Here is a 56,682-nt window from a genome sequence, read left to right on the forward strand (position 1 = left end):
TCGCGACGACGGCCTGGACCTGCTGCATGCGGTGCTCCTCGATCGTGGACTCGGGGGGTGTCGGGTCCCATGCAACCGTATGACCGGTTGCCGGCCGCACGGGGTTGCGTATCACCGCACGGCCGCCCGTCCGACCGTGGTGGGCGACGTCGCCCGGGACCCTCACCCCACGGTGGTCGAGGAGGTCGCCCGCGACCGTCTCGAGACCACACCACCACACGGTGGTCGAGGTGCGAGGCCGCCCGCGGCCGAGCCTCGAGACCGCTGTCACCGGCGTCGCCGGCTCGATTCCACGGCGGTCGAGGAGGTCGCCCGCGACCGTCTCGAGACCCTGCCAACCGCAACCGCCGTGTCCGGCCCAACCCCACGCTGGTCGAGGTGTGAGGCCGCCCGCGGCCGAGCCTCGAGACCGCTGTCACCGGCGTTGCGGGTCGACTCCACGGCGGTCGAGGAGGTCGCCCGCGACCGTCTCGAGACCCGCTCACCGCAGCCGCTCTCGGTGACTTGGTCCGAACCCTGCGGTCTGGGTGGTTTCGTGACGCCGCGGGCGGCCTCCTCAACCACCGTGTGGTGCAGCCTGCTCGGCCGGACCGCGGTGTGGGGTGAGGACCGCTGGGCGTGCCGGTGACCCCGCTGTGGTGGTGCTGGGCGGGGTCGGTGGGGCGGTCAGGGTCGTCGGCGTGGTGGGCGGAGTGGTGGGGGCCTTCGGTCGACGAGGTAGGTCGCGCCGGTGGGGCTGGTCCAGTGGTAGAGCCCGGGGCGCAGCATCACGTAGCGCCAGCGGGAGTGGGTCTTGGCGCGGTGGTGGCGCCTGCAGAGCATCGCGAGGTTGTGCGCTGACGTGGGCCCGCCGGCGGTGAACGGGATGATGTGGTCGAGGTCGACCCGGCGTCGATTGCACCCGGGGAACACACAGGTGTGGTCACGTAGGCGCACGAGCTCACGGATCGCGTCGGTGGGCTCGTAGGCCTCGGTGGACGGGTCGGCGGCGAGGTCGACGACCGGCTTGATCGTGACCTTGGTGCCGGCCTGCTGGCACCAGGCGCGGATCTGCTCGATGAGGACCGGGGACCAGGTGTTGTCCAGGAACCCGGGCAGGTCGGGGTGATCGGCGTCCAGGTGCGCGTACAGCGTGACCCCACGCCCAGTGCCACCGGTGAGCAGGTCCAGGGCGAGCTGTTGGCGGCCCATCTCACCCAGGGCCTGTGAGCGGCGCACGTCCAGTGACTCGGTGGAGCCGAGGTCGGCCAGCGCCTGGGCGCCGTTCTTCAACGCCGCTTCCAGGTCGATCGCGTCGGCCAGGTCCAACGTCGCGGTCATCTCGACGGTCCCCGAGGTGTTGGCGTGACCGAGGTGGACGTCGGCGTGGCGGTGCTCGGCGGCCTTCTTGCGGCGGCGTTCGGCTTCGTCGGGGTCGTGCTTGGCCCTCGCTGCGTCGACGGCGCGGTCGACCTGCGCCCACGAACAGGTGTGCAGGAAGGGGGCGATGTCCTTGTCCACTTCAGTGGCACCAGCCGCAGGCAGGGACATCGTGTGTTCGGCGACGCGGAACGCCTTCCACACCGGCACCTCGAGCTTGACCACGCGGGCGTACAGCCGTGGGAGGCGGTAGCGCAGCTCCAGAGCTTTGCCGAGGTAGGCCAGCCCACCGTCTGTGGACATCCCTAATGACAACGCGAGGTCGAGGGCGGCGTACTCGCCGATCACGGGGCACCCGGGACCGCCCAGGTGCAGGGCCGGTTCTTCCATGGGGTCGAGCAGGGCTGCGGTCTCGTCGGGGTCGGCGGTGTTGACCGCTGCCCAGTCGAGGACGGCGTTGAGCTTGGCGACCTGCGCCCTGGACTCGTCGTCGCGGTGTGCGCGCACGGACTCCAGCAGCGGGTCGCTGCTGGGGGTCCGGGTGCGGGTGGTCATGGCTGAATTCTACGCCTGGTAGCACATATTCGAAAGTATGAGCGACAAACTGGTGGACGAGTTTTTCGTAGGTCGGTGGGTGGGGACCGGTGGTCGTACGGCGTGACCCCACGGTGGTCGAGGAGGTCGCCCGCGACCGTCTCGAGACCACGCCACCGCAGCGGACGTGGGTGAGGTGATCTGCTCCTGCGGCCGGGTGGGTCTCGTGACGGTCGCCAGCGCGACCTCCTCGACCACCGTGGGGACCGGTCGTCGTACGGCGTCACCACGGGTGGGTCTCGAGACGGTCGCCAGCGCGACCTCCTCGACCACCGTGGGGTCGGGTCGGGTTCTCGGCATTGCAACCTTCGCGACGAGGGGTGCGTCTTGGTGGTGTGACCGAAGGGGGAGACAGATGATGCAGCTGCACAGCCGGGCCAGGCCCGAGACTGGTGGCATGAGTGCCCGGGACGCCGAGTTCACGGACTACCTGCACGCGCGGCAGCCCAGCCTGCTGCGCACGGCGTACCTGCTGACGGGCGACCGTCACACGGCCGAGGACGTGCTGCAGACGTCGTTGGCCAAGCTCTACCTGGCCTGGGACAAGGTCAACGACCGCAACGCGGTGGACGCCTACGTGCGCCGCATCATGGTCAACGAGAACAACTCGCTGTGGCGCAAGCCGTGGAAGCGGCGCGAGCACGCGATCGACACGATGCCCGACGCGGCCTACGTCGACGCGTACGACGACGGGCGCAGCGCCGCCCTGTGGGAGGTCGTGCAGTCCCTGCCCCCCAAGGCGCGGGCGGTCGTCGTCCTGCGCTTCTACGAGCAGCTGAGCGAGGCCGAGACGGCCGACGTGCTCGGTATCTCCGTCGGCACCGTCAAGTCGCAGTGCAGCCGCGCCGTCACGGCCCTGCGCGAACGCGTGCCCGCCGACCTGCGACCCGGACGACCCGAGGAGTCCTGATGAACGACCAGAGCAACCCCGAGACCCACAGCGACGACCACACCGACAGCGACCCCTGGGAGAGCGAGATGACGAGCGAGTTCGACCGCCGTGTCCGTGACCTCCACGAGGCTCCGCTGACCCTCGAGCACGTGAAGGGCAAGGCCATCACCATCCAGCGCAAGCGACGCGCCGCCGTCGCCGGAGGCATCCTGGCCGCCGCGGCGGTCCTCGTCCCGGTGGCGGTCGTCGCCGCCGACACCACCGGCAACGGCAGGGCCTCCGAGGTCCCCGCCGCCACCAGCTCGCCGACGGCGGGCCCGACGACCCCGGCCCCGACCCCGACCCCCACCGACCCGGCCACCGACCCTGCGACCGGTCCGGCGACCGGCCCGGCGTACCTCGAGGGCAGCACCTTCCACCGCGCCGACGGCACCGTGTCGACCCTGCCGCGCGACGACTACCTGGACGCCGCGGTGCTGGGGGCCGACGAGGTGGCGGCGTACCGCACCGAGGAGGGCGACGGCTTCGTCGACCTGGTGGAGGGCGGCCAGGCCACCACGACGTACGCCGTCCGCTCGTCGATGGTGACCGCGCCCGACGGCGCGACGGTCGCCTTCGTGACGACCGACGACGAGCTGCTGTTCGTCAACGGCACGAACGGCGAGTCGAGCTTCGGCACGGTCGACCCCGACGTGACGGTGTCGGCGATCGTCGGCAACGGCGACTGCAGCAGCGAGGCGGGCTGCCACCCGTTCCTGGAGCACAACGACTTCAGCGCCGGTGACGCCTACGAGATCAACTACGAGGGCCCCGAGACCGCTCCTGCGCCCGGCGCCCTGCGCGTCAACGACGCCGACGGCTTCCTGGTCTCCGTGATCACCTCGGTCACCGACAGCTCCACCTGCGGCGGGCTCTACGACCGTGAGGGGGCCGGGCGCTGGGTCTTCGAGACCTGCGACTACCAGGTCCACGAGATCTCCCCCGGCGGCGACCTCACGATCGGGCTGCCGTCCTACTTCGACGGCCTCGGGCCGCTGTCGTTCGCGATCCTCGACGCCGAGGGGCAGCCCGTGGCCGAGAAGTCGCTCGACCGGGGCGTCGTCGCCCAGGTGGGCTGGCTCGACGAGACCCACGCGGTCGCCACGGTCTACGAGGACGGCGCGTGGAAGATCGTCTCCCTGGGCGTCGACGGCGAGGAGGAGGTGCTCGTCGAGGGCGCCGCGGGCGACGAGACGACGGCGCCCTACCGCCTCACCGGCCTGGGGTGACCTCGGCGCCGCCGCAGCCACGCAGCAGCGGCAGGCGCAGCACGACAGCAGTGGCGCCGTCGCGGTAGTAGCGGCGGCGCCGGTCGATCTCGACGAAGCCCTGGCCCGCGTAGAAGGCCAGGGCTTCGGCGTTGTCCTCACGGACCTCGAGGAGCACCCGGTCGGCGCCCTCGGCGCGGGCGGTCGCGCCCACCTCGGCCAGCAGGGCCCGGGCCAGTCCGCGGCGGCGGTGGCCCCGGTCGACCGCGATGCGTTGCAGCTCGGCGATGTCGGCGACGATGCTCGCGGCGGCATACGCCACGACGGTGCCGTCGACCTCCGCCACCCACCAGGCGACGGTCGGCAGGTCGCCCGCGACGCCGGTCGCGACCAGCCCCGGCGACCAGGCGTCGTCGCCGAGGTTGTCGGCCTCCAGCACCGCCAGCACGTCGGCGTCGGCAGCGGTGGCCCGGCGGATCACGAGACCCGCTTGGGCGTGCCTGGCACCTCGGCGTCAGGCCGGCGCAGGTAGAGCGGCTCGGGGTCGAGCAGCTCGACCCGCTCCTCGACGACGGCGCGGCCCAGCCAGCCGGCGCTCGGACGCAGCGGTCCGACCGGCTGCGGGAAGGCGAGCGGGTAGAGCACGGCCCCCTCCCCCACCACCGGGGCCTCGGTGGCCACCGCGTCCGGCCGGTCGACGGCCGGGCCGCTGAGGCGCGCGCCGTCGGCGTCGTACGTCGCGAGGTAGACCTCCTTGCGGCGGGCGTCGGTCGCGACCACGAAGGGCGTGGTCACCGCCCCGGTGTCGACCGCCTCCACCGCGAGGGCGTCGAGGCTGCAGACGCCGTAGACCGGCACGTCGAGCACGAACCCCAGCGTGCGCGCGGTGACCAGCCCGACCCGCAGGCCGGTGAACGGCCCGGGCCCGGCGCCGACCGCGATGGCGGTCACGTCGAGACGGGTGGCGCCCGCGTCGGCGAGCACCCGCTCGATCAGGGGCGCGAGCTGCTCGCCGTGACGCATCGTCTCGGCGGACACGGTCTCGGCGACCACGTCGCCGAGGTCGTCGAGCAGGGCCACGGTGACCTGGGGCGAGGCGGTGTCGAAGGCGAGCAGCACGGCGCCGACGTTAGGGCATGGGCGCGAACGCGACGCCGACGGAGGTGAGCGGCAGGCGGACCGCGTCGCCCAGGGACCAGGCGGCGACCCGGCGTACGGCGTCGGCGGGGACCGCGGGACCGGCCGGGCCGGCGGGCAGGTCCCAGGTGGAGTGGGCGTCGTGGGGCAGGACGACCTCGAGGCCACGGGCGAGCGCGGCGCGGGCGGTGGCCGCCACGCACATCTCCGACTGCAATCCGCCCAGCACCACCGCCCGGTGACCGTCGAGGAGCCGGGCCAGGTCGGTGCCGTCGAACGCGTCGTCGTGGCGCTTGGGCACGACCGGCTCGCCAGGGCGCACGTCGAGCACGAGGTCGCGTCGGTCGCCGTCGGCGAAGCGTGGGTCGTCGGCGCCGACGTCCTGCACGTGCACCACGAGCGCGCCGGCAGCGCGCGCCGCGGCCAGCAGCGTGTGCAGCGCCGCCAGGAGCCCGGCGACGTCGTGGGGCGGCGGGTCGTGCTCGACGAACGCGCCCTGGACGTCGACGACCACCAGGGCCGTCGGCACCGGGACAATCACGTCTGGGCCCAGCGCGGGCCCAGCCGCAGGATCTCGACGGTCCGCGGGTCGACCTCGGGGTCGTCGGAGCTCACGGGGGCACTGGGGTCGCGGGTGATGCGCACCTGCAGGCGGGAGTCGGCGAGGTCCTCGGCGACCCCCTCGCCCCACTCGACGACGGTGACGGCGGCGTCGAGGGTGGTGTCGAGGTCGAGGTCGTCGAGCTCGGCCGCGCCACCGAGGCGGTAGGCGTCGACGTGGACGAGCTCGGGTCCGTCGCCGCGGGAGCGGTGCTCTCGAGCGATCACGAAGGTCGGCGAGGTGACGGCCCCCTCGACGCCGAGGCCCAGTCCGAGGCCCTGGGTGAAGGTCGTCTTGCCGGCGCCGAGGTCGCCGGTGAGCACGACGAGGTCACCGGGGCGCAGCTCCTGGGCGACGCGGGCCCCGAGGGCACGCATGTCGTCGGGGGTGGGGACCTGGTGGAAGGTCGGCACCGGCCGCACCAGCTCGACGTACGGCGAGCGCCGGTCGGTCTGCCAGAAGCCGCGGCTCACCCAGAAACCGACGGTGCGGGGCAGCTCCTCGCGGGCGACGACGCGCAGCCAGCTGCGTCCGACGGCCGCCTCGGTCGCGGCCTGCACCATGGCGCCGGCGACACCGTGGCCGCGGGCGGCGGTGAGGACGCCGAAGCGGCGCAGGTAGACCGAGTCGCCGACGGCGTCGAGCAGCAGGGCGCCCACGGGCTCGCCGTCGAGGCGCGCGACCAGGCCCCCGCCCAGCGCCAGGCGTGTGGCGATCGACGACACGGTCTCGCTGAGGGCGTCGGCGGGCGGGTCGAGGGGCGGGCGGCTGCCGAAGGCCTCGCGCACGATCTCGAGGACGACCGCGGCCGACTCGGGGCCCACGCGTCGCACGGTGAGGCTGCTCAACGAGACGCCGCCCGGGTCGTGGCCGCGGTGATCAGCTGGTCGAGCTCGGCGTTGACCTGGTCGTGCCGCTCGATGGGCACCATGTGGCCTGCGCCCTCGCACTCGACGAGCCGCGACGAGGGGATGCGGGAGTGGAGCTTGCGGGAGTGGCCGATCGAGGTCAGCTTGTCGTGGGTGCCGGAGATGATCGAGACCGGGACCTGGTCGAGGACCGCGACGTGGTCGAACTTGTCGAGGCTGCCGAAGCTCGGGAAGAAGTCGGCGACCACCTCGAACGGCGTGGCCGACAGCATGTCGTCGACGAACGTCACGTAGGACCGAGGTACGTCGCCGCCGAAGGCGAAGCGCTGGGTGGCGGCGTTGGCGATGTAGCGGCCCACCCGGCGTACCTGGTCGACCGCACCGTGCCCGACGGCGAGGGTCGCCACGGCACGACGCGCCGCGCGGTAGGTGAGCCGGGCCGGCAGCATCGGCAGCAGGATCCGGCTCGGGTCGAGGCCGCCGGCCGTGGTGGAGACCAGGCTGACGCCGATGATCTTGTCGCCGATCATCTCGGGGTAGTGCTCGGCGAGCGCGCAGACGGTCATGCCGCCCATCGAGTGGCCGACGACCACGACCGGCCCGTCGGGGACGACCTGGTCGATGACCGCACGCAGGTCGTGGCCGAGCTGGTCGATGGTCGCGTGCTCGCGGTCGGTGCGGCCCGAGCGGCCGTGGGAGCGCTGGTCGTAGTAGACGGCGCGGACCAGGCCGCGGTAGGCGGCGCGCTGGAAGTGCCAGGAGTCGAGGTTGAGGCAGTAGCCGTGGGCGAAGACCACGGTGACCGCGGGGGCCCGGCCCTTGCCGCGGCCCGTCGGCTGCTCGACCTCGTCGACCTCGACGTGCAGCGGCAGCCCGTCGTCGGCGACGACCGTGATCGGTGCGCTGCGCAGGCTCCCGAACGGCACCGACACCCCGGCGTCGTGCGGGACGGCACGCTGCTGGCGCAGCAGGCCGATCGCGGTGCCGGCGGCGGCCAGGCCGACCGCCCCACCGAGCGCGCCGAGCAGGCGGCGACGCGCCGTCACGGCGTCGCCCCCACGTGGTCGACGTGTCCTACGTGGCGACGCGACATGCGTCCTCCGATCCGCGTGACGATCTCGTAGTTGATGGTGCCGCACGCCTCCGCCCAGTCCTGGGCGGTCGCGCGCCCGTCGCCGGGCGGGCCGAACAGCACGACCTCGGTGCCCGCGGGCGGTGTGTCGCCGCCGAGGTCGACGAGCACCTGGTCCATGCAGACCCGTCCGCGGACCGGGCGCCGCTTGCCGTCGACGGTCACCTCGAGGCGGTTGCTGCCCGCGACAGGGACGCCCTCGGCGTAGCCGGCGGGGACCAGGCCGACGGTGGTGCGCTCGGGTGCGGTCCAGGTGTGGCCGTAGGAGACCGCGTCACCGGCCTCGAGCTGCTTGACCAGCGCCAGCTCGGCGCGCACCGTCATCGCGGGCCGCAGGTGGGTGCCGTGCGGCACCCCCGGCGCGGGGTCGAGGCCGTAGGTCGCGAGCCCCACGCGTACGGCGTCGTAGCGCGACTGCGGGCGCAGGATGGCCGCAGCGGAGTTGGCCAGGTGGCGCAGCCCGGGGTCGAGACCGAGCGAGGCGGCCAGGGCCAGCGCGTCGTCGAAGGCGGCCTGCTGGGCGTCGTTGGCCGGGTGGTCGGGTTGGTCGGCGCAGGCGAAGTGGGACCACAGGCCGGTGACCGACCAGTGCCCCGAGTCCTCGCCCGCCCGGGCGCGCGCGAGGAACGGCTCCCAGTCGGCGCGCGCGGCTCCCCCGCGGTGCAGCCCGGTGTCGACCTTGAGCTGCACCCGCGCCGGCGCGCCGACGTCGGTGGCTGCGGCGGCGATCGCGTCGAGCTCGGCCACGGTGTAGGCGGTCAGGTCGACGTCGGCCCGGATCGCGTCGTCGTAGTGCTCGTCGGGCACGGTGAGCCAGGTGAGCAGCCGGCCGGCGTCACCGCCCGCGCGCAGCGCGCGGACCTCGTCGAGGGTCGCGACCGCGAGCCACTCGGCGCCGGCCTCGCGGGCCGCGCGGGCGACGGGCAGCATGCCGTGGCCGTAGGCGTCGGCCTTGACGACCGTGATCATCGTGACGCCGGTGAGCGCGCGCATCGTGCGCACGTTGTGGCGCACGGCGTCGAGGTCGACGACGATCTCGGCGCGGCTCATGGGTGAGATTGTCGCAGCACGTCGCGCGCGACGCGCGGCAGCGCACGCGCCACGTCGCCGGCGGTGATCGGACCGCCCCGGGAGGCCTGGGTGGCGGCGGCGCCGTGCAGCCAGGAGCCGACGCTCGCCGCGTCGTACGGTTCGAGCCCGGCGGCGGCCAGCGCCCCGACCAGCCCGCCGAGCACGTCGCCGGCCCCGGCGGTGGCCAGCCAGGGTAGGCCCGTGGTCGTGACGCGGACCCGGCCGTCGGGGTGGACGACGAGGGTGTGCGGACCCTTGAGCAGCACGACGGTGCCGTAGGCGTCGGCGGCCGCGCGTGCGTGCGCGAGCGGGCGGGCCTCGACGACCTCGCGGTCGACGTCGAGCATGCGGGCGAGCTCACCGGCGTGGGGCGTCAGGACGAGGTCGGACCGGCCGCCGCGGGTCACGTGGGCGAGCGCGTCGGCGTCGACGACCGTGGGTACGCCGTCGGCGAGCGCCTCGGCGAGGGTGCCGGCCGCGCCGTCACCACTGCCCGAGCCGACCACCCAGGCCTGCACGCGCCCCTGCCCGACCACCTCCGGGTGCTGCTCACGGACCAGGTCGTGGACGACCGCGTCGCCGACGTAGCGGACCATGCCGGCCAGGCCGCAGCTCGCGCCGGCCACCGAGAGCAGCCCCGCCCCGGGGTAGGCCGCGGAGCCGGCGCGCACTCCGACGACGCCGCGGGAGTACTTCTGCGCGTCAGCGCTCGGGCGCGGCAGCAGCGCCGCGACGTCGGCGGTCTGCAGCGCCTCGGCCGCGGGTGCGGGGAGGTAGGGGTCCAGGCCGATGTCGACGAGGTGCACGACCCCGGACGCCGCAGCCGCGGGGTCGACGAGGTGGGCGAGCTTGTGGGTGCCGAAGGTGATCGTGACGTCGGCGCGGGCGTGGTCGCCGTCGGCCGGCAGCTCGCCGGTGTCGACGCCGACCCCGCTGGGGGTGTCGACCGCGACCAGCGGCACACCGGCGAGCCCGGCGAGCGCCGCCGCGGCGGCGGGACGCAGGCCCGGCTGGCCGCCGATGCCGACGATGCCGTCGACCACGACGTCGGGGCGAGAGGCCCCGGGTCCCGTGGTGGGGCCGGTGGTGGTCGTCGTCCCCCCGGCCGCGCGGAGCGCGGCGACCCCGCCCTCGTGCGCGCGGTCCGACAGCAGCCACGCCGTGACCGCGAGCCCGCGCCGGGCCAGCACCGCGCCGGCGTACAGGGCGTCGCCGCCGTTGTCGCCGGAGCCGACCAGCAGCAGCACCCGGCGCCCGTAGGTGCCGGGGGCGAGCAGGTCGAGCACGGCGTGCGCGAGCCCGTGCGCGGCCCGCTGCATCAGCGCGCCCTCGGGCAGCCTCGCCATGAGCGCCGCCTCGGCGGCCCGGACCTGCTCGACCGTGTGTGCCTGCCTCATCGCTGGCGACGTTACCGAACGCCGCCACCGAGCGCGCCCGTCAGGACTCGAGGACGACGACCGCGGAGGCGATGCCCGCGTCGTGCGACAGCGACACGTGGACGTGGGCAACCCCGAGCTCGTCGGCCCGGGTGCGCACGGTGCCGCGCAGGTCGAAGCGCGGGCGGCCCGACTCTTCCGAGACCACCTCGGCGTCGTGCCAGGCCAGCCCGGCCGGCGCGCCGAGCGCCTTGGCCAGCGCCTCCTTGGCCGCGAAGCGCGCGGCCAGCGAGGCGGTCGGCCGCGTGGCCTCGTCGGGGGTGAAGAGCCGCTCGCGCAGACCGGGGGTGCGCTCCATCGACGCGGCGAACCGCTCCAGGTCGCACACGTCGATGCCGACGCCGATCACCGCCATGCCCGCGACCCTACTGAGGCGGACGACGGCCGGGTCAGAGCCTGGCCAGGACCGCCAGCACCAGGACGGGCACACCTACGGCCAGCAGGGCCGTGCGCGCCAGGCGCCGGGTCATGAACCAGACCAGCGACGTCGCGCAGGCCACGGCGACGAGACCCGGCAGGACGAGGACGACCAGGCCCCACCCGAGGCCCAGGACGACACCGAGCCAGCCCACGACGGCCAGCACCGTGCCCGCGGCAGTGCTCTGGACCGCCATCCAGCCCGGCACGGACGGCGAGGACAGCGCTGCGACCCGGGAGACCGACCCGCGCAGGACGATCGGGGGCCTGCGCGTGGGCGACTGCGTCATGTCCCGACCCTACGTCGAGTTGAACATGTTCAACAAGCGATTCCTCGCCCACCGCACTCCGCGCTCCAAGATCGTCACGGCCCTCCTCATTCGGAGCCCGACCTCCCCGCGCGTACCTGCGCTGCCTGCGGGAGAGCCGGGCGGAGGTCGTCGGCCGTTCCGACCCGCTAGTCAGGCTCGAAGGTGACACGCCCAGCGTCGAACACCGAGCCGTTCATGAACTGCTCCATCGACTCGATCCCGTCGGGGGAACAAGCCAATCGCCTGGCGCCTCACTCCACGATCCCATGTAGTCGTAGACGAGGATCTCGCCGTCGCTGCCATCACCCAGACTGTGGAAACTGGTGCCGAACGGGTCGATCCAGACCATCGCCGCGCCTCGACCATCCGTTGCCAGGGAGAGCGACGATCCGTCCTCCCGGATCAGCTCGACGGCTGAGTGATGGCCCGTCCTGAAGGGACGACCAAGGACACCTTGAACGAGGTCCGCCACCTGCCCCACCTCGTCGATCTGCCCCTCCCGCACGCAGTCCGCTTCGGGGTCGAAGTAGAGCGTTCGGATCATGTCTCGAAGATGCCACACCGGACGTCCACTGCGCCCCACCGACCGGCACGACCGCACAGCTCGCGGCAGCGTCGGGCGCCCACGGTGGTCGAGGTGCGAAGGACCCTGGCGACGAACCTCGAAACCCCCTCAGCCGGCGCTGCCAGCGTGACCCCGCGAGTTGGCAGCGTCACTCACCAGGTCTCGAGGCTCCTCGCTGGCGCTCGTCGCACCTCGACCACCGTGTGGGGGCGGCTCGATCCGCCTACTCGACCGTGACCGACTTGGCGAGGTTGCGCGGCTGGTCGACGTCGTGGCCCATCAGGGTGGCGAGCTCGCAGGCGAAGAGCTGCAGCGGGACGGTGGCGACCAGCGGTTGCAGGAGCACGGGCACGCGGGGCAGGCGGATCAGCACGTCGGCGTACGGCTCGATGCGGGTGTCGCCCTCCTCGGCCAGGCAGATGGTGCGGGCGCCGCGGGCGCGCACCTCCTGGATGCCGCTGATCATCTTCTCGTGCAGCTGGTCGCGCCCGCGGGGAGGGACGACGCAGAGCACCGGCAGGCCCTCCTCGACCAGCGCGATCGGGCCGTGCTTGAGCTCGCCGGCGGCGAACCCCTCGGCGTGGAGGTAGGCGAGCTCCTTGAGCTTGAGCGCCCCCTCGAGCGCCACCGGGTAGCCGGCGTGACGCCCCAGGAAGAGCACCGAGCGGGTCCCCGTGTGCTCGCGGGCGAGGTCGTAGACCTGCTGGGCACCGGCCAGGACCGTCTCGATCTGCTGGGGGATCGCCTCGAGCTGGACCATGATCTCGTCGATCTCGTCGCCGTAGCGGGTGCCCTTGACCTGCGCGACGTAGAGGGCGAGCAGGTAGCAGGCGACCAGCTGGGTCAGGAAGCCCTTGGTGGAGGCGACGCCGATCTCGGGGCCCGCATGGGTGTAGATGACGGCGTCGGACTCGCGCGGGATCGTCGAGCCGTTGGTGTTGCAGATCGCGAGCACCTTGGAGCGCTGGGTGCGGGCGTGCCGGATGGCCTGCAGGGTGTCGGCGGTCTCGCCCGACTGGCTGATCGCGACGACGAGCGTCGAGTAGTCGAGGATCGGGTCGCGGTAGCGGAACTCGCTGGCGAGCTCGACCTCGACGGGGATCCGGGTCCAGTGCTCGATGGCGTACTTGGCGACCATGCCGGCGTAGAACGAGGTGCCGCAGGCGATGATGATGATCTTGTCGACGTCGCGGATCTCGTCGTCGGACAGCCGCATCTCGTCGAGCTGCAGCAGTCCGGCCTGGTTGCGCCGGCCGAGCAGCGAGTCGGCGACCGCGCGCGGCTGCTCGAAGATCTCCTTGCGCATGAACCAGTCGTGGCCGTCCTTCTCGGCGGCCGACAGGTCCCAGTCGACGTGGTAGCGGCGACCCTCGGCGGGGTGCCCGTGGAAGTCGGTGATCTCGACGCCCTCGCGGGTGATCGAGACGACCTGGTCCTGGCCGAGCTCGAGCGCCTCACGGGTGTGCTCGATGAACGCCGCCACGTCGGAGCCGAGGAAGTGCTCGCCGTCCCCCACGCCGACGACCAGCGGGCTGTTGCGGCGGGCCGCGACGACGCGGTCGGGGTCGTGGGCGTCGATCGCGACGAGGGTGAAGGCGCCCTCGAGGACCTGGCAGACCCGCTGCATCGCGGTGGTCAGGTCGACGCCGGACTCGACCTGGAGCTCGACGAGGTGGGCGACGACCTCGGTGTCGGTCTCGGACAGCAGCACGTGGTCGTCGGCCTCGAGGCGGGCGCGCAGGTCGGCGAAGTTCTCGATGATGCCGTTGTGGACCAGCGCCACGCGGCGCTCGTGGCCCAGGTGGGGGTGGGCGTTGACGTCGTTGGGGGCACCGTGGGTCGCCCACCGCGTGTGGCCGATCCCGGTGTGGGAGGCCGGCAGCGGCGAGTCGGCGAGGGCCTTCTCGAGGTTGGCCAGCTTGCCGGCCCTCTTGGCCAGGGAGATCACGTCACCGGGCACCACCAGGGCCACGCCCGCGGAGTCGTAGCCGCGGTACTCGAGGCGCCGCAACCCCTCGACGACCACGTCCTGAGCCTGCTTCGGCCCCACGTATCCCACGATCCCGCACATGGCCCGCCACTGTACGGGTCGTGGGCGGCTCCCACCGAGAGGCACCCCGCCTGCAAGGATGTGGGCCATGTCCCACGGCGGAGGCCCACGCCTCGACGAGGCGCACCGGGAGACCTCCCCCTACATCGAGCTCGACCGCTCGGCGTGGGCCGCGCTGGCGCACGAGACCGAGAGCCCGTTGCGCGCCGAGGAGATCCGCACGCTGCAGGGCCTCGGTGACTCCCTCGACCTCGAGGAGGTCGAGGAGGTCTACCTGCCGCTCTCGCGCCTGCTCAGCCTGTACGTCGAGTCAGCCGGTCAGCTGCACCGCGAGCAGGAGCAGTTCCTGCACCAGCCCACTCCCCCGCGCACCCCCTTCGTGATCGGCCTGGCCGGCTCGGTCGCCGTCGGCAAGTCGACCACCGCGCGCGTGCTGCAGCAGATGCTCGCCCACTGGCCCGAGCACCCCAACGTCGCGCTGATCACCACCGACGGCTTCCTCTACCCCAACGCCGAGCTCGAGCGACGCGGGCTGCTGCAGCGCAAGGGCTTCCCCGAGTCCTACGACCGCCGGGCCCTGCTGCGCTTCGTCGTCGACATCAAGTCCGGCAAGGACGAGGTCGAGGCGCCGACGTACTCCCACCTGATCTACGACGTCGTGCCCGACGAGAAGGTCGTGGTCAAGCGCCCCGACATCGTCATCATCGAGGGCCTCAACGTCCTGCAGCCGGCCCGCGCGCGCGACGACGGCCGCACCGGCCTGGCGGTGAGCGACTTCTTCGACTTCTCCGTCTTCGTCGACGCCGGCACCGCCCACATCCGCGACTGGTACGTCTCGCGGTTCCTGCGGCTGCGAGAGACAGCGTTCCGCCAGCCGGGCTCCTACTTCAGCAAGTACGGCGCACTGACCCACGACGAGGCGGTGGCCGAGGCGACCCGGATCTGGGACACCATCAACGGCCCCAACCTCACCGAGAACGTGCTGCCGACCCGGTCGCGCGCGACGTTGGTGCTGCGCAAGGACCGCGACCACTCGGTGCGCTACGTGCGGCTGCGCAAGCTCTAGGACCCTGCTCCGGTACCGGCTCCGTCGAGCACCAACCACACCGTGGTGCCGACGGCGTCGAGCTCGGAGCCCCAGCGCGAGGCCAGGGCCTCGACCAGCTGCAGCCCGCGTCCGTGCACCCGCAGCGGGTCGTCGAGCGCGGGGTCGACGGCCCGGTCGACGGCGGGCTCGGTCGGCCGCGCCCCGCGGTTGCTGCCGCGGTCACGCACGAGCACGGTCAGGACGCCGTGCTCCAGGAGCGCACGCACCTCGGACGGGGCTCCGGTGTGGATGACCGCGTTGGTGACCAGCTCCGACAGGCACAGCACGGCGGTGTCGGTCGTGTCGTCGTCGACCCCCCACGAGGTCAGCGCGCCGCGCACGAACCGGCGCGCGTCGCCCACGGCGCGCGGCTCCCCGGCCACCTCGCAGTCGGCGACCCGGGCACCCTCGGCGACCGGACGGTCGGCCAGGGCGTCCTCGACCCGTGGGGCGCGGGCCTGCGCGGCGCGCAGGTCGCGGGCCAGGCGGACGACGGCGAGCGGCGCCGCGGTCGCCGGGTCCTCGACGTAGGCCAGGACCGCACCGAGGACCTGGCCGTGCACGACGAGGGGCTCCGCCACCAGCCCGCCCGCGGGCCCGTCGTGCTGGCGCGCGACGAAGTCGGGGAACTGCGGCGCTAGGTCGTGCCACGTGCCGGCCAGACCGGTGCCGGTGCGCACGACCGCGTTGAGCGGGACGTCGTCGTAGGCGTCGATGTGGCACCAGTCGACGACGGCTCCCTCACGGTCGGAGGCGGTGAACCGGAGCCGCCGCCCCCCGCCCTCGACCAGGGCGAGGCCCACCCGGACCACCCCGGGCCGGGCGGCGAGCTGTGTCAGGGCGAGGCGGGCCACGTCATCGGCGGCGACCAGCATGCCACCCAGGTTAGGGCTTCTTGGTCAGGCCGCGTCGAGGATGTCGATGACGAAGAAGAGCGTCGAACCGGCCGGGATCCCGGGGACCTCCTGGTCGCCGTAGCCGAGCTCGGGCGGCACCGACATGATGATGCGGCTGCCGACCGGGACCCCGGGGATCAGCTTGTCCCAGCCCTGGATCAGCCGACCGACGCCGATGGGCGCCTGGAACGGCTGGGTGCTGAAGCTCTCGTCGAAGGGTTCGGTGCCCTGGTAGACCGACCCCAGGTAGTTGGCGGTGATGGTCTGGCCGACCTCGACGGGCGGGCCGTCGCCCTTGCTCACCGTCGCGACGAGCAGCTCGTCGGTCGGCTCGGGGGTCCCGGTGAAGTCGAGACCCGTGACCAGGTCGCCGTCGGTCACGACCGCAGGCGCCCAGGCCGGCAGGTCGGCGGGCGCCTCGGAGGCCGACTCCGACGCCGACGGCGACGCGGACGGCGACTCGGCCGCACTGTCGGACGACGCGACCGACGACGAGGCGTCGTTGCCGGTCTCGTCGTTCTCGCTGCCGCAGGCGGCGACGGTGACGGAGAGCAGGGCGGCGGACGCGACCAGCGCCCAGCGACGGGCCGGGGACGAGAGCTTCACGGGGTTCCTCCAGGGGTTGGGTCGAGCAACTTCTGGACCTCGAGGCACTCCTCGAGGTCGCGGTAGCCGAGGTCGGCGTTGACGGCGTTCATCCACCGGTTGACGCCGGCGTTGCCGGTGACGACCAGGGTGGCCTCGGGCACGAGGTCGACGAGCTGCTGGTGCAGGAGCACCTTCATCGCCAGCCCGAGCGAGTGACCGCGGTGCTCGGGCAGCACCAGCGTGCTCTCGATGCCCGCGTGGGTGTCGCCGGCGTGGACCACGAGCGTCGTGTAGCCGGCCAGGGAGCCGTCGGGCGCCACCGCGGCGACGGTCAAGGGGCGGATCCCCGACCGCCGACGCCGCTCCTCGCCCTCGCGGACGCGGTCTGCGTCCCAGGCCTGCGGGCGCACGTCGACGTCGCCGAGCGGGATCTCGTCGAGGAAGCGCGAGAAGAGGTGGGCCAGGGAGTCGAGGTGCTCCTCGGGCGTGGTGTCGGTCCACCACACGAGCCGGTAGTCCTCGGACCGTGCGGCGGCGCGCTCGGCGAGCCCCGGCCACCGGTCGGCGGTGGTGGTGAGGTCGGCAGCCTTGAGGACCTCGCGTCCGGCGACGGCGTAGCCCCGGGCCGCGGCGAACGCGGCTCCGGCACCGGGCTGGCCCGGCGGGTGGGTCACCTCGGTCAGCAGGGTGCCGCGACCGTGCGCCGCGGCGAGCTCCTCGAGGGCCGCGAGCAGTGCGGTGCCCACGCCGCCACGACGACGTGGGGGGTCGACGAACACCTTGAGCACGGCGAGGTGGGTGTTGTCGCGCAGGTGGAGCGTCAGCCGGCCGGCGCCGACGGGGACGCCGTCGAGCTCGGCCACCAGGAAGCGGTCCTGGAGGTCGTCGCGCTCGACCGACCACACCCGCATGGCCGTCTCGAACGACGGCCAGGCCGGCAGCGGACGCCCGGCCTCGGCAGCGAGGACGACGTCGTACCAGGCGCGCATGGCCTCGGTGTCGACCGTCGCGACCGGGCGGACCTCGATCATGCGAGCGCCAGCCGGGCGCGGACCACCCCGGCCAGGCGGTCGGCGACGCCCTGGGCGGCCTCGGGGGTGGCGGCCTCGACCATGACACGGACCAGCGACTCGGTGCCCGAGGGGCGCAGCAGCACCCGGCCGGTCTCGCCCAGGGCGGACTCCTCGGCCTGCACCGCAGCGACGAGCTCGGGGTCGTCGCAGCGGGCCTTGTCGACGTCGGGCACGTTGACGAGCACCTGCGGGAAGCGGGTGACGACGGAGGCGAGGTCGCGCAGCGACCGGCCGGTGGCGGTCATCCGCTGCAGTACGTGGAGCGCGGTCAGCAGCCCGTCCCCGGTGGTGGCGTGGTCGCGCATGATGACGTGGCCCGACTGCTCGCCGCCGAGGTTGAAGCCGCCGGCGCGCATGTCCTCGAGCACGTAGCGGTCGCCGACCGCCGTCTGCCGCACGGTGATGCCGGCGCCTTCCATGGCCCGCACGAAGCCGAGGTTGCTCATCACGGTCGCGACGACGGTGTCGTCGGCCAGGCGGCCTGAGTCGCGCAGCGCCAGGGCGAGGACCGCCAGGATCTGGTCGCCGTCGACGACGGCGCCGGTGGCGTCGACGGCCAGGCAGCGGTCCGCGTCGCCGTCGACGGCGAACCCCGCGTGGGCGCCGTGGTCGACCACGGCACGCCGCAGGCGGTCAAGGTGGGTGGAGCCGTAGCCGTCGTTGATGTTGAGGCCGTCGGGCTCGGCACCGATCGTCACGACCTCGAGGCCGGCGTCGGCGAAGACACGCGGGCCGACCTCGCTGGCCGCGCCGTGGGCGCAGTCGAGCACGACGCGCAGCGGGGTGCCGCGCTGGTCGAGCCGACCGTCGAGCGTGCGCACGAGGTGGGCGGCGTACTCCTCGACGGTGGGGGCGTAGGGCCGGACCCGGCCGACGTCGGCCCCGGTCGGACGGTCCCAGTCCTCGCCGAGGCGGGCCTCGATCTCGCGCTCGAGCGCGTCGTCGAGCTTGACCCCGCCGTGGGCGAGGAACTTGATCCCGTTGTCGGGCATCGCGTTGTGCGACGCGCTAATCACGACGCCGACGTCGGCGCCGAGCGCGTCGGTGAAGTAGGCGACGCCGGGGGTCGGCAGGACCCGCAGGCGGAGCACGTCGACTCCCGCCGAGGCCAGCCCGGCGACGACGGCATGCTCGAGGAACTGCCCGGAGATCCGGGTGTCACGACCCACGACGGCCAGCGGACGCCGGCCGGTGTAGTCGCCGTGGTCGACGAGCACGCGGGCGGCCGCGACGCCCAGGTCGAGCGCCAGCTCGGCGGTGAGCGGACCGTTGGCGAGTCCGCGGACCCCGTCGGTGCCGAAGATGCGAGTCATGCGAACCCTCCTGGTCGGACGCCGCACAGGCGCCGGAAAGCGCACCGGCCGGCGGCCCGGGAAGGGCCGCCGACCGGTGAGGACACAGTCACGTGGCGAGCACGCGACCGATGGTCAGCGCTTGGAGAACTGCGGCGCCTTGCGGGCCTTCTTGAGACCGGCCTTCTTGCGCTCGATGACGCGGGCGTCGCGCGTGAGCAGCCCGGCCTTCTTCAGCGTGGGGCGGTTGGTCTCGGTGTCGATCTCGTTGAGGCACCGGGCCACGCCGAGACGCAGCGCGCCGGCCTGACCGGTGATGCCGCCGCCGTGGATGCGGGCGATCACGTCGAAGCGGCCCTCGAGCTGCAGCGCGGCGAACGGCTCGTTGACCACCTGCTGGTGCAGCTTGTTGGGGAAGTAGGAGTCGAGGGTGCGTCCGTTGACGCGCCACTCGCCGGTGCCGGGGACGATGCGCACGCGGGCGACCGCCTCCTTGCGGCGGCCGGTGGCCGCGGCGGGGGCGATGGTCGCGGGACGCGACGGGGTGTCGGCCGACGCGCTGCTCTCGGACGTGTAGGCCACGCCCTGCTCGTCGGTGGCGAAGGTCTCGTCGACCTCGGTGGTGTTCTCAGACATGGGTGTCTACCTGCTCAGTCTCTTGGTCGAAGGTCGTGGTTACTGGGAGATCTGCTTGATCTCGTGGGGCACGGCCTGCTGAGCGGCGTGCGGGTGCTCCGGGCCGGAGTACACCTTGAGCTTGGTGAGCTGCTGACGGCTCAGCTTGTTCTTGGGCAGCATGCCCCAGACGGCCTTCTCGACGACCTTGCGGGCGTCCTTGACCAGGATGTCGCCGATGGCGGTCTCGGTCAGACCACCGGGGAAGCCCGAGTGGCGATAGACCTTCTTGGTGACCTTCTTGTTGCCGGCGAGGGCGACCTTCTCGGCGTTGACGACGATGACGAAGTCGCCGCCGTCGACGTTGGGCGCGAAGGTCGCCTTGTGCTTGCCGCGCAGGAGCGTCGCGCACTCCACTGCGAGGCGGCCCAGGACGATGTCCTCGGCGTCGATGACATGCCACGTGCGCTTGATGTCGCCGGGCTTGGGGGCGTAGGTAGCCATGACCTTGCTCTCTGCGTTCGTAGGGTCCCGGGTCCGGGATCTGCCCGGTCGGAGGTGGTACTCGCGTCTCTTGACGAACTCGGCCCGGCTCGAACTCCTCCGGGACTGCACCGCTCCCAGGTCATGGGGGGCGGCACGGTAGGGACGCGACCGCCAAGACTACGGACCCGGGTCCGGCTGCGCCAATCCGCAGCCGGCAGGGCGGGTCGGACGTCGGTCCGTGGACTCCGGGATTTCGCGTTGCGGGGCCGCGGTCTAGGTTGTGGGACGTGACCGACTCTCTCACCGTCCGCGACAACCGCACCGGCACGGAGTACGACGTCCCGATCACCGACGGCACCATCAAGGCCGCCGACCTCGGGAAGATCCGCACCGATGAGCAGTCCCCCGGACTCGCCGTCTACGACCCCGGCTTCGTCAACACCGCCTCCTGCCGCTCCTCCGTCACCTACATCGACGGCGACAAGGGCATCCTCGAGTACCGCGGCTACCCGATCGAGCAGCTCGCCGAGAAGTCGAGCTTCCTCGAGGTGGCCTACCTCCTGGTGCACGGGACCCTCCCGACCAAGGCCGAGTACGAGGCCTGGGTCCACGAGATCACGTACCACACGTTCGTCCACGAGAACGTCAAGAGCTTCATGCAGGGCTTCCGCTACGACGCCCACCCCATGGGCATGCTCATGGCCTCGGTCGGCGCCCTGTCGACGTTCTACCCCGACGCCGGCAAGATCACCGACCCCGACAACCGCCACATGCAGATCGTGCGGATGATCGCCAAGATGCCGACCCTCGGCGCCTGGGCCTTCCGCCACGCGCAGGGCAAGCCCTACGTCTACCCCGACAACGACCTCAGCTACACCGCCAACTTCCTCTCCATGCTCTTCAAGATGAGCGAGTCGAAGTACGAGGCCGACCCGCGGCTGGTCAAGGCCCTCGACGTGCTGTTCATCCTGCACGCCGACCACGAGCAGAACTGCTCGACCAACGCCGTGCGCTCCGTCGGCTCCTCGCAGGTCGACCCCTACTCCGCGGTCGCCGCGGGTGTCGGCGCGCTCTACGGCCCGCTGCACGGCGGCGCCAACGAGGCGGTGCTCAAGATGCTGCGCCGGATCGGCTCGAAGGAGAACATCCCCGCCTTCATCCAGGGCGTCAAGGACGGCAACGAGCGGCTGATGGGCTTCGGCCACCGCGTCTACAAGAACTTCGACCCGCGCGCCACGATCATCAAGAAGGCCTGCGACGACGTCTTCGAGGTCACCGGGGTCAACCCCCTCCTCGAGATCGCCAAGGAGCTCGAGAAGATCGCCCTCGAGGACGAGTACTTCATCAAGCGCAAGCTCTACCCCAACGTCGACTTCTACTCCGGCCTCATCTACGAGGCCTTCCAGTTCCCGCCCGAGATGTTCACCGTGCTCTTCGCCATCGGCCGTACCCCGGGCTGGCTCTCGCAGTGGCTCGAGCTGGTCCAGGACAAGGAGCAGAAGATCGCCCGCCCCAAGCAGATCTACACCGGCGACCGCCAGCTGACCTTCGTGCCGGCCTCCGAGCGCTGGGCCTGACCTTCCGCTGCGCCGAAGGCGCGTGGGCCAGTCGGCCTGCGCGCCTTCGGCGCGTTTTTCGCCTGCGGCGGGCTTGGGGCTGCGCTGGGTGCCTGGTGGGTGGGTCGGGGTCCTCCGACGGGGCAGGACCTGCGATCCGCAGCTGGCGACGCCGTGTCGCGCCCTGACCTGAGCTGTGGTCGGGTCGTCGTGTGCGCGCCACGCCGCGCTCGACGCTTGCCGGATCGCGCTCCTGCCGCGCCTACGGCCCCCGACCCACCCGGTCCGCGCGCCCGGTGACTGTCCCCGGGGAGGACAGAACGGGGTCCGGGTCCCGACCACGCTCGCGGACCACATCCTCACCCCCCGGGGACCGCCGGTCGGGGACCGACCGGGGTGGGGCGGCGGCGCAGGCGCGGTCGAAGCGCACCCCGGCAAAGCGTCGAGCGCGGCGTGGCGCACACAGCTCATCTCGACCGCGAACCGAGTCAGGGTGCGACACGGCGTCGCCAGCTGCGGGGTGCGGTTCGGCCCCGCCGGAGCCGACGCCCCACCCCACCACAGGCCCCGGCCCGCAGGACCCCAAGCCCGCCGCAGGCGAACAACGCGCGCAGACCAGACCGCAACCCGAGCACCTCAGGAGGGCAGGTCGGGGAGGGGTTTCTGGTGGAGCCAGGTGACGAAGAGGTCGGTGAGGTCGGCTCCGGTGCGCTCGACGGCCATCGAGACGAAGTCGGCGGTGGTGACGTTGCCGCCGGAGTGGGTGGCCACCCAGGCCTTGAGCAGGTCGAAGAAGGCGTCGTCGCCGATCGTGCGGCGCAGGGCGTGCAGGGTCAGGGCGCCGCGCTTGTAGACGCGGTCGTCGAACATCAGCTCCGGGCCCGGGTCGGCGAGCACGAGGTCCTGGTCGAGGTCGGCGAGCTTGTCATGGTGGTGCTCGGCCCAGTCGTCGGCGGAGTCGCCGCCGGAGGCCTCGGACCAGAGCCACTCGCTGTAGCAGGCGAAGCCCTCGTGCAGCCAGATGTCCTGCCAGCGGCGCAGCGTGACGGCGTTGCCGAACCACTGGTGGGCCAGCTCGTGCGCGACCAGGCGTACGGCGTCCCAGTCGTCGGTGAGGAAGTTGCGGCCGAAGGTCGACAGGCTCTGCGACTCCAGGGGGATCTCGAGGTCGTCGTCGGTGACGACCACCGAGTAGGTCGGGAACGGGTAGGGGCCGAACAGCTCGCTGAACACCTCGAGCATCTCGGCGTTGCGGCCGAACGCCTCCTCGAAGCCCTCCCCCGCGTCGGCGGGCACCGCCGCGAGCAGCGGGGGCTCGGCGCCGAGCTCGCGGACCTCGTAGCGCCCGATCTGGACGGTCGCGAGGTAGGTGGCCATGGGCTCGTCCTGGGCGTAGACCCAGGTGGTGGCGCTGGAGCCGCTGTGGCGCGAGGTGAGGGTGCCGTTGGCGACGACCGTGTAGTCGCAGGGTGCGGTGACGGTCAGCGAGTAGGAGGCCTTGTCGTCGGGCCGGTCGTTGCAGGGGAACCACGTCGGGGCCCCGTGGGGCTGGCCCGCGACGATCACGCCGTCGGCCAGCTCCTCCCAGCCCGCCTCGCCGTGGTGCTTGTCGACCAGCGGCTTGGGGTTGCCGGCGTAGGTGACCCGCAGCTCGAAGGTGGCACCGGCCCGCACCGGCTGCCGGGGCGTGACGACGAGCCGGCGACCGCGGACCGCGTAGCGGGCCGGCGCCCTGCCGTCGAGGAGGACCTTGGAGACGCGCAGGGTGGCGAGGTCGAGCACGATGCGCGCCAGGTCGTCGACGGCGACGGCCCGCACGACAGCCTGGCCGCGCAGGTGGTTGCGGGCGACGTCGTAGCGCAGGTCGAGGTCGTAGTGCTCGGCACCCCAGGAGGGGTCGCCGTGGTCGGGCAGGTAGGGGTCTGCGGTGGGGAGCCCGTTCACCGCTGGTCCCACGGGCCGATCGGGTTGCCGATCCACGTGGTCTTGTCAGGCACGGACTCGCCCCTCATCACCAACGACACGGGGCCGACCGTAGCGTGGCGTCCGAGCGTCGCGGCGGGCAGGATCACGCTGTGGGGCCCCAGGGTCGCGCCCCGCTTGAGGGTCACGACGTCCTTGGCGAAACGGCGGTCGTGGAACAGGTGGGTCTGCACCACGCTGCCCTGGTTGACCGTCGCGCCGTCGCCCAGCTCGACGAGGTCGGCCTCGGGCAGCCAGTAGGTCTCGCACCAGACCCCGCGACCGATGGTGGCCCCCATCAGCCGGAACCAGGCGTTGAGGACCGGCGTGCCGCTGACGGCCCGCAGGAACCACGGGGCCGCGACGACCTCGACGAAGGTGTCGGCGAGCTCGTTGCGCCAGACGAACCAGCTCCACAACGGGTGGCTGCCGCGTCGCGTCCGGCCGACGAGGAGCCACTTGGCCGCGACGGTGACCAGCGCAGCGACCAGCCCGGCGGCGACGAGCAGCGGGCCGGTGAGCAGCAGGGCGAGCAGCACGTGCGCGTCGAGCAGGGCGACGACGGCGACGGCGACCACCCCGCCGAGGGCGAGGCTCACCGTCTGCGGCACGAGCCGGCACACCTCGACGACCGCGCGGTAGACCCGCAGCCGGGTCGGCGGGTCGTAGGTGGTGCGCTGGTCGGCGTCGTCGGCGGCGGTACGACGCAGCGGCGCCGGCGGGCTGCCGAGCCAGGACTCGCCCTTGTGCGCCGTACGCCGACGGGGCGCGGCGGACAGGACCGCGACCAGAGACGCCTTGGGGACCTTGCGCCCGGGGGCCGCCATGCCGGAGTTGCCGACGAAGGCGCGCTTGCCGATCTTGACCTTCTCGGCGCGCAGCCAGCCGCCGCCGAGCTCGTAGCCGCCGATCAGGGTGTCGTCGGCGAGGAACGCCTGGTCGTTGACCTGGGTGAGCGACGGGATCATCAGCACCGTCGAGGCCTCGACGTCCTTGCCGATGCGGGCGCCCAGGGCGCGCAGCCAGACCGGGGTCAGCAGCGAGGAGTAGAGCGGGAACAACCAGGTGCGGGCCTCGTCGAGCACGCGCATGGTGGTCCACACCGCCAGCGCGGGGCGGCTGCGGACCGGGAACGCGCCGGTGGCGACCGACCGGCCGGCCAGCCGGACGACGGCCCACACCAGCACCGTCAGCGTCGCGAGCCCGAGCACCGTCGAGACCGGCAGCCACCACAGCAGCCCCAGGAGGGCGGACGCGTCGCCGGGCGCGTCGGCCAGCAGCAGCGGCGGGAGGGCGCCGACCACCACGGCGACCAGCGGGAGCAGGCCGAGCCCGGCGCCCGCCGCGGCGTACGCCGCCGCCCAGGCCCGCGGGTTGACCGGCCGCTCGGAGGACCACGGCCCGCGGGCGTCGTCGGACACCTGCTCGGCGGGCGAGCCGGACCAGAACTCCCCGGAGGGCACCTCGCCGAACACGGCCGAGCCCGGCGCGACCTCGGCGTCGGCGCCGACCACGGCACCGGGCAGCAGCATGCTGCGGGCGCCGATCCGGGCCCGGGCACCCACGCGCACCGCGCCGAGGTGGAGGACGTCGCCGTCGACCCAGTAGCCGGTGAGGTCGACCTCGGGCTCGACCGAGCAGCCGGCTCCCAGCCGGAGCATGCCGGTGACCGGCGGGACCGAGTGGAGGTCGACGTCGCGGCCGACCCGGACGCCGAGCAGACGGGCGTACCAGGTCATGAAGGGCACCCCGCCGAGGCCGACGGCGCCGATCTCGTCGACGACGTGGCTTGCGAGCCACAGCCGCAGGTGGACCTTGCCGCCGCGCGGGTGGTCGCCGGGCTCGACGCCCGCGAGCAGCGCGCGGGCGGCGCCGGCGGCCAGCAGCATCCGGCCCGGCGGGAGCACGAAGCCGGCCCCGAGCAGGGCCAGCGCCCACACCGGGGCGTCGGGCAGCCAGCCCCAGCCGTCGAGCGAGCCGACCACGAGGCAGGCCAGCCCGACCCAGAACACCCAGCGGGGCGCGGCCAGGCAGCGGACCAGCAAGGTCGCGACGACCTGCCCGGCCTGGGTCTTGAGCGGGGTCGGGGGCACGCTGCGGTCGCTGGTGGGGCCGGCGGCGGCCATGCCCTCGAGGTGGGTGGCGAGGTCGCCCAGCGTCGGGTGCTCGTAGAGGTCGCCGACGACGACCTCGGGGTAGCGCTCGCGCAGGCGGGACACGACCTGGGCCGCCGACAGGCTGCCCCCGCCGAGGTCGAAGAAGTCGGCCGCACGGGTCTCGGCGACCGACCCGAGCACGTCGAGCCACACGCCGGTCAGCCACGTCTCGGTCTCGGAGAGGTCGGCGGCCACGACGGCCTCGGCCGGGCGGGGAAGGGGCCACGGCAGCGCGTCGCGGTCGACCTTGCCCGACGTGCGGGTCGGCAGCGTGTCGACCACCGCGAGGCGCGGCACGAGCGCCGCCGGCATCGACGCCCGCATGCCGGCCAGGGCGGCGGCCTGGTCGAAGGTCTCGTCGACGGTGACGTAGCCGACGAGCAGGCTGTTGCCGGCCGCCGTGCGGCGTACGGCGGCCGCGGCGCCCTGGACACCGGACAGCGCGAGCAGGGCACTGTCGATCTCGCCGAGCTCGATACGCCGCCCGCCGAGCTTGACCTGGTCATCGGCCCGGCCGCCGAACAGCAGCCCGGCGGCGTCGTTGACCACCAGGTCGCCGCTGCGGTAGGCGCGGTCCCAGCCGAGGGTCGGCATCGGGGCGTACTTCTCGGCGTCCTTGGCGGGGTCGAGGTAGCGGGCCAGGCCGACACCGCCGATGATCAGCTCGCCGGTCTCGCCCTCGGCCACAGGCTCGCCGTGGGCATCGACGACGGCGAGGTCCCAGCCGTCGAGGGGCAGCCCGATCCGCACGGGCCCCTCGCCGGTGAGCTCGGCACCGCAGGCGACGACGGTGGCCTCGGTCGGCCCGTAGGTGTTCCACACCTCGCGCCCCGGGGCGACCAGGCGCGTGACCAGCTCGGGCGGGCAGGCCTCGCCGCCCATGATGAGCAGGCGCACCCCGGCCAGGGCCTCGGCGGGCCAGAGCGCGACCAGGGTGGGGACGGTCGAGACGACCGTGACCCGGTTGGCGACCAGCCACGGTCCGACGTCGATCCCGCTGCGGACCAGGGCACGCGGCGCCGGCACCAGGCAGGCGCCGTAGCGCCAGGCCAGCCACATCTCCTCGCAGCTGGCGTCGAAGGCGACCGAGAGGCCCGCCATCACCCGGTCGCCCACCCCGAGCGGCTCCTTGCCGGCCGCCTGCTGCAGGAACATCCGCGACTCCGCGTCGACGAACGCGGCCGCCGAGCGGTGGGTCACCGCGACGCCCTTGGGCTTGCCGGTCGAGCCGGACGTGAAGATCACCCAGGCGTCGTCGCCCAGCCCGGGATCGACCGGGTCGACCTGGTCGACCGGGCCCGCGGCGGCACCCCGGCGACGTGCGGCGATCGCGAGGTCGGCGCCGACCACCGCGGCGACGTCGGCCTCGCCGAACACCAGCCGGGCCCGGTCGTCGGGGTCGTCGGCGTCGACGGGCACGTAGGCGGCACCGGCGAGCAGGATGCCGATGATGGCGACGTAGAGGTCGGTGGTGCCGGAGGGCACGCGGACGCCGACCTTGTCGCCCGGGCCGATCCCGAGCGCTGCGAGCTCGGCGGCCAGCCCGTCGGCCTGCTCTTCGAGCTCGGCGTAGGTGAGCACACCGGTGCCGGCGTCGACGGCGGGCTCGTCGGGGGCCTCGGCGACCGTCTCGCGGAAGATGTCGACCAGCGTGCGGGGCGACGGCGCCAGGTGTCCCCGGCGCAGGGGGTCGTCGCGCAGCGGGGTCATGGGTCCACCATGGCCGAGACCGGTGAACGCACGGTGACCCGGTCCCAGCCCGTGGCCGCCCGCACTGCTCAGCGTGGTGGGTCGTCGTGGCGGCCCACCGGTGACGACGCGGCCCCGATCACGTGGACCGACCCGTCGGCGGCGTCGCGCATCGCCCCGGCGATCGCCGCGAAGTCGCCCGAGGCCACCTCGAACAGGCCGCGTCGGAACGGCAGGCCCCAGCTCTCCTCGTCGTCGACGAACCCGAGCACCGGCAGCAGCGGCTTGACCGGCACCGCCACCACCGCCTCGAACTCCACGCGACGGCGCCACGGCCGGAACCCCTCGCGCACGTCGACCCGGTAGGGCTCGTCGTCGGCGACCACCCCGAGCGCGGTGAACTGCTGCAGCACCCGGCCCGTGCGGGTCGCTGTGCGCGGGGAGTAGAACGCGATCCGGTCGCCGTGCCCCAGCCGCCGCAGCCGGGTGTCACGACCGTGGTCGGCCTGGGTGAAGCCACCCTCGACCCCGAGCCGCACGTGGTCGAGGCTGACCGTGTTGATCCAGCAGCGCGTCCGCTCTCCCGTCATGGCTCCATCCCAGCAGCGAGCACCGACACCCCGGGCGGTCGGGACCCGGCCGTCGTGGGGTGTGAGGATCTCGGGATGCGGATCGCGGTCGTCGGGCTCGGGACGGGCGGGGCGACGACGGCCTGCCTGCTGGCCGACGCGGGCCATGAGGTGACGGTGGTCGAGCGGGCCGAGGACCCCGGCCCGGTGGGGGCCGGGATCTGGCTGCAGGAGATGGGACAGCGGGTGCTGGACCGGCTCGACCTGCTCGCACCGCTGCGGGCGGTCTCGCGCCCGGTGGACCGGGTGCAGATCGTCACCGCCCACGGCCGGTCCCTGGTCGACCTGGGCTACGACGAGCTGCCCGGGTCGCCCCCCGCCCTCGGCGTGCACCGCGGCGACCTGTTCGCGCTGCTGCTCGACGCGGTCCGCCGGCGCGGGGTGCCGCTGCGGCTCGGCGTACCGGTGACCGGCGTGCGTCCGACCGCCGGCGGGATGACCGTCGAGACCGCCAGCGGCGACCTGGGCACCTTCGACCTCGTGGTCGGCTGCGACGGGGCCCGGTCGCGGGTGCGGTCGAGCATGGGCGTCACGCTGCGTGACCGCGAGTACGACTACGGCGCGCTGTGGGCGGTCGTCGACGACCCCGACGAGACCGCGCGCGACACCCTGTTCCAGTGCCTGGGCGGCACCCGCACCTACCTCGGCGTGCTGCCGTCGGGCCGGGGCCGCACGTCGCTGTTCTGGTCGACGCGCCGCCGCGACCTGGCCCCCACCGTCGCGGCCGGGCTGCCGGCCTGGCGCGAGCGCGCGAGGCCGTACGCCGGCCCGCACGCCGCCCTGCTCGAACGGGTCGAGGCGCTGCTGCCCGCGACCTACCGCGACGTCACCGTGCGCTCGCCGTACCGGCTCGACGACGCACGGGGTCGCAGCGCGGCCGTCCTGGTCGGCGACAGCGCGCACGCGATGAGCCCCCAGCTCGGCACGGGCACGTCGCTGGCGCTCGCCGACGCGTGGACGCTGGCCCACACGCTGGCCCGCACGCGAGTCCGCTCGCAGGGCACCGAGCGCGACCTCCCCCGCGCGCTGGCCGCCTACGCCCGGCACCGGGCCGCGCACCTGCGGTGGTACCAGTGGACGACGCGGCTGATGATGCCGGTCTTCCAGAGCGACCTGACCCCCCTCGCCTGGCCGCGCGACGCGCTCGCTCCGCTGCTGACGCGGGCCCCCGGCGTACCCCGGTTGCTCCTCGGGACCCTGTGCGGCGACCGGACGTCACCGTGGGGTCGGTGCGAGCTGCCCGGGGCGTCCTGACGCCCGGCGCCGTCGACGGCGCCGTCGACGGCGCAGCGTCAGCCGCCCACGACCTTCTGGTGCGGGCGGCCCGGGTCGGCGTCGGCCGGCGCCGGGTCGTGGGCGCGCAGCGCCTCGAGCTGGGCGCACACCGCGACCCCGAGGAACAGCGACACGGCCGACATCAGGCTCCACAGCAGCAGCGCCACGATCCCGGCCAGGGGCCCGTAGGTGCTGTCGAACGACCCGCTGACGTTGACGTAGAGCGCGAGCCCCGCCGCCGCGGCCATGCTCAGCACCACCGCCACCACCGCACCGAGCGCCAGCCACGACAGCGCGGGCTGGCGACGCCGCGGCGCGTGGTCGAGCAGCACCGCGATCGTCGTGACCAGCAGCACCAGGCCGGCCGGCCAGCGCAGCACCTGCCAGGTCCGGTGGAGGCCGTCGGACCAGGCGTACTCGCGGACCATCGCGTCGCCGAAGGCGCCCCCGGCCACCAGCAGGAAGAAGCCGGTGCCCACCGGCAGGGCGAGCACCAGGGTCAGGGCGGCGGCCCGACCGTACTTGGCCACCGCGGGCCGGTCACGGCGGATGCCGTAGATGCGGTTGCTGCCCCGCTCGACCTGCGCCATCGCGGTGGTCATCGAGACCAGGGCGAGCAGCAGCCCCAGGACGAGCGCCACCTCGCCGGCGTCCTGCGAGCCTCCGGACGCGGCGCCGGCCAGCGCGTCCTGCCCGTCACCGCCCGGGGACACCGCGTCGACGGTGAGGGCGACCACGCGCGACCACCGCTCGTCGTCGACGTCGGCCGCCAGCCCGGTGGCCGCCAGCAGGAACGGCACGACGCCGAGGCAGGTCTGCAGGGCCAGGGCGCGGCTGTTGGTGAAGCCGTCGCCGTAGCGGAACCGGACGAAGGCCCCGACCAGCAGGGTGCGCAGGCCGTGGCGGCGCACGAGGTGCCAGGCGTCCTCGGCGTCGAGCTCCTCGCCGTCCATCTCGGTGGTGACGGGCACGAGCCGTGCGGTGGTCATCGAGACAGCATGGCAACGCTCAGTTGACCTGGCGGTCGCGCCCCTGCCAGTAGGGCGTGCGCAGGTCGCGCTTGAGGATCTTGCCGGTGGGGTTGCGGGGCAGCGGTCCGGTGACGTCGACCGACCGGGGGCACTTGAACGCCGCGAGGTGCTCGCGGCAGAAGGCGATCAGCTCGGCCTCGGTCGCCTGCGCACCCTCGCGGAGCGCGACGACCGCCTTGACGGACTCGCCCCAGGTGTCGTCGGGCACGCCGATGACGGCGACCTCCATCACGGCCGGGTGCTCGGCCAGGACCCGCTCGACCTCGGGCGAGTAGATGTTCTCGCCGCCGCTGATGATCATGTCCTTGAGCCGGTCCTCGACGTAGACGAAGCCGTCGGCGTCGACCTTGCCGAGGTCGCCGGTGCGGAACCACCCGTCGTCGGTGACGACCTCGGCGGTCGCCTCGGGCTTGCCGAGGTAGCCCTGGAAGCGCTGCGGCGTACGGAGCCAGATCTCGCCGTGCTCGCCGGTGCCGACGTCGTCGCCGGTGGCGGGGTCGACGATGCGCACCTCAACCTCGGGGATCGGCTTGCCGGCCGAGACCAGCCGCTCGGGGTGCCCGTCGGCGACGGCGTTGCGGTGGTCGTCGGAGCCGAGCTGGGTGGCGACGCCGGCGACCTCGGTCAATCCGTAGACCTGCAGGAAGTCGGTGTCGGGCCACGCCTCCATAGCCGCGCGCAGCAGCGGCGGCGGCATCGGCGCGGCGCCGTAGGTGTAGGTCTTGAGGGCGCTGAAGAGCTTGACCGCCTCCGGGCCCGTCTGCAGCACCTGGGCGAGCACCGCCGGCACCAGGAAGGTCCGGTTGGCCCCGGCGAGGATGGCGCCGGCCAGCGAGGCGCCGTCGGGGTCGCGGGTCATCACGCTGGGGACGCCGTCGTTGATCGGGAAGAGCATGTAGGACGACCCGCCGACGTGGAAGAGCGGCATCGCGACCATGCACTTGTCGCCCGGCGCGAAGCTCCAGCCGTCGTGGGCGTTGCGGACGTGGGCCAGCATGTTGCGGTGGGACAGCATGACGCCCTTGGGTCGCCCGGTCGTGCCCGAGGAGTACATCACCAGGCACGTGTCGTCGGCACTGACCTCGGGCTGCCGGTCGGCCGGCGTCGAGGCCGCCAGCCACGCCTCGTAGCCGTCCCCGTCGGCCCCGTCGGGCGTCACCTCGATGATCCTCTCGACGTGGGTGAGCCGGTCGCGGACGGCCTCGACGGTCGGCATCAGCTCGGTGCCGACGAACAGCACCCGGGCGCCGCAGTCGTTGAGCGCGTACTCGACCTCGTCGCCCGCCGAGCGCCAGTTGACGATCGCGTGGGCGGCGCCGAGCTGCGAGGCGGCCATGGTCGTCTCGACGCAGGCGGGGTGGTTCTTGTCGAGGAAGGCCACGACGTCGCCACGGCCGATCCCCAGGGCCTTGAGACCGCCCGTGTTGCGGCGTACGCGGTCGTGCCACTGGGCCCAGGTGAAGGTGCGCCCGAGGTAGGTGATCGCCTCGGCGTCGGGCGTGGTCGCCGCCCAGTGGGCGAGTCGGTCGGCGAGGTGGTGCGGCTCGGGTGCGGTCATGGCGCCATTGTGTCGGCCGGTGTCGGCCGGCGTGTGAGCCACACCACAGGCCACCCGGGCGTTCTTCCGACTCCCCCAGCGCCGTCTCAGCGCAGGCACAGGGTTGCAGAGCAGTCTCGACACCATGAACGATCAGTCCTCCCCGACGCCGCCGCCGTTCGAACCGCCCTTCTCAGCGCCGTCCGGGCCGCCGCACGGGTCCGCGTTCCGGGACTACCACGACGCGCCGCCCCCGCCTCCCCCGCCGCTGGGGTACCCGCCGTTCGAGCACCGCACCCAGGCGCTCGCCACGCAGACCCGGCCGGCGGTCCCCCCGCGCCGTGGTCGCGCCGGCTTCGCCGCGGCGGTCGTCGCCGCGGCCCTGGTGGTGGGAGGCGGTGCCGGTCTGGGCGGCGCCGCGGCGTACGACGCCCTCAACGGTGACGCCTCGGCCTCGGGGTCGTCCGCGACCGTGACGGCCAGCCCGGTCGTCGCCCGTGGCACCGACGACCCGCCCGCCCAGGGCAGCGTCGAGCAGGTCGCGGCGGCCGTGCTGCCCTCGGTGGTCAAGCTCGACGTCAGCGGCAGCCAGGAGTCGGGCTCCGGCTCGGGCATCATCCTGAGCTCCGACGGCCTGATCCTGACCAACAACCACGTCGCCGCGGTCGCCGGCGACGGCGGCACCATCACGGTGTCGTTCGCCGACGGCAGCCACGCCGCCGCCACGATCGTCGGCACCGACCCCCTCACCGACACCGCGCTCGTCCAGGCCCAGGACGTCTCGGGCCTGACGCCGGCGACGATCGGCGACTCCGGCGCGGTCGACGTGGGCGAGGAGGTCGTCGCCATCGGCTCGCCGTTCGGCCTCGACGCCACGGTCACCTCCGGCATCGTCAGCGCGCTCGACCGCCCCGTCGGCGTCGGCTCCGACGGCCAGGGCAACGCCACGGTCTACCCGGCGATCCAGACCGACGCCGCGATCAACCCCGGCAACAGCGGCGGCCCGCTGGTCGACCTCGACGGCCACGTCATCGGCATCAACTCCTCGATCCAGTCGACGTCGACCGGCTCCGGCGAGGCGGGCTCGATCGGCCTCGGGTTCGCGATCCCGATCAACGAGGTGCTGCCCGTCATCGACCAGATGAAGGCCGGCGAGACCCCCACGCACGCCCGGATCGGGGTCTCGGTGCAGAACGTGCAGGCCACCGGTGGCGCGCTGGTGGTCGACGGCGCCCAGATCTCCGACGTCGGCTCCGACTCGGCGGCCGGCCAGGCCGGGCTGCAGAACGGCGACATCATCACCAAGGTCGACGACACCCTCATCACCGGCTCCGACTCGCTGGTCGCCACGGTCCGGTCCTACCGGCCCGGCGACAAGGTGACGATCACCTACGAGCGCGACGGCCAGACCAAGACCGTCGACCTCACCCTCGACTCCGACGCGAGCCCCACCTCGTAGTCACGGCCAGCGCTGGGAGGGCGCGCCGACGGCCACCGGTCCCAGACCGGTGGCCGTTCGGCGTCCTCACGGCCTCGATAGTCGTGGGGCCTCGAGAACCAGGGGGGGGGCCGGGAGAAGGTGCACCACAAAAGGTGGTGGGTCAGGCCAGACGCTTCTGGAACTCGCCCATCCGGGAGACGGGCCGGAAACCCATCTGCTCGTTGACGCCGATCATGTGGCTGTTGACCTCGGCGTTCCACGTCGAGATGCGGGTCGCGTCGGGGCGCTCGCGCTGCAGCAGGCGCTGGTTGGCGACCTTGACCGCCAGGCCGAGACGGTGGCCGCGGTGGTCGCGGCGCACCAGGGTGCCCCACTGGTAGGCGATCGTGGAGGCGGCGCTCATCATGATGTTGGAGTAGGCCACGACGGTGGTGCCGGCCGGGTCGAGCGCGACGGCGTGGTAGGCCAGCCGTTGCTGCAGCGCGGTGCTGGCCTCGACCTCGCGCAGGCGGGCGACGTCGGCGTGCATCGTCTCGTGCTCGAGGTCGCCCATCGGCGCCTCGGTCGACAGGCTGCCGTCGAGCTCGACCCAGCTCTCCACGAGGTCGTCGGGGACCGGGCCCACCCACGACCGCAGCTCGTAGCCGGCGTGCCTCTCGGCGGCCTGGGCCGCGAGGTCGTCGAGGAGAGTGTCGGCGACCGGCAGGTCGAGCCAGCGTTGGACGTCGCTGAGCCCGAGCTCGAAGCCCGCGGCCCGGGCGAAGGCGACGTCGCGCGAGCCGGTGCCGTCGGTGCCGTGGTCGTAGGCCCAGCGGACCTCGCCGGTCAGGCGGGTGCGCCCGGCCGCCGCCGCCGCGGCCTCCACGTGCGCCAGCATCGCGCGGCCGTGGCCGCGGCGCTGGTGCCCGGGCGAGACGGTGACCTCGACGAACGCGGAGGTGAGGTTGTCGAGCTGCGGCAGCACGAGGGCGCCGACGGCGACGACCTCGCCGTCGACGAGCCCGGCGTAGCCCTGGCGGACCTGGTCGGACGTCGGCTGCTGCCACTGCACCCGGACCTCGTCGAGGGTGTAGACCTGCGCCTCGTCGACGCCGACGGCGGCCTCGAGCGCGGCGGCGTAGGAGTGGTACCAGGGGACGAAGAGGGTCTCGTCGTGCGGGTCGAGGGTGCGGATCTCGAGGGTCGTGTCGTTCATCGGCTGCGCACGACCCGTCCCTCGTCCCACACGGGTCCGTCGGACTCGTAGACCTCGCCGTCGGCGCCGTAGACCAGGAACCGGTCGAACCCGCGCGCGAACCACCGGTCGTGGGTCACCGCGAGCACGGTGCCGTCGAAGGCGTCGAGCCCCTCCTCGAGCGCCTCGGCCGACTGGACGTCGAGGTTGTCGGTCGGCTCGTCGAGCAGCAGCAGCGTGGCGCCGCTGAGCTCGAGCAGCAGGATCTGGAAGCGGGCCTGCTGGCCGCCGCTGAGCGACTCGAACCGCTGCTCGGCCTGGGCGCTGAGCTCGTAGCGGTCGAGCACCCGGCTGGCCTGCTCACGCCCCATGCCACTGCGGCCCTTGCCGTCGGTGCCACCGTCGCCGCGGTGCAGGATCTCGACCAGGGTGCGGCCCACGAGCTCGGGGTGCTCGTGGGTCTGCACGAACCAGCCGGGCCGCACGCGCGCGCCGAGCTTGGCCTGGCCGCGGTGCTCGACGGGCTTGATGCGTACGTCGCCGACCGGCTGGTGCTCGACGTCGGGGTCGCTGCCGCCCGCGGCCAGCAGGCGCAGGAAGTGGGACTTGCCGGAGCCGTTGGAACCCAGGACCGCGACCCGCTCGCCGTACCAGACCTCGAGGTCGAACGGCTTCATGAGCCCGGTGAGCTCGAGGTCGGTGCACACGACGGCACGCTTGCCGGTGCGGCCGCCCTGCAGGCGCATCGAAACCTGCTGCTCGCGCGGCTGCTCGGTCGGGGGGCCGGCCTCCTCGAACTTGCGCAGCCGGGTCTGGGCCGCGCGGTACTGGCTCGACATGCCGTCGTTGTACTCGGACTTGATCTTCAGGCGCAGCACGAGCGCCTTGATCTTGGCGTGCTCCTCGTCCCAGCGCCGGCGCATCTCCTCGAAGCGCTCGAACCGGTCCTTGCGGGCCTGGTGGTAGCTGGTGAACCCGCCGACGTGGGTCCACACCAGGTTGCCGCCGCCGCCCGCGCCGAGCTCGACGGTGACCACGCGGGTCGCGGTGTTGTCGAGCAGCTCACGGTCGTGGCTGATGAACAGGATCGTCTTGTCGGAGGAGCGGATCTTGTCCTCGAGCCAGATCTTGCCGGGCACGTCGAGGTAGTTGTCGGGCTCGTCGAGCAGCAGCACCTCGTCGGGGCCGGCCAGGAGGTACTCCAGGACGAGTCGCTTCTGCTCGCCGCCGCTGAGCGTGGAGAGCTCGCGGTACTTGGCGCGGTCGTAGGGCACCCCGAGCGCCTTGATGGTGCAGACGTCCCAGGTGACCTCGAGGTCGTAGCCGCCGGCGTCGCCGTACTCGTGCAACGCCTCGGCGTAGCGCATCTGGGTCTTCTCGTCGTCGGTCTCCATGAGCTGCAGCTCGCAGGCCTCGACCTTCGCGGACGCCTCACGGACGCGTGGCGGGCTCACGCTCAGCAGCAGGTCGGCGACCGTCGGCTCCTGCCCGTCGGCACCGAGGCCGGCCTTGACGTCCTGACGCATCACCCCGAGCCCACCGGTGCGGGTCACCGCGCCCGCGTGCGGCACCAGGTCACCGGTGACGATGCGCAGCAGGGTCGTCTTGCCGGCGCCGTTGGCCCCCACCAGCGCGACCTTGGCGCCCTCGCCGACGCGGAAGGACACGTCGTCGAGCAGCACCCGTCCGTCGGGGAGCTCGTACCTGACACCGCTGACGTCCACATGGCCCACGAGCAGTCATTGTCGGGCATGCGCAGCCGGTGGCGCACCACGTTTGCGGGGCCGGTGGTTGAGAGCCACGGGACACGGCGGTACGCGGGTCCGTCGTTGCTCGACTCGCGATCCACCGGCGGATCCTGCCGGTGGATCACGACCTGACGAGGGGGCGCCGGGACCGCGACCCACTCGTCGAACGTCGGGTCACCCACCTCGTGCTCCGTCCGCTCGGCCACCGTCTCCACGCATCTTCAACGCCGCGACACCTGATCGTGTTGCGAGACACACCGCCACGGGGTCGACCTGTCACGCAGCATCCCTAGAAAGGGGCACATGTCGTCCCCTCGCCGGACCGTCACCACCGTGCTGCTCCTGGTCGCCACCACGGCCACCACCCTCCTGACCCTCCTGGCCGTCCTCACCACCACCGTCGGGTCCACCGCCGCGATCCCGGTCGACCGCCCCGGACGAGCCGGCCCCGCCGCCGGCCACCCCGCCGGCCCCACCGGCCACCTCGACGTCCGGGTCCTGCACTACAACATCCACTTCGCCCACAGCGGGCTCGAGCAGGTCGTCCGCGACGTCGAGCGCACCGACCCCGACGTCGTGCTGCTCAACGAGGTCGACACCCACGACCGGGGCGCCGGCGTCCACCAGGCGCGCTGGTTGGCCCGCCGGCTCGGCATGGACGTCGCCTACGACGCCAACATCCGGTTCGGGTGGGGGCGGCGCGGCAATGCGGTGCTGAGCCGCTACCCCGTGCAGGACCTGCGCCGTTACGACCTCTACGTGACCCCCGGGACCCGGCCGCGCGGCCTGATGCGGGTCAGGCTCGCCGCGCCGGGCGTGCGCTTCGACGTGTGGACCACCCACCTCACCACCGAGGCGGGCCGGCTGCGGCAGGCCGAGGGCGTGGGTGCGCGCGTCGGTGACCCGACCTGTGCGACGGTGCTCGGCGGCGACCTCAACGCCCGGCCGGACACCTCGATCACCCGAGCGGTGACCACCCACCTAGACGACCTGTGGGACGCCGTGGGCCACGGACCGGGCGTGACCAACTACCGCGGCACCAAGCGGATCGACTACCTCTTCTACGACCACGCCACACCGCGCGCGGCGCAGGTGACCCCACTGCGCCACAGCGACCACCACGCCGTCGTGGGGGTGCTGCGCCTCGAGCGGGCCGACTCCTGCTGACGGGAGTACGCCGGCCGCGCCGGGGTAGGAGATCCGCATGCCCCGGGCCCGCGCCGCCGCCGTCGTGGTCCTGTCCCTGGCGGCCGGGCTCACCACCGGCTGCACCAGCGTCGACGAGCCCCCGCCCGTCGACCGCCCCGGTGTCGCGCGCCCGACCCGGACGGTCCCGCCGCGGCCCGCCCGGCTGGAGCGCAGCGGGCCACCGGTCACGCTACGGGTGCTGCAGTACAACATCCAGTTCGCCGACGCAGGGCTCGACGGGGTCGTCGCCGACATCCGGGCCGCCGACGCCGACGTCGTCCTGCTCGACGAGGTCGACGACCGGCGCAGCCAGGGCGGCCGGCTCCAGCCGCGGTACCTCGCCGACAGGCTCGGCATGAGATTCGCCTACGACCCCAACGGCACCGTCAGCCGCGGCGTCCGCGGCAACGCCGTGCTCACCCGGTTCGACATCGCCTACGTGCGTCGCTTCCGGCTGCCGACACCCGACGGCACCGAGAGACGCGGCCTGATGAACGTCGTGGTCACCGACGGCGACCTGCAGCTCGACGTGTGGACGACCCACCTCAACCCCGACGTCGGCACGCTCGCGCAGGCCCGACGGGTCCGCACCCTGGTCAGCCGGCCGACCTGCACCACGATCCTCGGCGGCGACCTCAACGTGCGGCCCTACCGCAACCCGCCACGGGTGCTGCGCGAGCACTTCGGCGACCTGTGGCGCTACGCCGGTCAGGGCCCCGGCGGCACCAACCGCGCCGGCACCCGGCGCATCGACTACCTCTACTTCGCCCGCGCCGAGCCGCTCTCGGCGCAGGTCGCGGAGCGCAGCAGCTCCGACCACCGGCGTCTCATCGGCACCTTCCGGGTCGACCCGCGTGACAACTGCTGAGGATCTGACCCGGAGGTGGGTGGCGGGTCGTTGCTACCGGCGAGTTAGATGGGTGTGACCGCCCACACCCACGCGACGGCCGCGCCCGTTGACGAGCCCATCAGGAGGCACCCGCATGCAGCTCGCCCTGTCCGCCGAGGACCAAGAGTTCCGCGAGGAGATGCGCAGCTACTTCACGACGAAGATCTCAGAGGACATCCGCAAGACCGTCGCGGAAGGCCGTGAGCTCACCCGCGAGCAGATCGTGCAGAGCATGCAGGAGCTCAACGCCGGCGGTCTCGCCGTCCCGCACTGGCCGGTCGAGTGGGGCGGCCGCGGTTGGACCGAGCTGCAGCGCCACATCTGGCACGAGGAGATGCAGGCCGCCTGCGTCCCCGTGCCGCTGGCCTTCAACGCCTCCATGATCGGCCCGGTCATCGCCGAGTTCGGCACCCAGGAGCAGAAGGAGGAGTTCCTGCCCAAGACCGCCAACCTCGACATCTGGTGGAGCCAGGGCTTCTCCGAGCCCGACGCCGGCTCCGACCTCGCGGGCCTGCGCACCAGCGCGGTCCTCGACGGCGACCACTGGGTCGTCAACGGCCAGAAGACGTGGACGACCCTCGGCCAGTACGGCGACTGGATCTTCACGCTCGTGCGCACCGACCCCGACGTCAAGAAGCAGGCCGGCATCTCGATGCTGCTCATCGACATGAAGTCGGAGGGTCTGGAGGTCCGTCCGATCGAGCTCATCGACGGGGGCCACGAGGTCAACGAGGTGTGGTTCACCGACGTCCGCGTGCCGGTCAAGAACATGGTCGGCGAGGTCAACAGCGGCTGGACCCAGGCCAAGTTCCTGCTCGGCAACGAGCGGGTCGGGGTCGCCCCGGTCGGCCAGACCAAGCGGGTGCTGGCCCGGGCCAAGGAGCTCGCCGCCGCCACGATCGCCGACGACCCGCTGTTCCGCGCGCGCATCGTCGAGCTCGAGAACGAGCTGCTCGCCCTCGAGCTCACCGCGCTGCGGGTGGCTGCCCACTCCGCGGGCTCCGAGCCCCACCCGGCGTCGTCGGTGCTCAAGCTCAAGGGCACCGAGCTGCAGCAGGCCGTCAGCGAGCTGGTCATCGACCTCGGCGGTCCGGCCACCCTCGCCTCGGGCGAGGGCGATGCCACCCTCGACTGGTACCGCCGCTCCACCCCCACCTACCTCAACCTCCGCAAGGCGTCGATCTACGGCGGGTCCAACGAGATCCAGCGCCAGATCATCAGCCGCGGCATCCTCGGTCTCTGAGAGGCACTGACATGGACTTCAGCTACGACGACGAGCAGACCGCCCTCCGTGACGCCGTGAGGGGCCTGGTCGGCAAGGCCTACGCCGACTGGGAGCACCGCCGCCAGACGGCCAAGGAGGACCCCGGCTTCGACGAGAAGCTCTGGACCCAGATGGCCGAGATGGGCCTGCTGGGCCTGCCCTTCAGCGAGGACGACGGCGGCGTCGGTGCCGGCCCGGTCGAGATCGGCATCGTGTGCCGCGAGATCGGCCGCGTGCTGGCGCCCGAGCCGTTCCTCGGCTCGGTGGTCTACGCCGGTGGCCTGGTCTCGGCGGTCGGCACCCCCGAGCAGCGCCAGGAGATCCTGGGCTCCCTCGCCGGCGGCGAGAGCGTGCTGGCCTTCGCCCACGACGAGCCCGGCCACCGCTGGGGCCCGTCGGCCCACGACGTCACCGTCGACGCAGAGGGCAGGCTCACCGGCGTCAAGGACGGCGTCCTGCACGGCGCCCGCGCCGACGTGCTCATCGTGAGCGCGGTCCTGCCCGAGGGCGGCACCGGCCTCTTCGTGGTCACCGACGGCGGTGGCGAGCGCGAGGGCTACTCGACCTACGACGGGGGCCGCGCGGCCCGGATCACCTTCGACGCCACGCCGGCGGTGCCGCTGGGCGCGGCGGCCGCCGACGTCACCAGCAGCATCGCGACGGTCCAGGACATCACCCGGATCATGGCCGCCAACCAAGCCCTCGGCGTGATGCAGACCCAGCTCAAGGCAACCGTCGACTACCTCAAGAGCCGCAAGCAGTTCGGGGTCACGCTCAACAACTTCCAGGCCCTCAACTTCCGCGCGGCCGACATGTACACCAGCCAGGAGCTCACCCACAGCCTGGTCGACTGGGCCACCATGGTCGTCGCCGACGGCGGCAGCCAGCAGGCGATCGCCGACGCGGCGGCCCGCGCGGGGCTGCAGGTCAGCCGGGCCGGTCGCCACATCGGCCAGGAGGCGATCCAGCTGCACGGCGGCATCGCCATGACCGCCGAGTACAACGTGGGCGCCTTCACCGCCCACCTCACCGCGCTCGACCACCTGCTGGGCGACGCGGGCCACCACATCCGGTCGCTCGAGGGCGGGCTGACGGCGTACGCCGCCATCGACCCGCTCGACGTCGCGGCCTCGGCGTGAAGGGTCTCGCCGGCAAGACCGCGGTGGTCACCGGCGCGAGCCGGGGCATCGGGTTCGGCGTGGCCCAACGGCTGGTCGCCGAGGGCGCGCGGGTGGTGATCACCGCCCGCAAGCCCGAGGCGCTGGCCGAGGCCGTCGAGGCGCTCGGTGGCGCCGAGCACGCGCTCGGCATCCCCGGCAACGCCGGCGACGCCGAGCACCGGGCGGCCGTGGCCGCAGCGGCCGTCGAGACCTTCGGCAGCCTCGACCTGCTGGTCAACAACACCGGCATCAACCCGGCGTTCGGCATGCTGATGGACCTCGACCTCGACGCCGCCCGCAAGATCATGGACGTCAACGTGATCGCTGCTCTCGGTTTCACCCAGGAGGCCCACAAGGTCTGGATGAAGGAGCACGGCGGGTCCGTCGTCAACGTGTCGTCGCTCAGCGGCGTGCGACCTGCGCCGTTCATCGCCTTCTACGGCGCCAGCAAGGCCGCCATGATCTCGATGACCGAGACCCTCGCCCAGGAGCTCGGTCCCGGCGTCCGCGTCAACGCGGTCGCCCCGGCCGTGGTCAAGACCAAGTTCGCCGAGGCCCTCTACGTCGGCCGCGAGGAGGAGGCCTCGGCCAACTACCCGATGAAGCGGCTCGGCGAGATCGAGGACATCGGGGCGCTCACCGCGTTCCTGCTCTCCGACGACGCCTCGTGGATCACCGGGCAGACCGTCGTCGCCGACGGCGGCATCTCCCTGCAGGGCCAGCACTGATGGGCCCGCGCTGATGGGCCACCCGGCCCTGGAGGGCAAGGGCGCCGTCGTCACGGGGGCCGCGGGCGGCATCGGTCGCGCGCTGGCCACCCGGCTCGTGGCCGAGGGGGCGCGGGTCGTGGTCAACGACGTCGACGCCGACCTGCTCGCCGCCACCGCGGAGGAGATCGGGGCCGTCGCGGTGCCCGGCGACTGCGCGTCGGCCGACGGGGTCGAGGAGCTCGTCGCCACGGCGACCCACGCGCTGGGCCGCATCGACGTCTACTGCGCCAACGCCGGCATCGACCGCACGACGCCCGACAGCCTCCAGCTGCCCGACGCCGAGTGGGCGCAGATGCTCGAGGTCAACGTCATGGGTCACGTGCGGGCCGCCCGCGCGCTGGTCCCGGCGTGGCTCGACGACACCGGCGACGGGCGGGGCGGCCGGTTCGTGGTCACCGCGTCGGCGGCCGGGCTGCTGACGATGATCGGCGCGGCGGCGTACTCCACGACCAAGCACGCGGCCGTCGGGTTCGCCGAGTGGCTGTCGATCACCTACGGCGACCGTGGGGTCGCCGTCCAGGCGATCTGCCCGCAGGGCGTGCAGACCGCGATGCTCGACCAGGCGGGCCCGCTCAAGGACCTGCTGTCGCACGACGAGGCCCTCGCCCCGTCGGCGGTCGCCGACGCCTGGGTCGCCTCGCTCGACGACGACCGCTTCCTGGTGCTCCCCCACCCCGAGGTCGCCGGCTACTACGCCGCCCGCGCGACCTCGACCGACCGGTGGCTGGCCGGCATGCGCCGCCTGCAGACCAAGGTGGACGGCCTCTCGTGAGCGTCCCGGGCTTCGACACCGACGCGTTCCGGCGCTGGTACGACGGCGTGCGGCCCGGCGAGCTGGCCGGCCCGGTGGAGGCGTCGCTGATCTCGGGCGGCAAGTCCAACCTCACCTACACCGTCACCGACGGCGGCTCGACGTTCATCGTGCGACGACCGCCGCTGGGCCACGTGCAGGCCACCGCCCACGACATGGGGCGTGAGTACACCGCGATGTCGGCGCTCGCCGAGTCGGGCGTGCCCGTGCCGAAGACCTACGCCCACTGCACCGACGAGTCGGTGCTCGGGGCGCAGTTCTACGTGATGGAGAAGGTGCCGGGCGAGGCCTACCGCACTGCCGTCCAGCTCGAGCCGCTCGGGCCCGACACCACCGCCCACCTCGCGCGCTCGATGGTCGAGGTGCTGGCCCGGCTGCACTCGGTGGTGCCCGACGAGGTGGGGCTCGGTGACTTCGGGCGCCCGGCCGGTTTCCTCGAGCGGCAGGTACGCCGCTGGGGCCGCCAGCTCGAGGGCTCCGCCACCCGTCCGCTGCCCGACGCCGAGGCCCTGCTGGCCCGGCTGGCCGGCTCGGTGCCGCCCGACGGTGCCCCCGGCATCGTCCACGGCGACTACCGCCTCGACAACCTGCTCTGCGTCGCCGACGACGAGGCGCCGGTGAAGGCCGTGGTCGACTGGGAGATGGCCACCCTCGGCGACCCGCTCACCGACGTCGCGCTGCTGCTGGTCTACGACACCCTGGGCCACCTCACCGGCGGCGGCGCGGTCGCCGACGCCAGCGCCGCACCCGGCTACCCCGACCGCGACACCCAGCTGGCGACGTACGTCGACGCCGGCGGCCGCGAGCTCGGCGACCTGTCCTTCCACCTCGGCCTGGCCTACCTCAAGATCGCGGTCATCCTCGAGGGCATCCACCACCGCTACCTCGCCGGCCAGACCGTCGGCGACGGCTTCGACCGCGTCGGCGAGGCCGTCGAGCCGCTGCTGGCCGCGGGCCTGGACGCGACGGGCGACGGTGGTTGAGGTGCGAGCGCAGCGAGCCTCGAAACCCCGTCCGACCCGACGTGCGTCGACCCCGCCCGGCGGGGGTCTCGAGGCTCGTCGCTAGCGCTCCTCACACCTCGACCAGCGTCCCCGAAAGGACAACCCCATGGACCTCTCCCTCAACGACGAGCAGCAGGCCTTCCGTCAGGCGGCGCGCGACTTCCTCGACAAGGAGGCGATCCCGCACCGCACGCAGTGGGACCGTGACGAGTCGGTCGACCTGGCGATCGTGCCCAAGATGGCCGAGCTCGGGTTCTTCGGGCTCACCATCCCCGAGGAGTACGGCGGGCTCGGCGGCGACTACGTGACCTACGCCCTGGCGATGGAGGAGCTCGGGCGGGCCGACTCGGCGCTGCGCGGGATCGTGTCGGTCAGCAGCGGGCTGGTCGGCAAGTCGATCCTCTTCCACGGCACCGAGGAGCAGAAGCAGGAGTGGCTGCCGCAGCTCGCGGTGGCCGACAAGCTGGGGTGCTTCGGGCTCACCGAGCCCGGCACCGGCTCCGACGCCGGCAACCTGACCTCACGGGCCGTCAAGGACGGTGACGACTACCTCCTGACCGGCCAGAAGCTCTTCATCACCAACGGCACCTGGGCCGACGTCGCGCTCGTCTTCGCCCGCACGGGCGAGCCCGACTCCGGCCCGCGCGGGGTGAGCGCCTTCCTGGTCCCGACCGACTCCCCCGGCTTCGAGGCGCGCGAGATCAAGGGCAAGCTCGGCCTGCGCGGGCAGGCGACCGCCGAGCTCTTCCTCGACGAGGTCCGCGTTCCGGCCGCGGCCATGCTCGGCGGACCCGAGGGCGAGGGCCGCGGCTTCAAGGTCGCGATGTCGACGCTCGACAAGGGCCGGCTCGCGGTCGCCGCCGGCTGCGTCGGCATCGTCCAGGGCTGCCTGGAGACCTCGGTCGACTACGCCAAGAACCGCACCCAGTTCGGCCGCCCGATCGCGGGCTTCCAGCTGGTCCAGGACATGATCGCCGACATCTCCCTCGACGCCGACGCCGCGCGCCTGCTCGTGTGGCGCTGCGCCGACCTGATCGACCGCCACGAGCCGTTCGGCGTCGCGGCGTCCAAGGCCAAGCTCTTCGCCTCCGAGGCCGCCGTGCGCGCGGCCAACCTGGCCATCCAGATCCACGGCGGCAGCGGGTACATCGACGAGTACCCCGCGGCCAAGTACCTCCGCGACGCCCGCGTGATGACGCTCTACGAAGGCACCTCGCAGATCCAGAAGCTGCTCATCGGGCGCGACGAGACCGGCATCAACGCGTTCGTCTGACCGCGGGTCTCCGCGCCCGGCGGCCGCCGGGCGCGGAGGTCTGGACCACCTTCGTCGGATTCGGCTTGTCGCCACATCTAAGTCTAGTGTTTGGGTATGTTTACACGTGTACAGCGAACGGTGGCCTGCCTCGTCCTCACCGCCACCGTGATGGCGACCTCCCCGGGCCCCGCCACAGCGGGTGTCACCCCGGTCGCGGCGTCGCAACGCCACGACGACCCGCCCCGCGTGCGCGGCGAGCTCCCCCGCAACCCGTGGTCCGGCCCCGCCGGCACCGCGACCATGCACGGCGACCCCGGCTCGTCCGACACGACCCCGCTGCGCGGACCGGGCCCCGACCCGCAGCCGGCACAGACCGTCCCCGTCCCGGGGGTGTGCCCGACGATCCTGGCCGGGCGCGACGGTGTGCCGCTGGCGCTGTGCACCGAGTACGCCGACCGCGCGCCGTCGGTCTACCTGCTCGACCCCACCACGTACCTGCCGCTGGCCCGGCTCCACCTCGAGGCCGGCGCGCTGCTCGGGGGCGTCTACGCCTACGTCGACCACCGTGACCGGTTGGTCACCGTCGACGGCTCCGGCGCGATCGTGCTGGTCGCGCACGACCGCTCGGGCCCGGGCGGCACGTGGCGGCTCTTCGTGCAGCGCCGGATCCCCTTCACCGACGCGGTCGCGCGCCTGTGCGGCAGCGCGACCTGCGACGCGCTGGTCACCGTCGCGCCCGGCTACGACGGCCGCATCTGGTTCGCGACCGCGCACGCCGCGGCCGGCTACGCCGATCCCGCCACCGGCCGGGTCGTCGTACGGCGCCTCGGCCGGCGGTCCGAGCGGATCGGCAACAGCATCTCGACGGTCCCCGACGGCACGGTGGTCACCACCGACCACGCCACCTACCTGGTCCGCAGCGACCGACGTGGTCGGGTCCGGACGGTGTGGCGGCGGGCCTACGACCGGGGCCCGGCCCGCAAGCCGGGCCAGCTGACCTGGGGCAGCGGCGCGACCCCGACGCTGTTCGGTCCACGTACCGGTCACGAGTTCGTCGCGATCACCGACAACGCCCGCCCCCGCACCCGCGTGCTGGTCTACCGCACCGGCACCGGCGCACTGCGCTGCTCGATCCCGGTGCTCGGTCGCGACAACAGCGGCAGCGAGAACTCGCCGATCGGCTTCCGCCGCTCGATCTACGTCGCCAGCACCTACGGCTACCCCATCCCGGCCGGGACCACCGGGCCGTCCGACCCGGCGAGCGCCCCCTTCGTCGGCGGCCTGGAGAGGGTCGACCTGACCCGGCGCGGGTGCCGCAGCGTGTGGCGCAGCCCGGTCCGCTCGTCGGCGGTGCCCCGGCTCTCGACGGCCGAGGGCGTCATCTACACCGTCACCCGCAGCGAGACGCTGGCCTACGACCTGGTGCGTGTCTCACCGCGCACCGGACGGGTGCTCAGCCGGTCGCGGCTCGGCCACGGCCCGACCGCCGACACGCTGCAGATGGTCGGCTCGATCCTCGCCGATGGCACCCTGCTGCAGGGCACCATCGCCGGGCTGACGGTCACCCGGCGCTGAGGTCGGGCTCAGGCCGGGGCCCGGCGGTCACGCGCGAGCCGACACGGGCGGGGGCATCGGGGCCCGCAGCGTCTCGTGTGACGGTCGCGTGAACTGGCCCCACGCTGTCGGTGCGCGCCCCCATACTGACGCGCATGCGCCCCTCCCTCCTGGTCGTCGGCACGGTCGCCGCGGCCGTTCTCGCCGCTCCGATCCTCCCGGCCACGGCCGACCCCGTACCGCCGACGCCGCCCCGCCCGGCGGCGACCGCCGGACAGTCGGGCGAGGTCCGCGAGCAGGTGCCCGACACGGTCGCCCGCCCGGTCGACCTGCGGCGGGCGACCCGGGCGGCCCGTTCGGCCCGTGCGGCCCGGGCGGCCGGTCGGTCGGGCACCGAGGGGGCCGGGTTCGACACGCCGCTGGTGATGCCGTCGTCCTACCCCTTCCAATCGACGTTGCCCGAGCCCGAGCCCGAGCCGCTGGGCTCCGACGCCAGCACGCTCAGCGGCGTCCTGGCCCACTCCGACCTGGCGCCGCAGGTCAACGACTGGATGGCGCAGAGCGACCTGGTCAGCGCCCAGGTCGTGGGGCGGTCGGTGCAGGGCCGCGACCTCTACCTCGTCACGGTGACCGCCCCGGAGACCCCGACCCAGACCGCCCAGCAGGCCGCCTGGAAGGACGAGATCCGCAACGACCCGACCACGGCCGCCGCCGACGCCGCCCTGCAGACGGGCTACAAGACACCGATCTGGTTCAGCGCCAACATCCACGGCAACGAGTGGGAGGGCACCGACGGCATCATGGGCTACATCGCCGACCTGCTGGCTGCCGAGGACGACCCGGCGACCCAGGCGCTGGTCGCCGCGCACCGGCTCTACTTCTACCTGACGATCAACCCCGACGGGCGCACGATCGGCCAGCGGCCCGGCGTGCTCGGGCTCGACATCAACCGCGACATGATCACCAGCACCACGCCCGAGTCGGTCGCGTTCACCAAGGTGGCCCGGGCCGTGCAGCCGCTCTACTCCGCCGACCTGCACGGCTACACCAACGTGCTCCAGGTCGAGCCCTGCGGGCCGCCGCACGGTGACAACTACGAGTACGACCTGTTCATCGGCCACGGCTACGCCGCCGCGCTGCAGGTCGAGCGGGAGATGCTCGACGCCGCGATCCCGGGCAACCCGTTGCCGCTGGGCCAGATCACGATCCCCTATCGCGACACCCCGAGCGGCTGGGACGACTACCCCCCGGTCTTCACCGCCCAGTACACCGCCTACTACGGGGCCGTGACCAGCACCGTCGAGCTGCCGCTCCCCCGCACCGGCACGACCCAGAACCCCGTCACCGCGGCGGTCAACACCGCCGTCGCCACGCAGACGATCACCAGCCTGGTCGACTACGTCTCGACCCACAGCGACGAGATGCTCGACAACCAGATCGAGGTCTTCCGCCGCGGTGAGGCCGGCGCCCCCAAGGTCCAGCTCACCGGGGCCGGCATCGCCGCCGTCCCCGGGCCGGCCGAGTGGAAGCCGCTGTGGGACGTCGCCGACGACCAGAACCCCGTCGACTACCCGCGCGCCTACGTCATCCCGCGCGGCGCCGACCAGCGCTCGCAGTCCGACGCCGACCGCGTGGTCGAGCACCTGCTCTTCAACGAGATCGAGGTCGGCACCCTCGACGCCGCGACCACGGTCGGCGGCACGACCTACCCCGCCGGCTCCTACGTCGTCGACATGCACCAGCCGCTGCGGGGCCTGGCCAACGCCCTGCTCGACGTCGGCTACGACATCTCCGACAAGGTGCCCTCGATGTACGACGTCTCGGCCTGGAGCTACTCCTACCTGTGGGGCGCGAGCGTCGACCCCGTCGGCACCACCTCCGACGCCCCCCTCGGCGCGACGACGCCGATCACCGCCCCGACCCCGGCCCCGGCCGCACCCACCGGGCCGCGCACCACCGTCTTCGACCTCGCAGGACTCGACGACCACCGTGCCCTCCACGACCTGCTCGACACCGGCGCCACCGTCAACACGACCCCCACCGGTGCGGTCGTCGTACCGGCCTCCGCGTACGCCGCGGCGGTGACGGCCACCGCGGCCCACGGCGTCGAGCTGCGCACCGCGACCCCCGCGGAGGTGGCCGCCGCCGGCGGCGACGGGGCGCGCATCCTGAGCGACCTGCACGTCGGCTACGTCGGCACCCAGGAGGACACGCTCGCGCTGACCCAGATGGGCCTCGACGACCTCGAGGTCCTCGACAGCGCCACCATCAGCGCGGCGTCGCTGGCCGACGTCGACGTCCTGTGGGTCGGCTCCGACCTCGGGGTCACCGCCGGCAGCGCGGCCGACACCGCGCTGCGCGACTGGGTCGCCGGCGGCCACTCGATCGTGGGCCGCGACACCGCCGGCCTCGACGCGGCCGAGCAGTACGGCCTGCTCAGCGCCACGGCGACGTCGGGCGTGTCCAGCTCCAACGGGATCGTCGCCCTGACGACGCCCGCGGGCTCGCCGCTGGCACCCCACGCCCAGGACAGCGCGTTCGTCTACCCCGCGGTGAGCTTCACCGACCTCGGCGCCGGCACCGACGTCGCCCAGTCCTACGCCGCCGACCCCTTCCTGGCCGGGCACTGGCGGCCCTCCTCGCTGGCGGCCGACGACGGCCCCGACTTCGCCGCCGGCAAGGCCGCCGTCATCAGCGCGGTCCGGCCGAACGGCTCTCGCGCGCTCGTCTTCGGCACCTCGGTGTTCTTCCGCACCCACACCGTGGCCGGCATCGGCCAGGGGGCCCGCGCGATCGAGTGGGCGGCCTCCGCGCCGGCCGTGCCGCTGCCCCCCGACCCGGTCACGCCGGGCACGCCGGTCGCGACGATCACCGGGGTGCGTCAGACCAGCAGCGCCACCTACCCCGACCGCGCCCGCGTCGTGGTGGCCGTGGCGCCCGCCGACGGCACCTCCGGCACCCCCACCGGCCGGGTGGTCGTCCGCGACACCACCGGTGTGCTGGCCCGCGGGCCGCTCGCGGGCGGTCGCGTGACCCTGACCCTGCCGGCCCGACGGCCCGGCACGCAGGAGGTCACCGCCAGCTTCGTCCCGGCCACCGCGTCGTACGCCGCCTCGACCAGCACCCCCGCCCGCGTCGTCACGCGCAAGGCGGCCAGCGGCACCACGACCCGCATCACCCAGCTCGCCGGACCCCGGATCAGGGTCACCGTCGGACTGCTCGGCGGCCGGGCCGGGGTACCGACCGGCCAGGTCAGGCTGCTGCTGGACGGCGAGGTCCTGCGGCGCCTGACGGCCCGGGTCAGCGACGCCGGACAGCTCCAGGTGGTGCTGCGCCTCACGTCGGGTCGACACCGGCTCCAGGCCCGCTACCTCGGCAGCGGCACCCTGCGGCCGAGCCGGTCGGCGACCCGGACGGTGTCGGCGCGCGGACGCTGACGTCGGGCGGGTCGGGGCTCACGGCGCCCGCCGCGACCGCCGCTCCACGACGGGCCGCACCTGGCGCGACTGCAGCCCGTGCGCCCGGAACGTCGCCGCGACCACCGGGTCCTTGCTGGTCATCAGGGCGAGCAGCAGGTGACCGCTGCCCAGCCGGGGGCCGTGGGTGATCCCGCGCAACCCGAGCGCGCGCACCAGCAGGTCGCGGGTCGCGTCGGTCAGGCGGCGACCGCCCCAGTCGGGCGGGTCGTCGAAGGGCGGGTTGACCGCGACCAGCACCGTCGGCAGGTCGATCCCGACCGCCTCGATCTCCTCCACGTCGAGGGTGTCGGCGCCCGCCAGCCACAGGTGGTCGAGACTCAGCCGCACCTCGTCGGGGTCGGCCCCGAGCTCGCGCAGCACGTCGCGCACCAGCCGGTCACCGAGCAGAGCGCGCAGCAGGTGGTGCGGGTGCACGTCGCGCCGGTCGACCATGGGGTCACCGTACGACGAGCGGCCGGCTCAGGCGCGCCGCGACTCCAGCACCCGGAACCCCTTGGCGCTCGCGAGCCGCGCGGTCGGGTAGCCCTGCTCGCCGAGCCAGCGCTGCAGCGAGTCGGCGCCGAGGTTCTTGCCGACCACCATCACCGCACGCCCGCCGGGGGCGAGCCGGGGCAGCCAGGTCAGCAGCAGTGCGTGCAGCGCCTGCTTGCCGATCCGGATGGGTGGGTTGGACCAGATCTCGTCGTAGGTCGCCGCGGCGTCGACTGCGGACGGCGTCGCGGCGGTGAACCGGTCGGTGACCCCCAGCGACACGGCGTTCTCGCGGGCCAGCAGCAGGGCCCGCTCGTTGACGTCGACGGCGGTGACCTGCGCCTGCGGCACCACCAGCGCGACCGCGAGCCCGATGACGCCGTAGCCGCAGCCGAGGTCGAGCACGGTGCGCACGGTCGGCGCGGGCGGCGGGGTCTCGCGGAACAGCACCGCCGTCCCGACATCGAGTCGACCCTGCGCGAAGACCCCGGACCCCGACATCAGCGACAGCCGCCGGCCCCACACCTCGGTCTCGACCGCGGCCCGCTTGAACGGCACCGACGGGTCGGCGGTGAAGTAGTGCTCACCCTCGGCGTCAGTCATCTCCGTCATCTCCGACGTCTCCGGCCACCCGCTTGGCCATGGTCTGCACGGCCCGCGCCGCCAGCTCGTCGTCGGGCGGGTAGGCGACCTCCTCCAGGGTCAGCCCGTGGGCGTGCACCACCGCGGCGGCACCCTCGCGGCGACCGGCCTGCAGCACCTCACCGACCCACGCGGGCGGACGACGTCCCTCCCCCACCGCGAGCAGGCAGCCGACCAGCGCCCGGACCATGGAGTGGCAGAACGCGTCGGCCTTGACGGTGCCGACCACGACCCCGGCGTCGTCGCGGACCCACGACAGCTCCAGCAGCGTGCGGATCGTCGTCGCGCCCTCGCGCTGCTTGCAGAACGCCGCGAAGTCGTGGCGCCCGACCAGCAGCGCGGAGGCCTCGTTGAGGAGGTCGAGGTCGAGCGGACGAGCCCAGGCGAGCACGTGGGCCCGCGTGAGCGGGTCGACCAGCTCGACGGAGTCGGCGACGCGGTAGGCGTAGCGCCGCCACAGCGCCCCGAAGCGGGCGTCGAACCCCGGCGCCGCCTCGACGACGCGGTGGACCCGTACGTCGGGGGGCAGGACGCCGTTGAGCCGGCGGGCCAGCTTGTCGGGCAACCCGTCCGGCCGGTCGTCGGCCAGGTCGGTGTGCACCACCTGGCCGCGGGCGTGGACGCCGGCGTCGGTGCGCCCGGCGCAGACCACGTGCACCTCGGGGACCCGCAGCACGGTCGCGAGGGCCGAGGTGAGCTCGCCCTGCACGGTGCGCAGGCCGGGCTGCGCGGCCCACCCGCGAAAGCCGGTGCCGTCGTAGGCGAGGTCGATCCGCAGGCGCACCGGGTCATCCTCCCGCAGGCGTCGGCGGCGACGAGACCGAGGTCACCCACCACGTCACCCCCAGGGAGCGGTGCACGCGCCGGCGGCCGGGTACCGGGTAGGCATGTTCCTCCTCTTCAGCAACCGTCTGGGCTGCGCGGGCTCGCTGCTGCTGTCCGTCGCCCTCACCGCCGCGCTCGTGCTCCTGCTGAGGGTCCTGTGAGCCGCGCCGTCGCCCGCTACCTCCTGCCGTGGCTGCTCTGGGGCGGCGAACGCACCGGACGCTCCACCGACGGTCGCTGACGCAACCTTCTCGTCATGCGGTCGCGGCATACTGCGAGCGTGCCCGACCCCACCATCCTCCTCGTCTCCGCACACCACGCCGAGACGCTCCTCGACGAGTTCGGGCGGTACGCCCGTGACTACGACCTGCGCACCGCCGGCTCCAGCGCCGAGGCCGTCGAGGTCGTCCTGCGCCTCCAGGCAGACGGCGGCACCGTCGCCCTCTTCGTCCAGGACGGCGACCTGCCCGACGCCGGCCCGCTCGAGGCCTTCCACGAGTGGCGCAAGAAGGTGCCGACCGCGCGCCGCGTCATCGCCGCGCCCTACGACCGGTTCCTCGTCCACGCCGCCGACCTGCGACCCGGGCTCGCCAAGGGCAAGTACGACGCCTACCTGCTGATGCCGCGCGGCGTGCGCGACGAGGAGTTCCACGGCGCGATCACCGAGCTGCTCTCCGACTGGGGCTCGACGGTGGCGATGCCCGAGGTCGAGACGGTGCGGATCGTCTCGCCGCCGGGCCACGCGCTGACGACCGACATCCGCGAGTTCGCCGAGCGCATGGGCATGCCGACGCGCGTCTACGCCCCCGACACCGACGAGGGCCGCGAGCTCGTGACCGAGTACGAGGCCACCGGCGCCACCGTCACCTGGCCGCTCATCCGCACCCTGGGGCGCTCGGCGTACGCCCCGACCTCCGTGCGCGAGGTCGCGACCCAGATCTACGGCGCCCCCGGCGACTTCACCGTCGAGGGCGTGGTCGACCTGGCCATCGTCGGCGCCGGCCCGGCCGGTCTGGCCGCAGCCGTCTACGGCGGCAGCGAGGGATTGTCGACGGTCGTGCTCGAGGCCGAGGCGATCGGTGGGCAGGCCGGGACGAGCTCGATGATCCGCAACTACCTGGGCTTCCCGCGCGGCATCTCCGGGATGCGGCTGGCGCAGCGCGCACGCAACCAGGCCCTGCGCTTCGGCGTGCAGTTCTACACCGGCTGGGAGGTCGAGGCGCTCGAGCGCGGCCCCCAGGGCCACCACCTGCTGCGCACCGCCGGCGGCGTGGTCGAGGCGCGCTCGGTGGTGATCGCCACGGGTGTCGCCTACCGCAAGCTCGGCGTCGAGGGCGTCGAGTCGCTGGTCGGGCTCGGCGTCACCTACGGCTCAGCCATGTCGGTGGCGCGCGAGATGGACGGCTACGACGTGGTCGTGGTCGGCGGCGGCAACTCCGCCGGCCAGGCCGCCATCCACCTGGCGCGCTTCGCCGCGTCGGTCACGATCATGATCCGCCGCCCGTCGCTCGAGGCGACCATGTCGTCGTACCTGATCAACGAGATCGCCTACAACAACCGCATCACGGTGCGGACCTGCGCCGAGGTCGCCGACGGCGGCGGCGAGGGCCGCCTCGAGTGGATCGACGTCCGCGACGTCGAGACCGGCGAGGTCACCCGGCGCGGGGCCGGCGGGCTGTTCCTGCTGCTCGGCGCCGAGCCGCACTGCGACTGGCTGCCCGGCGGGGTGGCCCGCGACTCACGCGGGTTCGTCCTCACCGGCCGCGACGTTCCGCAGTCGCACTGGCCCGACGGCCTGCCGCCGGCCAACCTCGCGACCACGCTGCCGGGCGTCTTCGCCGTCGGCGACATCCGCGCCGGCTCGATGAAGCGGGTCGCGTCGGCCTCCGGCGAGGGGGCGAGCGTCGTCCCGCTCGTGCACACCTGGCTCGCGGGCTGACCCCTCAGCCGGCTCAGGCGGCCTGGAACGACCGGACCTGCGCCCAGACGGCCGCGAACCGCGGTTCGTGCGGGTCGACGCCGTGGCTGCGCTCGCGCTCGGCGCGGGTCCGCCACGCCGGCCCGTGGTGTCCCGCGAGGCAGTCCGCGTAGTCGGCCGCCCACGCCTCGGTGTCGGGTGCGGTGCTCATGCAGGGATGATCGGCAGCCGAGACCCCGCTGCTGAGGTTTACGGCCAGGAAGCTGCGAGCTCGGCGCGGGTGGGCGGGTCGGCGCCGGGACGCGACACGGTCACGGCCGCGGCCCGCGCGGCGTGGGCGACGACGCCGGCCGGGTCGCGGCCGTCCCACAAGGCGTCGATGGTGGCGGCGGAGAAGGTGTCGCCGGCCCCGATCGTGTCGACGACGGTCGTGGTCACGGCGGCGCCCTCGACCCGGCCGTCGGCGGCGAACCACGTGGCGCCGTCGCCTCCGCGGGTCACCACGACCGCCCGCGGGCCCAACGTGCGCAGGTGGGCAGCGGCCTCGTCGAGGCCCAGGGTCGGGTAGAGGGCGGCGAGGTCCTCGTCGCTGGCCTTGACCACGTGGGCGCGCCGCGCGACGGACTCGACCCGGCCGACGACCTCGGGGCCGGTGCCGGTGACGGCGGGGCGGGCGTTGACGTCGTAGGTCACCGTCGGCGGGACCGGCAGGGCCAGCAGCCGGTCGAGCAGGGCCAGCACGTCGTCGGCGCCCGGCGCGAGGACCGCGCCGATCGAGCAGACGTGCACGAAGGCCGGCCCGTCGGACAGGTCGACGGGGCCGAGGCGCCAGTCGAGGTCGAAGACGTAGGTCGCCGACCCGTCCGGGCCGATCGTCGCCACCGCCGAGGAGGTGCGCTCCAGCACGTGCGGGTCGGTGGCGAGCACGACGCCGGACCCCGCGAGGTGCGCGGCGATCGCCGCGCCGCGCGCGTCGTCGGCGTACGACGTCACGAACCGCACCGGGCGGCCCAGGCGGGCCAGGGCGACCGCGACGTTGGCGGCGCTGCCGCCCGGGCGCTCGACCGTGCGGCCGGGGGCGTCGGTGACGACGTCGACCAGGGACTCACCGACCACGAGGACGTAGGACACGCCCCCGTCCTACACCCTCTACGGTGCCAGGGTGACGATCCACCCCCTCGACCCCGACGCCGCGACCCCGCTCTACGAGCAGCTGCGCGCCCAGATCGCCGCCCGGGCCTCGACCGGCGACCTGCCGTCGGGCACCCGCCTGCCGACGGTGCGCCAGCTCGCCGTCGACCTCGGGATCGGGGTGCGCACCGTGCAGCGGGTCTACACCGAGCTCGAGGCCGACGGCGTGGTCGTCACCGAGGGTCGACGCGGTACGTCGATCGCGTCGGCCGTCGCGCCGGCCGACGCCTCGGCGATGGCCGAGGAGTACGCCGCCACCGCCCGTCGGCTCGGTCTGACCCTCCCCGAGGCGACCAGGCTGCTGGAGCGCGAGTGGAGTGTCGGCGGCGACCAATAGGCTCGCGCGCATGGCCCTTGCGACCTCCCCCGAGCAGCCGGCACCCGTCCGGCAGGTGGCCAACGCGATCGCGGGGTGGATCGACCGGCTCGGGGCGATCTGGGTCGAGGGTCAGGTCGCCCAGCTCAACAAGCGTCCCGGGCTGCAGACCGTCTTCATGACGCTGCGCGACTCGGTGGCCGACATCTCGATCCCCGTCACCGCCTCGCGCACCCTCGTCGACTCGATGAACCCACCCCTGGTCGAGGGCGCCAGCGTGCTCATCCACGCCAGGCCGACCTTCTACGCCAACCGCGGCAGCCTGTCGCTGCAGGCCCGCGAGATCCGGATGGTCGGGCTCGGCGAGCTGCTGGCCCAGGTCGAGCGGCGCCGTCAGCTCCTCGCTGCCGAGGGCCTGTTCGACCCCGCGCTCAAGCGGCGGCTGCCCTTCCTGCCGCGCCGCGTCGGCCTGGTCACCGCCCCCGGCTCGGCCGCCGAGCGCGACGTGCTCGACAACGCCCGACGCCGGTGGCCCGCGGTCGAGTTCACCGTCGCCCACGCCACCATGCAGGGCCCGCGCGCCGCCGGCGAGGTGATGGAGGCCCTGGCGCGCCTCGACCGCGACGACGAGGTCGAGGTCGTGGTGATCGCCCGCGGCGGCGGGTCGGTCGAGGACCTCCTGCCGTTCAGCGACGAGGGCCTGCTGCGGGCCGTGGCCAAGGCCCGCACCCCGGTGGTCGCAGCGATCGGCCACGAGCCCGACCAGCCGCTGCTCGACCTGGTCGCCGACGTCCGGGCCTCCACGCCCACCGACGCCGCCAAGCTCGTGGTGCCCGACGTCGCCGCCGAGGCCCACGGGGTCGCTGCGGCCCGCGAGCGGCTGCGGTCGCTGGTCCACGCCACGCTGGCCCGCGAGCAGGCCGGGCTCGACTCCCTGCGCTCGCGCCCGGCGCTGGCCGACCCGCGCACCCTGGTCGACCGCCGCGTCGACGAGCTCGCGGCCCTGCGCGAGCGCGCCCGCCGCTGCCTGGGCCACCAGCTCGACCGGGCCGCCGACGACATCGGCCACCAGCGCGCCCGGGCCCGGGCGCTGTCGCCCCTGGCCACCCTCGAGCGCGGCTACGCCGTCCTGCAGGACGCCGACGGCCACGTCGTCACCTCCGTCACCGCCACCAGGGCCGGTGCCGCCGTCAGCGTGCGTGTCGCCGACGGCCGCATCCACGCCGACGTCACCTCGACCCACCAGGAGCCCGATGCCTGACCAGACCGACGACACCGACCAGACCTACGAGGAGGCCCGCGAGGAGCTCATCGACGTCGTACGCCGCCTCGAGGCCGGCGGCACGACCCTCGAGGAGTCCCTCGCGCTGTGGGAGCGCGGCGAGGCGCTGGCGACCCGGTGCCAGGACTGGCTCGACGGCGCGCGTCAGCGCCTCGACGCGGTGGTCACGAAGGAGAAGGACTAGCCGACCCCGACGCCGGCCCTGACCCGGCGGGCGCCGGCACCGGCGCGGTCGTGAGCCGGCCGACCAGGTCGGCCAGGGTCTCGGCCGACACCGACCCGTAGACGATCACGGTCCGGCCGCCGAGCTCGGCGCTGTAGGCGTGGTCGCCGTCCGGGTCGTCCCAGCCCTGCCAGGAGCCGCCGACCGCTCCCGCGGCGTCGCCGGTCAGGGTGTCGCCCTGGGTCGCGTCGTCGACGCCCGACTCGGTCAGCAGGTCGTCGACGTCGGCGTCGGCCAGGCGGATCCCGACGAACCGCTTGGCGTCGGTGAAGAGGTTGAGGCCGAAGCGCGGGCGCTCGCCGGGGTCGTAGCTGACCTCGGTGGCCTGCCAGCCCGCGGGCAGGTCGGTGGGGTAGACGACGTCGGCGTCGATGTCCTGCAGCCCGCGCACCTGGGTCAGGTAGTCGATGTCGGGCACCGGCTGCTCCGGCGGGTCGCTGAAGACGCTGCGGAAGAGCACGAACCCGAGGATCACGACGACCAGGATGATGATCGCGCCGATCAAGCCCTCGAAGGACCGGTTG

Annotated in this window: 52 protein-coding genes (2 of these 52 cut by a window edge); 20 read left to right on the plus strand and 32 right to left on the minus strand. The window is 73.5% G+C overall.

The window, feature by feature from the left end; translation table 11 throughout:
* Together FZC61_RS10965 and FZC61_RS10970 are read right to left on the minus strand one after the other, a co-directional pair.
* Positions 1–28: the 5' portion of an S-(hydroxymethyl)mycothiol dehydrogenase gene (locus FZC61_RS10965; RefSeq protein ID WP_148614205.1), read on the minus strand. The gene continues 1,073 nt to the left of window position 1, outside the view; the window shows 28 of its 1,101 coding nt (coding positions 1–28); the start codon lies at positions 26–28; the stop codon falls past the left edge of the window.
* 638 nt (positions 29–666) lie between these two features.
* On the minus strand, positions 667–1,914 hold the full coding sequence (locus FZC61_RS10970) for an HNH endonuclease signature motif containing protein (protein WP_148614206.1): 1,248 nt from the start codon (positions 1,912–1,914) through the stop codon (positions 667–669).
* 436 nt (positions 1,915–2,350) lie between these two features.
* Here FZC61_RS10970 and FZC61_RS10975 point away from each other — a divergent pair, with 436 nt between their 5' ends.
* Together FZC61_RS10975 and FZC61_RS23065 are read left to right on the plus strand one after the other, a co-directional pair.
* A complete protein-coding gene (locus tag FZC61_RS10975; protein WP_148614207.1) occupies positions 2,351–2,863 on the plus strand; it encodes a SigE family RNA polymerase sigma factor in 513 nt (170 codons plus the stop codon).
* Entirely contained in the window at positions 2,863–4,113 is a 1,251-nt protein-coding gene (locus tag FZC61_RS23065; RefSeq protein WP_170286072.1) for a hypothetical protein, read from the plus strand. Before FZC61_RS10975 ends, FZC61_RS23065 begins: the two co-directional genes overlap by 1 nt.
* Here the strand turns inward: FZC61_RS23065 and FZC61_RS10985 are convergent.
* The 11 genes from FZC61_RS10985 to glmS all read right to left on the minus strand — a co-directional run bounded on the left by FZC61_RS10985 (position 4,097) and on the right by glmS (position 13,702).
* Positions 4,097–4,573 (minus strand): GNAT family N-acetyltransferase, encoded by a 477-nt coding sequence (locus FZC61_RS10985; RefSeq protein ID WP_148614208.1) that lies wholly within the window; start codon positions 4,571–4,573, stop codon positions 4,097–4,099. The genes FZC61_RS23065 and FZC61_RS10985 overlap by 17 nt on opposite strands.
* Complete coding sequence (tsaB, locus tag FZC61_RS10990) at positions 4,570–5,211, minus strand: tRNA (adenosine(37)-N6)-threonylcarbamoyltransferase complex dimerization subunit type 1 TsaB (protein ID WP_148614209.1); 642 nt, start codon at positions 5,209–5,211, stop codon at positions 4,570–4,572. Before tsaB ends, FZC61_RS10985 begins: the two co-directional genes overlap by 4 nt.
* 10 nt (positions 5,212–5,221) lie before the next feature.
* Entirely contained in the window at positions 5,222–5,758 is a 537-nt protein-coding gene (locus tag FZC61_RS10995) for an isochorismatase family protein (RefSeq protein ID WP_246142632.1), read from the minus strand.
* An 8-nt stretch (positions 5,759–5,766) separates the two neighbouring features.
* Positions 5,767–6,654 (minus strand): tRNA (adenosine(37)-N6)-threonylcarbamoyltransferase complex ATPase subunit type 1 TsaE, encoded by an 888-nt coding sequence (tsaE, locus tag FZC61_RS11000; RefSeq protein ID WP_246142633.1) that lies wholly within the window; start codon positions 6,652–6,654, stop codon positions 5,767–5,769.
* 20 nt (positions 6,655–6,674) lie between these two features.
* Positions 6,675–7,745: an alpha/beta fold hydrolase gene (locus tag FZC61_RS11005; protein WP_148614211.1), complete on the minus strand. Its 1,071-nt coding sequence runs from the start codon at positions 7,743–7,745 to the stop codon at positions 6,675–6,677.
* Positions 7,742–8,881, minus strand: coding sequence for an alanine racemase (alr, locus tag FZC61_RS11010; RefSeq protein WP_148614212.1), 1,140 nt, complete (start codon positions 8,879–8,881; stop codon positions 7,742–7,744). The genes FZC61_RS11005 and alr overlap by 4 nt, the downstream gene beginning before the upstream one ends.
* Positions 8,878–10,299: a bifunctional ADP-dependent NAD(P)H-hydrate dehydratase/NAD(P)H-hydrate epimerase gene (locus FZC61_RS11015; protein ID WP_148614213.1), complete on the minus strand. Its 1,422-nt coding sequence runs from the start codon at positions 10,297–10,299 to the stop codon at positions 8,878–8,880. The genes alr and FZC61_RS11015 overlap by 4 nt, the downstream gene beginning before the upstream one ends.
* A gap of 40 nt (positions 10,300–10,339) precedes the next feature.
* Positions 10,340–10,693 (minus strand): holo-ACP synthase, encoded by a 354-nt coding sequence (locus FZC61_RS11020; RefSeq protein ID WP_148614214.1) that lies wholly within the window; start codon positions 10,691–10,693, stop codon positions 10,340–10,342.
* Positions 10,694–10,727: 34 nt separating this feature from the next.
* Complete coding sequence (locus FZC61_RS11025) at positions 10,728–11,045, minus strand: hypothetical protein (RefSeq protein WP_148614215.1); 318 nt, start codon at positions 11,043–11,045, stop codon at positions 10,728–10,730.
* A gap of 214 nt (positions 11,046–11,259) precedes the next feature.
* Positions 11,260–11,610 (minus strand): hypothetical protein, encoded by a 351-nt coding sequence (locus FZC61_RS11030; protein ID WP_148614216.1) that lies wholly within the window; start codon positions 11,608–11,610, stop codon positions 11,260–11,262.
* A gap of 244 nt (positions 11,611–11,854) precedes the next feature.
* Positions 11,855–13,702 (minus strand): glutamine--fructose-6-phosphate transaminase (isomerizing), encoded by a 1,848-nt coding sequence (glmS, locus tag FZC61_RS11035; protein WP_148614217.1) that lies wholly within the window; start codon positions 13,700–13,702, stop codon positions 11,855–11,857.
* A gap of 67 nt (positions 13,703–13,769) precedes the next feature.
* On the opposite strand from glmS, the gene coaA reads away from it, so the two are divergent.
* Entirely contained in the window at positions 13,770–14,747 is a 978-nt protein-coding gene (gene coaA, locus FZC61_RS11040) for a type I pantothenate kinase (protein WP_148614218.1), read from the plus strand.
* Here the strand turns inward: coaA and FZC61_RS11045 are convergent.
* The 6 genes from FZC61_RS11045 to rplM all read right to left on the minus strand — a co-directional run bounded on the left by FZC61_RS11045 (position 14,744) and on the right by rplM (position 19,736).
* The gene (locus tag FZC61_RS11045; RefSeq protein WP_148614219.1) at positions 14,744–15,643 is read right to left on the minus strand and encodes an ATP-binding protein; all 900 of its coding nucleotides are present in this window, start codon (positions 15,641–15,643) and stop codon (positions 14,744–14,746) included. The two genes, coaA and FZC61_RS11045, sit on opposite strands and share 4 nt — an antisense overlap.
* A gap of 24 nt (positions 15,644–15,667) precedes the next feature.
* Entirely contained in the window at positions 15,668–16,270 is a 603-nt protein-coding gene (locus tag FZC61_RS23670; protein WP_148614220.1) for an FKBP-type peptidyl-prolyl cis-trans isomerase, read from the minus strand.
* The gene (locus FZC61_RS11055; protein WP_148614221.1) at positions 16,267–17,283 is read right to left on the minus strand and encodes a GNAT family N-acetyltransferase; all 1,017 of its coding nucleotides are present in this window, start codon (positions 17,281–17,283) and stop codon (positions 16,267–16,269) included. Before FZC61_RS11055 ends, FZC61_RS23670 begins: the two co-directional genes overlap by 4 nt.
* The gene (gene glmM / locus FZC61_RS11060; RefSeq protein WP_148614222.1) at positions 17,280–18,638 is read right to left on the minus strand and encodes a phosphoglucosamine mutase; all 1,359 of its coding nucleotides are present in this window, start codon (positions 18,636–18,638) and stop codon (positions 17,280–17,282) included. Before glmM ends, FZC61_RS11055 begins: the two co-directional genes overlap by 4 nt.
* Before the next feature lie 114 nt (positions 18,639–18,752).
* Positions 18,753–19,253 carry a 30S ribosomal protein S9 gene (gene rpsI / locus FZC61_RS11065; protein WP_148614223.1) on the minus strand — a complete coding sequence of 167 codons (501 nt, stop codon included), beginning with the start codon at positions 19,251–19,253 and terminating at the stop codon, positions 18,753–18,755.
* A 39-nt stretch (positions 19,254–19,292) separates the two neighbouring features.
* Positions 19,293–19,736 (minus strand): 50S ribosomal protein L13, encoded by a 444-nt coding sequence (gene rplM, locus FZC61_RS11070; RefSeq protein ID WP_148614224.1) that lies wholly within the window; start codon positions 19,734–19,736, stop codon positions 19,293–19,295.
* 269 nt (positions 19,737–20,005) lie between these two features.
* Here rplM and FZC61_RS11075 point away from each other — a divergent pair, with 269 nt between their 5' ends.
* The gene (locus tag FZC61_RS11075) at positions 20,006–21,295 is read left to right on the plus strand and encodes a citrate synthase (protein ID WP_148614225.1); all 1,290 of its coding nucleotides are present in this window, start codon (positions 20,006–20,008) and stop codon (positions 21,293–21,295) included.
* A gap of 615 nt (positions 21,296–21,910) precedes the next feature.
* On the opposite strand, the gene FZC61_RS11080 is transcribed toward FZC61_RS11075, so the two are convergent.
* The 3 genes from FZC61_RS11080 to FZC61_RS11090 form a co-directional block, all read right to left on the minus strand.
* Complete coding sequence (locus FZC61_RS11080) at positions 21,911–23,218, minus strand: M1 family metallopeptidase (RefSeq protein ID WP_148614226.1); 1,308 nt, start codon at positions 23,216–23,218, stop codon at positions 21,911–21,913.
* Positions 23,215–27,102, minus strand: coding sequence for a Pls/PosA family non-ribosomal peptide synthetase (locus FZC61_RS11085; protein ID WP_148614227.1), 3,888 nt, complete (start codon positions 27,100–27,102; stop codon positions 23,215–23,217). The genes FZC61_RS11080 and FZC61_RS11085 overlap by 4 nt, the downstream gene beginning before the upstream one ends.
* A 68-nt stretch (positions 27,103–27,170) precedes the next feature.
* The gene (locus tag FZC61_RS11090) at positions 27,171–27,671 is read right to left on the minus strand and encodes an EVE domain-containing protein (protein ID WP_148614228.1); all 501 of its coding nucleotides are present in this window, start codon (positions 27,669–27,671) and stop codon (positions 27,171–27,173) included.
* A gap of 75 nt (positions 27,672–27,746) precedes the next feature.
* Between FZC61_RS11090 and FZC61_RS11095 the strand changes: the two genes are divergently transcribed.
* Positions 27,747–28,964 carry an FAD-dependent oxidoreductase gene (locus FZC61_RS11095; protein WP_148614229.1) on the plus strand — a complete coding sequence of 406 codons (1,218 nt, stop codon included), beginning with the start codon at positions 27,747–27,749 and terminating at the stop codon, positions 28,962–28,964.
* 38 nt (positions 28,965–29,002) lie between these two features.
* On the opposite strand, the gene FZC61_RS11100 is transcribed toward FZC61_RS11095, so the two are convergent.
* Entirely contained in the window at positions 29,003–29,974 is a 972-nt protein-coding gene (locus tag FZC61_RS11100) for a YihY/virulence factor BrkB family protein (protein ID WP_148614230.1), read from the minus strand.
* A 19-nt stretch (positions 29,975–29,993) separates the two neighbouring features.
* Positions 29,994–31,574: a long-chain-fatty-acid--CoA ligase gene (locus FZC61_RS11105; protein WP_148614231.1), complete on the minus strand. Its 1,581-nt coding sequence runs from the start codon at positions 31,572–31,574 to the stop codon at positions 29,994–29,996.
* Between the two features lie 124 nt (positions 31,575–31,698).
* On the opposite strand from FZC61_RS11105, the gene FZC61_RS11110 reads away from it, so the two are divergent.
* Positions 31,699–33,012, plus strand: coding sequence for a S1C family serine protease (locus FZC61_RS11110; protein WP_148614232.1), 1,314 nt, complete (start codon positions 31,699–31,701; stop codon positions 33,010–33,012).
* A 142-nt stretch (positions 33,013–33,154) separates the two neighbouring features.
* Here FZC61_RS11110 and FZC61_RS11115 read toward each other — a convergent pair whose 3' ends face one another.
* Together FZC61_RS11115 and FZC61_RS11120 are read right to left on the minus strand one after the other, a co-directional pair.
* On the minus strand, positions 33,155–34,189 hold the full coding sequence (locus FZC61_RS11115) for a GNAT family N-acetyltransferase (RefSeq protein WP_148614233.1): 1,035 nt from the start codon (positions 34,187–34,189) through the stop codon (positions 33,155–33,157).
* A complete protein-coding gene (locus FZC61_RS11120; RefSeq protein WP_148614234.1) occupies positions 34,186–35,901 on the minus strand; it encodes an ABC-F family ATP-binding cassette domain-containing protein in 1,716 nt (571 codons plus the stop codon). The genes FZC61_RS11115 and FZC61_RS11120 overlap by 4 nt, the downstream gene beginning before the upstream one ends.
* Before the next feature lie 318 nt (positions 35,902–36,219).
* Between FZC61_RS11120 and FZC61_RS11125 the strand changes: the two genes are divergently transcribed.
* From FZC61_RS11125 to FZC61_RS11170, 10 genes are all read left to right on the plus strand, one after another.
* On the plus strand, positions 36,220–37,083 hold the full coding sequence (locus FZC61_RS11125) for an endonuclease/exonuclease/phosphatase family protein (protein ID WP_148614235.1): 864 nt from the start codon (positions 36,220–36,222) through the stop codon (positions 37,081–37,083).
* Between the two features lie 37 nt (positions 37,084–37,120).
* Entirely contained in the window at positions 37,121–37,972 is an 852-nt protein-coding gene (locus tag FZC61_RS11130; RefSeq protein ID WP_148614236.1) for an endonuclease/exonuclease/phosphatase family protein, read from the plus strand.
* Between the two features lie 115 nt (positions 37,973–38,087).
* Positions 38,088–39,236 (plus strand): acyl-CoA dehydrogenase family protein, encoded by a 1,149-nt coding sequence (locus FZC61_RS11135; RefSeq protein ID WP_148614237.1) that lies wholly within the window; start codon positions 38,088–38,090, stop codon positions 39,234–39,236.
* 11 nt (positions 39,237–39,247) lie between these two features.
* Positions 39,248–40,396: an acyl-CoA dehydrogenase family protein gene (locus FZC61_RS11140; RefSeq protein WP_148614238.1), complete on the plus strand. Its 1,149-nt coding sequence runs from the start codon at positions 39,248–39,250 to the stop codon at positions 40,394–40,396.
* Positions 40,393–41,145, plus strand: a complete 753-nt coding sequence (locus tag FZC61_RS11145; protein ID WP_148614239.1) for an SDR family oxidoreductase — start codon at positions 40,393–40,395, stop codon at positions 41,143–41,145. The genes FZC61_RS11140 and FZC61_RS11145 overlap by 4 nt, the downstream gene beginning before the upstream one ends.
* Positions 41,146–41,158: 13 nt before the next feature.
* Positions 41,159–41,959 carry an SDR family oxidoreductase gene (locus tag FZC61_RS11150; protein WP_148614240.1) on the plus strand — a complete coding sequence of 267 codons (801 nt, stop codon included), beginning with the start codon at positions 41,159–41,161 and terminating at the stop codon, positions 41,957–41,959.
* Positions 41,956–42,981, plus strand: a complete 1,026-nt coding sequence (locus tag FZC61_RS11155; protein WP_148614241.1) for a phosphotransferase family protein — start codon at positions 41,956–41,958, stop codon at positions 42,979–42,981. Before FZC61_RS11150 ends, FZC61_RS11155 begins: the two co-directional genes overlap by 4 nt.
* A 127-nt stretch (positions 42,982–43,108) precedes the next feature.
* Positions 43,109–44,275, plus strand: a complete 1,167-nt coding sequence (locus tag FZC61_RS11160) for an acyl-CoA dehydrogenase family protein (protein WP_148614242.1) — start codon at positions 43,109–43,111, stop codon at positions 44,273–44,275.
* A 96-nt stretch (positions 44,276–44,371) separates the two neighbouring features.
* Entirely contained in the window at positions 44,372–45,832 is a 1,461-nt protein-coding gene (locus tag FZC61_RS11165; protein WP_148614243.1) for a hypothetical protein, read from the plus strand.
* A gap of 134 nt (positions 45,833–45,966) precedes the next feature.
* Positions 45,967–49,248, plus strand: a complete 3,282-nt coding sequence (locus FZC61_RS11170) for a M14 family zinc carboxypeptidase (RefSeq protein ID WP_148614244.1) — start codon at positions 45,967–45,969, stop codon at positions 49,246–49,248.
* An 18-nt stretch (positions 49,249–49,266) separates the two neighbouring features.
* On the opposite strand, the gene FZC61_RS11175 is transcribed toward FZC61_RS11170, so the two are convergent.
* From FZC61_RS11175 to truA, 3 genes are read right to left on the minus strand one after another with little or no spacing between them, the layout of a single operon-like run.
* The gene (locus tag FZC61_RS11175) at positions 49,267–49,722 is read right to left on the minus strand and encodes a Clp protease N-terminal domain-containing protein (protein ID WP_148614245.1); all 456 of its coding nucleotides are present in this window, start codon (positions 49,720–49,722) and stop codon (positions 49,267–49,269) included.
* Positions 49,723–49,749: 27 nt separating this feature from the next.
* The gene (locus FZC61_RS11180) at positions 49,750–50,364 is read right to left on the minus strand and encodes a class I SAM-dependent methyltransferase (RefSeq protein ID WP_148614423.1); all 615 of its coding nucleotides are present in this window, start codon (positions 50,362–50,364) and stop codon (positions 49,750–49,752) included.
* A complete protein-coding gene (truA, locus tag FZC61_RS11185) occupies positions 50,357–51,187 on the minus strand; it encodes a tRNA pseudouridine(38-40) synthase TruA (protein WP_148614246.1) in 831 nt (276 codons plus the stop codon). Before truA ends, FZC61_RS11180 begins: the two co-directional genes overlap by 8 nt.
* A 321-nt stretch (positions 51,188–51,508) precedes the next feature.
* Between truA and FZC61_RS11190 the strand changes: the two genes are divergently transcribed.
* Positions 51,509–53,167 carry an NAD(P)/FAD-dependent oxidoreductase gene (locus tag FZC61_RS11190; protein ID WP_246142634.1) on the plus strand — a complete coding sequence of 553 codons (1,659 nt, stop codon included), beginning with the start codon at positions 51,509–51,511 and terminating at the stop codon, positions 53,165–53,167.
* Positions 53,168–53,180: 13 nt separating this feature from the next.
* On the opposite strand, the gene FZC61_RS23070 is transcribed toward FZC61_RS11190, so the two are convergent.
* Both FZC61_RS23070 and FZC61_RS11195 read right to left on the minus strand, forming a co-directional pair.
* Positions 53,181–53,357: a hypothetical protein gene (locus FZC61_RS23070; protein ID WP_170286073.1), complete on the minus strand. Its 177-nt coding sequence runs from the start codon at positions 53,355–53,357 to the stop codon at positions 53,181–53,183.
* Between the two features lie 38 nt (positions 53,358–53,395).
* Positions 53,396–54,277: a PfkB family carbohydrate kinase gene (locus FZC61_RS11195; protein ID WP_148614248.1), complete on the minus strand. Its 882-nt coding sequence runs from the start codon at positions 54,275–54,277 to the stop codon at positions 53,396–53,398.
* 31 nt (positions 54,278–54,308) lie between these two features.
* On the opposite strand from FZC61_RS11195, the gene FZC61_RS11200 reads away from it, so the two are divergent.
* The 3 genes from FZC61_RS11200 to FZC61_RS11210 are packed head-to-tail and all read left to right on the plus strand — an operon-like array spanning position 54,309 to position 56,119.
* Positions 54,309–54,674 carry a GntR family transcriptional regulator gene (locus FZC61_RS11200; protein WP_148614249.1) on the plus strand — a complete coding sequence of 122 codons (366 nt, stop codon included), beginning with the start codon at positions 54,309–54,311 and terminating at the stop codon, positions 54,672–54,674.
* A 10-nt stretch (positions 54,675–54,684) separates the two neighbouring features.
* Positions 54,685–55,914: an exodeoxyribonuclease VII large subunit gene (gene xseA / locus FZC61_RS11205; RefSeq protein WP_148614250.1), complete on the plus strand. Its 1,230-nt coding sequence runs from the start codon at positions 54,685–54,687 to the stop codon at positions 55,912–55,914.
* Positions 55,907–56,119: an exodeoxyribonuclease VII small subunit gene (locus FZC61_RS11210; protein ID WP_148614251.1), complete on the plus strand. Its 213-nt coding sequence runs from the start codon at positions 55,907–55,909 to the stop codon at positions 56,117–56,119. The genes xseA and FZC61_RS11210 overlap by 8 nt, the downstream gene beginning before the upstream one ends.
* Here the strand turns inward: FZC61_RS11210 and FZC61_RS11215 are convergent.
* Positions 56,100–56,682, minus strand: the 3' portion of a protein-coding gene (locus FZC61_RS11215) for a DUF4245 family protein (RefSeq protein WP_170286074.1). 23 nt of this gene lie beyond the right edge of the window; 583 of the gene's 606 nt are visible here — the last part of the coding sequence; the start codon falls outside the window, past its right edge; its stop codon occupies positions 56,100–56,102. The genes FZC61_RS11210 and FZC61_RS11215 overlap by 20 nt on opposite strands.

Source organism: Nocardioides rubriscoriae (genome assembly GCF_008087085.1).
Classification (GTDB): domain Bacteria; phylum Actinomycetota; class Actinomycetes; order Propionibacteriales; family Nocardioidaceae; genus Nocardioides; species Nocardioides rubriscoriae.

Excerpts from the sequence above, each read along its gene's own strand:
- glmS (WP_148614217.1), bottom strand. The coding sequence starts at position 13,702 with ATGTGCGGGATCGTGGGATACGTGGGGCCGAAGCAGGCTCAGGACGTG.
- FZC61_RS11150 (WP_148614240.1), top strand. The coding sequence starts at position 41,159 with ATGGGCCACCCGGCCCTGGAGGGCAAGGGCGCCGTCGTCACGGGGGCC.
- FZC61_RS11115 (WP_148614233.1), bottom strand. The coding sequence starts at position 34,189 with ATGAACGACACGACCCTCGAGATCCGCACCCTCGACCCGCACGACGAG.
- FZC61_RS11135 (WP_148614237.1), top strand. The coding sequence starts at position 38,088 with ATGCAGCTCGCCCTGTCCGCCGAGGACCAAGAGTTCCGCGAGGAGATG.
- alr (WP_148614212.1), bottom strand. The coding sequence starts at position 8,881 with ATGAGCCGCGCCGAGATCGTCGTCGACCTCGACGCCGTGCGCCACAAC.
- FZC61_RS11180 (WP_148614423.1), bottom strand. The coding sequence starts at position 50,364 with ATGACTGACGCCGAGGGTGAGCACTACTTCACCGCCGACCCGTCGGTG.
- coaA (WP_148614218.1), top strand. The coding sequence starts at position 13,770 with ATGTCCCACGGCGGAGGCCCACGCCTCGACGAGGCGCACCGGGAGACC.
- FZC61_RS10970 (WP_148614206.1), bottom strand. The coding sequence starts at position 1,914 with ATGACCACCCGCACCCGGACCCCCAGCAGCGACCCGCTGCTGGAGTCC.
- rpsI (WP_148614223.1), bottom strand. The coding sequence starts at position 19,253 with ATGTCTGAGAACACCACCGAGGTCGACGAGACCTTCGCCACCGACGAG.
- FZC61_RS11175 (WP_148614245.1), bottom strand. The coding sequence starts at position 49,722 with ATGGTCGACCGGCGCGACGTGCACCCGCACCACCTGCTGCGCGCTCTG.
- FZC61_RS11045 (WP_148614219.1), bottom strand. The coding sequence starts at position 15,643 with ATGCTGGTCGCCGCCGATGACGTGGCCCGCCTCGCCCTGACACAGCTC.
- FZC61_RS11125 (WP_148614235.1), top strand. The coding sequence starts at position 36,220 with ATGTCGTCCCCTCGCCGGACCGTCACCACCGTGCTGCTCCTGGTCGCC.
- FZC61_RS11055 (WP_148614221.1), bottom strand. The coding sequence starts at position 17,283 with ATGATCGAGGTCCGCCCGGTCGCGACGGTCGACACCGAGGCCATGCGC.
- FZC61_RS23065 (WP_170286072.1), top strand. The coding sequence starts at position 2,863 with ATGAACGACCAGAGCAACCCCGAGACCCACAGCGACGACCACACCGAC.
- FZC61_RS11095 (WP_148614229.1), top strand. The coding sequence starts at position 27,747 with ATGCGGATCGCGGTCGTCGGGCTCGGGACGGGCGGGGCGACGACGGCC.
- FZC61_RS11140 (WP_148614238.1), top strand. The coding sequence starts at position 39,248 with ATGGACTTCAGCTACGACGACGAGCAGACCGCCCTCCGTGACGCCGTG.
- FZC61_RS11170 (WP_148614244.1), top strand. The coding sequence starts at position 45,967 with ATGCGCCCCTCCCTCCTGGTCGTCGGCACGGTCGCCGCGGCCGTTCTC.
- FZC61_RS23070 (WP_170286073.1), bottom strand. The coding sequence starts at position 53,357 with ATGAGCACCGCACCCGACACCGAGGCGTGGGCGGCCGACTACGCGGAC.
- rplM (WP_148614224.1), bottom strand. The coding sequence starts at position 19,736 with ATGGCTACCTACGCCCCCAAGCCCGGCGACATCAAGCGCACGTGGCAT.
- FZC61_RS11160 (WP_148614242.1), top strand. The coding sequence starts at position 43,109 with ATGGACCTCTCCCTCAACGACGAGCAGCAGGCCTTCCGTCAGGCGGCG.
- FZC61_RS11085 (WP_148614227.1), bottom strand. The coding sequence starts at position 27,102 with ATGACCCCGCTGCGCGACGACCCCCTGCGCCGGGGACACCTGGCGCCG.
- FZC61_RS11090 (WP_148614228.1), bottom strand. The coding sequence starts at position 27,671 with ATGACGGGAGAGCGGACGCGCTGCTGGATCAACACGGTCAGCCTCGAC.
- FZC61_RS11110 (WP_148614232.1), top strand. The coding sequence starts at position 31,699 with ATGAACGATCAGTCCTCCCCGACGCCGCCGCCGTTCGAACCGCCCTTC.
- xseA (WP_148614250.1), top strand. The coding sequence starts at position 54,685 with ATGGCCCTTGCGACCTCCCCCGAGCAGCCGGCACCCGTCCGGCAGGTG.
- FZC61_RS11025 (WP_148614215.1), bottom strand. The coding sequence starts at position 11,045 with ATGACGCAGTCGCCCACGCGCAGGCCCCCGATCGTCCTGCGCGGGTCG.
- FZC61_RS11130 (WP_148614236.1), top strand. The coding sequence starts at position 37,121 with ATGCCCCGGGCCCGCGCCGCCGCCGTCGTGGTCCTGTCCCTGGCGGCC.
- FZC61_RS11015 (WP_148614213.1), bottom strand. The coding sequence starts at position 10,299 with ATGAGGCAGGCACACACGGTCGAGCAGGTCCGGGCCGCCGAGGCGGCG.
- FZC61_RS11105 (WP_148614231.1), bottom strand. The coding sequence starts at position 31,574 with ATGACCGCACCCGAGCCGCACCACCTCGCCGACCGACTCGCCCACTGG.
- FZC61_RS11020 (WP_148614214.1), bottom strand. The coding sequence starts at position 10,693 with ATGGCGGTGATCGGCGTCGGCATCGACGTGTGCGACCTGGAGCGGTTC.
- FZC61_RS10975 (WP_148614207.1), top strand. The coding sequence starts at position 2,351 with ATGAGTGCCCGGGACGCCGAGTTCACGGACTACCTGCACGCGCGGCAG.
- FZC61_RS11100 (WP_148614230.1), bottom strand. The coding sequence starts at position 29,974 with ATGACCACCGCACGGCTCGTGCCCGTCACCACCGAGATGGACGGCGAG.
- FZC61_RS11165 (WP_148614243.1), top strand. The coding sequence starts at position 44,372 with ATGTTTACACGTGTACAGCGAACGGTGGCCTGCCTCGTCCTCACCGCC.
- FZC61_RS11030 (WP_148614216.1), bottom strand. The coding sequence starts at position 11,610 with ATGATCCGAACGCTCTACTTCGACCCCGAAGCGGACTGCGTGCGGGAG.
- FZC61_RS11210 (WP_148614251.1), top strand. The coding sequence starts at position 55,907 with ATGCCTGACCAGACCGACGACACCGACCAGACCTACGAGGAGGCCCGC.
- glmM (WP_148614222.1), bottom strand. The coding sequence starts at position 18,638 with ATGACTCGCATCTTCGGCACCGACGGGGTCCGCGGACTCGCCAACGGT.